The sequence below is a fragment of the Streptomyces sp. NPDC047971 genome, assembly GCF_040653355.1.
Classification (GTDB): Bacteria; Actinomycetota; Actinomycetes; order Streptomycetales; family Streptomycetaceae; genus Streptomyces.
The window spans coordinates 1-57,435 of record NZ_JBEZNW010000041.1 but is presented as its reverse complement, the minus strand read 5'-3'; the positions used below and the strand labels follow the sequence as shown (position 1 = coordinate 57,435).

Below are 57,435 nucleotides of genomic sequence, written 5' to 3'. Positions count from 1 at the left end.
TGGACAGGAGCGCGAGGTGGCGCGCGGAGTCGAGGGCCGCGAGCGCGGTGCGCCGGGCGCCGCCGCCGTGTGCGGCGTTCCAGATGCGGAGCCGGGAGCGGACGGGGCCGAGGAGGAGGGTGCGGGGCATGTCGTCGATCCGGCCGCGCAGGCGGTCGAACAGCACTTCCTGGTCGCGGGCGACGCCGAGCTCGCCGGCGAGCCACTTGAGCTCCTCGCCGACGGGGTCGGTGACGGTGCGGTCGAGGACCGTGCGGTACGTCTTGAAGGCGCTGCGGAGCCGGCGGGTGGCGACCCGCAGCTGGTGGACGGAGTCCGGGAGGTCGCGACGGACGGCCGGGTCGAGGGTGACGATCGCGTCGATCTGCTCCCGTACGTAGGCGAGGACGCGGCCTCCCGCGGTGTCCTCTCCCAGCCCGAGGGCCGCGTCCCGGGGGCCGGCGGCGGGACCCGCGTCGGGGTCCGCCGTCTCCTCCAAGGCCCTGGCGAGCTTCGAGGCCGACGCCGACGGTCGTACGCCGGCCTTCTTCAGGCGCTTCTCGACGGCGTCGAGGACGGTGGGGTCCGCGCCGTCCGCGAGTTCGACCTCGATCTCCGTCCAGGAGGTCTCCGCGCCGGTGCCGGTCAGGCGTTCGGCGCGGACGGTGTCGACGGACACCTCCGCGAGCATGGTTCCCCCGTCGTCGACGAGGTGGCGGACCTCCCGGGAGGACCGCAGACGGACGACAGGGACGACGTCCTCGTCGCGGACGCGGGAGCGCAGGAGCCGGGCGAGGGGCGTCGGCAGGGTGTCGGCGAGCGGGGCCCGGATCTCGTCGCGGATCCCGGAGGCGACGGGGAACTTGAGGTGCCAGCCGGCGTCCTCGCCTCCGGTACGGCGGCGCAGGGTGATCGAGTCCGCGGCCAGTCGCAGATCGGCCGTGTCGTAGTAGACGGCGTCGAGTTCGGCGACGCCCCGCTCCAGGACGGCGGAGACTCCCCGTGCTCTGCCGAGGTCCGGGAGCCCCGCCTTCTCGCCGGCTTCGTACTTCCGCTCGATCTCGCGCTTCGTCTCCGCCATGAATCGAATCTAGACGTGAAGTGAACGGAAGGGCAGACCCTCTTGGGCTAAGCGGTTATCGGCCGCTGCACCCGGATCGACTGGAGCAGTCCGATCGCCACCCATACGGCGAACATCGAGGAGCCTCCGTAGGAGACGAACGGCAGCGGGAGGCCCGCCACGGGCATGATGCCGAGCGCCATGCCGATGTTCTCGAAGGACTGGAAGGCGAACCAGGCGATGATGCCGGCGGCGACGATCGTGCCGTACAGCTCGGTCGTCTCGCGTGCGATGCGGCAGGCGCGCCAGAGGATGACACCGAGCAGCGCGATGATCAGTCCGCCGCCGAGGAAGCCGAGCTCCTCGCCGGCGACGCTGAAGATGAAGTCGGTCTGCTGCTCGGGCACGAACTGGCCGCTGGTCTGGTGGCCGTTGAAGAGCCCCGCGCCGTAGAGGCCGCCGGAACCGATCGCGATGCGCGCCTGGTTGGTGTTGTAGCCGACGCCCGCCGGGTCGAGCTCTGGGTTGGCGAAGGCGGCGAAGCGGTTGAGCTGGTACTCGTCGAGCAGGCCGAGGGCCGTGACCGCGACCGCGCCCGCCACGCCGGCGCCGATGAGGCCGAGCACCCAGCGGTTGGAGGCGCCGGAGGCGAGCAGCACCCCGAGGACGATCACCGCCATGACCATCACGGAGCCGAGGTCCGGCATCAGCATGACGATCGCCATGGGCAGCGCGGCGAGGCCCAGGGCCTTGGCGACGGTCCGGTGGTCGGGGTGGACCTGGTCGCCGGCGTCGACCTTCGCGGCCAGCAGCATCGCCATGATCAGGATGATCGTGATCTTCACGAACTCGCTGGGCTGGAGCGAGAAGCCGCCGCCGATCACGATCCACGCGTGGGCGCCGTTGATCGTGGCGCCGAGCGGGGTGAGGACGGCGAGGATCAGCAGGATCGAGATGCCGTAGAGGATCGGCACCGCGCCGCGCAGGGTGCGGTGGCCGAGCCAGATGGTGCCGATCATCAGGGCGAGCCCGATGCCGGTGTTCAGGGCGTGCCGGAAGAGGAAGTAGTACGGGTCGCCCTGGTTCAGCTCGGTCCGGCCGCGCGTGGCGGACCAGACGAGCAGCGAGCCGAGGAACGACAGCGCGAGGCTGGACAGGAGGATGGGCCAGTCCAGCCGCCGGACCACCGAGTCACGTGCGGTGAGCTTGGCGATCGGGCCGCGTTCGGGGGCGTAGCGGGAGACGGAGAACCCGTGGGGTGCGGTCATCGGTCAGTCTCCCGTCCTGCCGGGCAGCGGCCCGTGGAGTGGCTCTTGTCCGCCGCCGTCGCCCGTCCCGGCCGCGTCGACCACCAGCTGTGACTTGGGGTCGTACGGCTTGACCGCGGGCGCGTCGATGGTGCCGTCGGGCTGGATCTTCGGCAGCGTCTTCTGGGGCTGGGGCAGCAGGGCGCGCTTGAGGTCCTGGTTGCCCGCGTCGTCGAGGCCGTAGAGGGCGTCGTAGATGTTGCGGACGGCGGGTCCGGAGGCGCCGGAGCCCGTACCACCCTGGGAGATCGTCATCACGATCGTGTAGTCGTCGGTGTACGTGGCGAACCAGGAGGTGGTCTGCTTGCCGTAGACCTGGGCGGTACCGGTCTTGGCCCGCATCGGGATCTTGTCCTGGGGCCAGCCGCCGAACCGCCAGGCGGCGGTGCCGCCGGGCTCGACGACGGAGCGCAGGCCCTTGTCGAGGTCGGCGATGGTCTGGGCGTCGACCGGCAGCTTGCCGTGGGCCTCCGGCTTGATCTCCGTGACCTGCTTGCCGTCGGGGCTGATCACGGCCTTGCCGATGGTGGGGTTGTAGAGGGTGCCGCCGTTGCTGATCGCCGCGTAGGCGGTGGCCAGCTGGACGGGCGTGATGAGGACGTCGCCCTGGCCGATGGAGAAGTTGATGCTGTCGTACGCCTTCAGCTGGTTGCCTTCGAGGCAGCTCTCGTAGGCGATCTGCTCGACGTAGGTGCCGCCCTTCTTGCCCTGCTTGCACCAGGCGTCCTTGTTGGCCTCCCAGAACCGCTGCTTCCACTGGCGGTCCGGGATGCGGCCCTTGACCTCGTTGGGCACGTCGATGCCGGTCTCGGAGCCGAAGCCGAAGTCACGGGCGGTCCGGTAGAACCAGTCGTGGGCGTCCTTCTTGGGCTTGAGGCCGCCGTCGCGGTTCCACTCCTGGTGGCCGAGGCGGTAGAAGACCGTGTTGCAGGAGTACTTGAGGGCGTCGCCGAGGGTGATGGGGCCGTGCCCCTGGGACTCGAAGTTCGCGAAGCTCCGGTTGCCCATGCTGTACGAGCTGCTGCACAGGTACTTGTCGTTGAAGTCGTACCCGGCCCGCACGGCCGCGCTCGCCGACACCACCTTGAAGACGGAGCCGGCGGGCGCCTGCCCCTGGATGGCCCGGTTGAGCAGCGGGTAGTTGGAGTCCTTGCTGGTGAGGCGGGCGTAGTCCTTGCCGGAGATGCCGCCGACCCAGGCGTTCGGGTCGTAGTCGGGCTGGGAGGCCATGGCGACGACGCGGCCGGTCCTGGACTCCATGACGACGACGGCGCCGGCGTCGGCCTCGTACTTCCGGCCGGTGATCTTGTCGGTCTCGCCCCGGACCAGCTTCATCGCCTGGTGGAGCTCGTACTCGGCGACCGACTGGACGCGGGCGTCGATGCTGGTGACGAGGGTGGAGCCGGGTACGCCCGGCTCGGACTGGGTCTGGCCCATGACCCGGCCGATCTTGTCGACCTCGTACGAGGTGACGCCGGCCTTGCCGCGCAGCTCCTTGTCGTAGGTGCGTTCGATGCCGGAGCGGCCGACCTGGTCGGAGCGGAGATAGGGCGATTCGGAGTCCTTGGCCTTCTGGATCTCCTCGTCGGTGACCGGCGAGAGGTAGCCGAGCACCTGCGCGGTGCGGGCGTTCCCGGGCGCCGTGTAGCGGCGTACGGCGGCGAGTTCGGCGGTGATGCCGGGGAAGTCCTCGGTGCTCTCCCGGATCCGCAGCGCCTGCTGCGTGGTGGCCTCGTCGGTGATCGGGATCGGCTGGTAGGGGGAGCCGTTCCAGCAGGGCTGCGGCGTCTGGGAGTCGCAGAGCCGCACCTTGTCCATGACGTCCTTGGGCTTCATGCCGAGGACGCCGGCGAGGCGGGTGAGGACGGCCTTGCCGTCGTCCTTCATCTTCATCAGCTCGGTGCGGGACGCGGAGACCACGAGCCGGGTCTCGTTGTCGGCGAGCGGGACGCCACGGGAGTCGAGGATCGAACCGCGGACGGCGGGCTGGACGACCCGCTGGACGTGGTTGCTCTTCGCCTCGTCGGTGTACTCCTTGCCGTTGCGGATCTGGAGGTACCAGAGGCGTCCGCCGAGAGTGAGCAGGAGGGAGAAGACGAGGATCTGGATGATGACGAGCCGGGTCTGGACCCTGGGAGTCCGCCCGGTCTCCGGGATGTTGCTCATGCTGCCGGTGCCCCCTCGGTCACAGTCGCTTGACTCCCTTGATGCGGCCCGCGCGTGCCGCTCTCGTGCGGGCGGCCTTGGCGCGCAGGCCACCGCGCTGGGCGCCGATCTGGAGGCCCGTGCCCGAGCTGAGCCAGCCGGAGGCGACGTCGGTCGCGCCCCCGGAGGTGTCGGCCAGCGGGTCGTTCTCGGCGCGCCGGGCCAGCGCCATGATCAGCGGCACGGTGAAGGGCGCGAGGAGGAGGTCGTAGATCGCCGCGGTGAACAGCAGGGAGCCGAGGCCGACATGGCGGGCGGCGGTGTCGCCGACGAGGGCGCCGACCCCCGCGTACAGGAGGGTGGAGCCGAGCGCGGCGGCGACGACCACGGCCATCGGGCCGGTGGCGGACTTCAGCTTGCCGTTGTCGGGGCGGGCGAGTCCGGCGACGTAGCCGATGACGCACAGGACGAGGGCGTAGCGGCCCGCGGCGTGGTCGGCGGGCGGGGCGAGGTCCGAGAGGAGCCCGGCGCCGAAGCCGATGAGGGAGCCGCTGACCGGCCCGTACACGAGGGCGAGGCCGACGACGGTCAGCAGGACGAGGTCGGGCACCGCGCCGGGGAGCTGGAGTCTGGCGAGGACGGATACCTGGATGACCAGGGCGACCACCACGAGGGTGGTGGAGAGGAGAATGCGGTTGAACTTCACGGCCTCAGTCCCCCTGCTCCTGCTGCTGGTTCTGTTGCTGGTCCTCGGGCTTGCGGGCCTGGTCCTGGGTGGCTCCCCGCTGCTCCCCGGCCGGCTGCTCCCCCTCGGGAGGCGGCGGTGTGACCGTGACGGTGACGGTCGGGGCCGGCTTGGGCTTGGGCGGCAGGACCGTGTCACGCGGGTTGGTGCGCGGGGCCTGGACGACGACGCCGACGATGTCGAGCTTGGAGAAGCCGACGTACGGGCGGACGTAGACGTTGCGGGTCAGGCCGCCGCCCAGCGGATCGACGCGGACGACCTCGCCGACCGGCACGCCGGGCACGAAGGGCTTGTCGGCCTGGGAGCCGAAGGTGACGAGCCGGTCGCCGGTCTTCACCTTCGCCTTGCCGTTGAGGAGCTGGACGAGGAGCGGGCCGTTGCCCTGGCCGGTGGCGAAGCCGAGCTCGGCCGAGTTCTCCATGCGGGTGCCGACGGTGAAGTCGGGGTCGTTGGCGAGGAGCACGGTCGCGGTGGAGGGCCCGACGGTGGTGACGCGGCCGACCAGACCCGAGCCGTTCAGTACGGTCATGTCCCGCTCGATGCCGTCGTTGGCGCCGGCGTCGATGGTGACGGTCCAGGAGAAGCCCTGCGCCGCTCCTATGGCGATGACCTCGGCGCCCTTGATGCCGTACTGGCCGGCGCCCGCCGTCTTGAGGAGGGTGTCGAGCTCGCGGACCCGGCTGCGGTTGCGGTCGTCGCTGCCGAGCTTGGCCTTGAGGGCCGCGTTCTCCCGTTCCAGCGCGGCGATCCGGTCGTGCCGCTCGCCGGAGTCGCGTACCGCTCCGATGGCGTTGCCGATGGGGTCGACGGCTGACGCGACCCCGTTCTCGACCGGCCCGAAGACCGCGGCGGCTGCCTGCCGGGCGCCGTCGACCGGTGACTCCTCGCCGCCGCGGATGTCCACCGTGATCAGTGCGAACGCGATGGCGATCAGCAGCACCAGGAGCAGCCGGCTCTCTCGTGTGTCCCTCACGTGCGGCGGCCGTGCCTTTCCTCTTGGTTCGATTGTTCCGTGCGATTCGTGCCGGTCTTGCCGTGACGCGGTCTCACCGCCGTGTCGACGATCGCCCCCCAGGGCCGAGGGGGACGATCGTCGCCGATCCGCTAGCGGCGGGGCTGGGCGTCCAGGACCTGCTGGAGGGCCTCGAACTCCTCCACGCACTTGCCGGATCCGAGCGCCACCGAGTCCAGCGGATCCTCGGCGATGTGGATCGGCATCCCGGTCTCGCGGCGCAGCCGCTCGTCCAGGCCGCGCAGCAGGGCGCCACCACCCGTGAGAACGATGCCGCGGTCCATCACGTCACCGGAGAGCTCGGGCGGGCACTTGTCGAGCGTCGTCTTCACGGCGTCGACGATGGCGTTGACCGGCTCCTCGATGGCCTTGCGGACCTCGGCGGCCGAGATGACCACGGTCTTGGGCAGACCGGAGACGAGGTCGCGGCCGCGGATCTCGGTGTGCTCGTCGTTGTCGAGGTCGTACGCGGAGCCGATGGTGATCTTGATCTGCTCGGCGGTGCGCTCACCGAGAAGGAGCGAGTACTCCTTCTTGATGTGCTGGATGATCGCGTTGTCGAGCTCGTCGCCGGCCACCCGGATCGACTGTGCTGTGACGATTCCGCCCAGGGAGATCACGGCGACCTCGGTGGTGCCACCGCCGATGTCGACGACCATGTTGCCGGTGGCCTCGTGGACCGGGAGGCCCGAGCCGATGGCCGCCGCCATGGGTTCCTCGATGATGTGCACCTGTCGGGCGCCGGCCTGCGTGGACGCCTCGATGACGGCGCGGCGCTCCACCCCGGTGATACCGGAGGGCACGCAGACGACGACCCGGGGGCGAGCCAGGTAGCGACGCTTGTGGATCTTGAGGATGAAGTAGCGGAGCATGCGCTCGGTGATCTCGAAGTCGGCGATCACACCGTCCTTCAGAGGTCGGACGGCGACGATGTTGCCGGGCGTCCGGCCGATCATCTTCTTCGCCTCGGCGCCGACCGCCAGGATTCCGCCGGTGTTGGTGTTGATCGCGACGACGGACGGCTCGTTCAGAACGATGCCTCGACCCCTGACGTACACCAGCGTGTTGGCGGTCCCGAGGTCGACAGCCATGTCACGGCCGATGAACGACATTGAGTTCCCCTTGTTTCCCATGAGGATGCGTCGGGCCTTCCCAATTGGAGCGTTGACGGCTTCTCAGGTCGGCGAGGTGGTGGGTTTTCGGGTGCTGCGGCGTGGAGTTTTCCATCGTAGTGCCGCCCACCCGGATACCGCGCGGTGGTCCACCTCTGTATAGGTGACGGTAGGACCCTGCGATGCGTTCCCGGTCCCGCCGTTCATATGCCCGGGGGCGACCGAAATTCCTTCGGTCGCCCCAGGTTGTTGGGATGGATGGCTGACACCCGGTCAGCCCCGGGTCACGCCAGACCGGGGAAGAAAATCTTCAATTCCCGAATGGCGGACTCCTCGGAGTCCGAGGCGTGGATCAGGTTCTCCCGGACAATGGTGCCGAAGTCCCCACGGATGGATCCGGGGGCGGCGGCGATCGGGTCGGTCGGGCCGGCGAGCGTCCGCAGCCCCTCGATGACCCGCTCGCCCTCGACGACCAGGGCGACGACCGGGCCGGACTGCATGAAGCCCATGAGCGGCTCGTAGAAGGGCTTGCCCTTGTGCTCGCCGTAGTGCTGCTCCAGCGTGTCCTGGCTCAGCTCGCGCAGTTCGAGCGCGGAGATGGTCCAGCCCGCCTTGCGCTCGATACGGCCGATGATCTCGCCGATCAGGCCACGGCGGACGGCGTCGGGCTTGAGCAGGACGAGCGTGCGCTGGCTCACGGTAGAGACTCCTTCAATGCGGTGTGCGGGACTCAGAGGCTACAGGGCCACCACGCCCGCCGATTACGCAGCGTCAGCCTTAGGAGGGGACTCCTCCGCTTCCAGGGCGCCGGCCCCCGGACAGGGCCGCCCCGGAAGCGCTACGCCGCCTCCGCCTCGGCCTGCGCGGCCCAGCGCGCCTTCGCCTCGTCGATCTTGCGGCCGTAGTGGATGGAGGCCCACCACAGCACCGCGAAGGTCGCGCCCAGGAAGAACATCACCGGCACCACGAAGCCGCTCGCCACCAGAGCGATCTGCAGCGCCCAGCCGAGCTGGAGCCCGCCCGGACGGGTGATCATCCCGCACAGCAGCACCGACACCAGCATCGCGATGCCGCAGACCCACCAGACGGCGGACATCGACAGGCTGGCGTCCTTCATGGCGACGAGCCCGGCGAACCCGATCACGAAGAACTCGCCGATCAGCGTCGAGGCACAGAGCGTACGCATCGGATTCAGCGCCTTCCGAGGAGCAGCCGGGCATCCCCGACCGTGAAGATCGAACCGGTCACCAGGACGCCCGCTCCCGCGTACTCGTCCTCTTCCTCCGCGAGGGTGATCGCCGCCTCGATGGCGTCGTCCAGCCGCGGCTCCACGACCACCCGGTCCTCGCCGAAGACCTCGACGGCGATCGCCGCGAGCGCGTCCACGTCCGTCGCGCGCGGGCTCGAGTTCGCCGTGACGACGATCTCCGCGAAGATCGGCTCGAAGGCTTCGAGCAGCCCCTTGGCGTCCTTGTCGGAGCTGGTGGAGACCACACCGATGAGCCGCGAGAAGCCGAACGACTCGCTGATGCCGTCGGCCGTGGCCCGCGCGCCGTGCGGGTTGTGCGCGGCGTCGAGGATCACCGTCGGGGAACTGCGGACGACTTCGAGGCGGCCCGGGGAGGCCACCGAGGCGAAGGCGCGGCGGACGGTGTCGAGGTCCAGGGTGCGGGCGTGCTCGGCACCGATGCCGAAGAACGCCTCGACCGCCGCCAGGGCGACCGCCGCGTTGTGCGCCTGGTGCGCGCCGTACAGCGGCAGGAAGACCTCTTCGTACTCTCCGCCCAGCCCGCGCAGGGTGAGCAGCTGGCCGCCGACCGCGATCTCGCGGGAGACGACGCCGAACTCCATGCCCTCGCGGGCCACCGTCGCGTCGACCTCGACGGCCTTCTTCAGCATGACCTGGGCGGCGTCCACCGGCTGCTGGGCCAGGATCACCGTCGAACCCTGCTTGACGATCCCGGACTTCTCCCCGGCGATCTCGCCGGGCGTGTCGCCGAGCCGGTCGGTGTGGTCCAGGTCGATCGGCGTGACGACGGCGACCGAGGCGTCGATGACGTTGGTCGCGTCCCAGGTGCCGCCCATGCCGACCTCGACGACCGCCACGTCCACCGGGGCGTCGGCGAAGGCCGCGTACGCCATTCCGGTGAGGACCTCGAAGAAGGAGAGCCGGAACTCCTCGCGGGCGTCCACCAGCTCCACGTACGGCTTGATGTCCTGGTAGGTCTCGATGAAGCCCTCGGCGGAGATCGGGGCGCCGTCCAGGCTGATCCGCTCGGTGATCGTCTGCACGTGCGGCGAGGTGTACCGCCCGGTGCGCAGGTCGAAGGCGGTCAGCAGGGCCTCGATGATGCGGGCCGTGGACGTCTTGCCGTTCGTGCCCGTGATGTGGATCGAGGGGTACGCGCGCTGGGGCTCGCCGAGCACGTCCATCAGCGCCGCGATCCGCTTCACCGAGGGCTCGAGCTTGGTCTCGCCCCACCGGGTCGCCAGCTCGGTCTCGACCTCGCGCAGCGCCCTGTCCACCTCGGGGTCGGCGGGCCGGGCGGGCACGGGGTCGCCCTGGGGCGGGCCGGCCTGCGCGCGCAGCGTGCGGCTGCCGGCCTCGATCACCGCCAGGTCGGGGTCCCGGTCGGTCTCATTGTCGACGATCTCGTCGAACGGGTCGGACGGGTCGGACGCGTCGAACTGGTCGCGGGGCTCACTCACGGGGCCAGTCTACGGAGGGGGACCGACAGGACGATGGACGCACCCCTTTCGGGACTTTCCCGACCCCCTCGGGCCCGCGCCGGCGGCACCCGAGGCGGTTCGGCCCACCCGGTCACGTCCCCTCGCGCCGGAGCGGTCAGTACGTCCCGAAGCCCGTCGGCAGCAGCGCGGTCACCGCGTACGTGTCGCCGTCCGGCCCGGCCGAGAGGCCGCCGCCCATGCTGGTGACGCGCTCCCCCATGGAGAACAGACCGGTGCCCGTCGAGACGGGGGCGCGGTCCGGCGGGGTCGCGGGGAGCGGGTTGCGGACCTCGACACGCAGGTCGGGGCCCGCCACCGAGATCGTCACGGCCACCGGCAGGCCCGGCGCGTGCTTGGCCGCGTTCGTCAGACACTCCTGGACGACCCGGTGGACCGCCGCCTGCCGCAGCGGGGAGAGCGCCTTCGCCTCCTCGGCCACGGTCAGCGCGACGGGGCTGCCCATCCGCTCGCTCTCCTCGGCGAGCACGGGGAGCCCGTCGAGGCCGGGTGTGGCAGTGGCCTGATCGGCCCGGCGCACGATCGTCTCGTTCAGCATGTGGTGGGCCCGCCGCGCCGTGTCGGCGAGCTCCTGGAAGTCCTTCACGTGCGCCTCGCCCCTGGCCCGTACGGCGAGCACCTCGGCCCGCACGGCGAGCACGGTCAGCTCCCGGCCCACCAGGTCGTGGACGTCCCGGCCGACCGAGATCCGCTCCTCCTGCACGGCCTGCCGCGCCGCGGCCTCGGCGCGCTGGCGCTCCAGGGCGCGGACCAGGTCCTGTCGGTACGCGGCGATGCCGACGCCCGCCGCGAGCACGCCGATGGGGACGACGAGGCTGAGGAACTCGCTGAGCGTCTCGCCGTGCCGGGCGGGCCAGCCGGGTGTCTGGAAGAGCGCGTACGCCACTCCCACGTAGAGCAGTGTGGCGAGAACGGCGACCCTGCGGCCGCGGAACCGGCCCAGCGAGTACAGCGCGAACTGGATCATCGTGAGCTCGTGCAGCCAGCCCATGAGGGCGAGCGCGACGAGGTACGGGATCCAGGGCAGTCGGCGCCGCAGCGTCAGGGTGGCGGCGCCGGCCGCCAGGACGAGGGTCGCGGTGACGCCGGTCAGCGAGTTGTCGGCGCGCGCGAGACCGGGCACGTCGAGGACCATCAGGGCGAAGGCGCTGAGGGCGGCGATGACGTCGAGGGCATGCGGCGAACCGGCCCACCGGTCCACGCGGCGGCGCAGCGCGGGCAGGGTGGGGAGACGGGACATGCCCCCCATCATCCAAGGTCCCTGGACCCGCGGCGCATGACCTGGGTCACAAGTAGTGCGAAATCACGCACGACGGACAAAAGAGAGGGCCCGGAACCGATCCGGTTCCGGGCCTCCCACCCGCGCTTACGCCTGCGGCAGCCGCTCCAGCTGGGCCTGGATACGGGCGATGTCCTCGTCCGCCTTGGCGAGCCGCGTACGGATCTTCTCGACCACGTTGTCCGGCGCCTTCGCCAGGAACGCCTCGTTGCCGAGCTTCCCGTTGGCCTGCGCCTTCTCCTTCTCGGCGGCCGCGAGGTCCTTGGCGAGACGCTTGCGCTCCGCCGCCACGTCGATCGTGCCGGACAGGTCGAGCGCGACCGTGGCCCCGGCGACCGGCAGGGAGGCGGTGGCGGAGAAGCCCTCGCCCTCCGGCTGGAGACGGAGCAGCTGACGGATGGCCGCCTCGTGCGGGGCGAGCGCGGTGCCGGCCAGGTCGAGCCGGGCCGGGACCTTCTGGCCGGGCTGCAGACCCTGGTCGGAACGGAACCGGCGGACCTCGGTGACGACCTGCTGGACGAGCTCGATCTCCCGCTCGGCCGCGTCGTCACGGAAGCCGGAGTCCTTCGGCCAGTCGGCGATGACGACCGACTCCTTGCCGGTGAGCGTGGTCCACAGCGTCTCAGTGACGAACGGGACGATCGGGTGGAGCAGCCGCAGCATCACGTCCAGGACCTCGCCGAGGACCCGGCCGGAGACCTTGGCTCCCTCGCCGCCGGCGAAGAACGTCGTCTTCGACAGCTCGACGTACCAGTCGAAGACCTCGTCCCACGCGAAGTGGTAGAGCGCGTCGGCGAGCTTCGCGAACTGGTAGTCGTCGTAGAACGCGTCGACGTCGGCGACCGTCTTGTTGAGCCGCGAGAGGATCCAGCGGTCCGTCGCGGACATCTCCGACGGGTCGGGCAGCGGGCCCTCGACCGTCGCGCCGTTCATCAGCGCGAAGCGGGTGGCGTTCCAGATCTTGTTGGCGAAGTTCCGGGACGCCTTGACCCAGTCCTCGCCGATGGGGACGTCGATGCCCGGGTTGGCGCCGTTGGCCAGGGTGAAGCGGACGGCGTCGGAGCCGTACTCGTTCATCCAGTCCAGCGGGTTGACCGCGTTGCCGAAGGACTTCGACATCTTCTTGCCGAACTGGTCGCGGACCATGCCGTGCAGGACGATGGTGTGGAACGGCGGGGTGCCGTCCATCGCGTACAGGCCGAACATCATCATCCGGGCGACCCAGAAGAAGAGGATGTCGTAGCCGGTGACCAGGACGGAGTTCGGGTAGAACTTCGCGAGGCTGTCGGTCTGCTCCGGCCAGCCGAGCGTGGAGAACGGCCACAGGCCGGAGGAGAACCAGGTGTCCAGGACGTCCGTGTCCTGGTGCCAGCCCTCGCCCGTGGGCGGCTGCTCGTCGGGTCCGACGCAGACGATCTCGCCGTTCGGGCCGTACCAGACGGGGATGCGGTGACCCCACCACAGCTGGCGCGAGATGCACCAGTCGTGGAGGTTGTCGACCCACTCGAAGTACCGCTTCTCCATCTCCTGCGGGTGGATCTTGACCTTGCCGTCGCGGACCGCGTCACCGGCGGCCTTCGCGAGCGGGCCGACCTTGACCCACCACTGCATCGACAGGCGCGGCTCGATGGTGGTCTTGCAGCGCGAGCAGTGGCCGACGGAGTGGACGTACGGACGCTTCTCGGCGACGATCCGGCCCTCGGCGCGCAGCGCGGCGACGATGGCGGAGCGGGCCTCCAGGCGGTCCAGGCCCTGGAAGGGGCCGTGGGCGGTGATGACCGCGCGCTCGTCCATGACGGCGAGGTTCGGCAGGCCGTGGCGCTGGCCGATCTCGAAGTCGTTCGGGTCGTGCGCCGGCGTCACCTTGACGGCGCCGGTGCCGAACTCGGGGTCGACGTGCTCGTCGGCGACGACCGGGATCCGGCGGCCGGTCAGCGGCAGCTCGATCTCGGTGCCGACCAGGTGCCTGTACCGCTCGTCGTCCGGGTGGACGGCGACGGCGGTGTCGCCGAGCATCGTCTCGGCGCGGGTGGTGGCGACGACGATGGACGCGTCGCCCTCGCCGTACCGGATGGAGACGAGCTCGCCGTCGTCGTCCTGGTACTCGACCTCGATGTCGGAGATGGCCGTCAGACAGCGCGGGCACCAGTTGATGATGCGCTCGGCGCGGTAGATCAGCTCGTCGTCGTAGAGCTTCTTGAAGATGGTCTGGACGGCCTGCGAGAGGCCCTCGTCCATGGTGAACCGCTCGCGGGACCAGGCGACGCCGTCGCCGAGGCGCTTCATCTGGCCGGAGATCTGACCACCGGACTCGGCCTTCCACTGCCAGACGCGCTCGACGAACGCCTCACGGCCGAGGTCATGGCGGGACTTGCCCTCCTTGGCGAGTTCGCGCTCGACGACGTTCTGGGTCGCGATGCCGGCGTGGTCCATGCCCGGCTGCCACAGCGTCTCGTAACCCTGCATCCGCTTGCGGCGGGTGAGGGCGTCGATGAGCGTGTGCTCGAAGGCGTGGCCCAGGTGGAGGGAACCGGTGACGTTCGGCGGCGGGATGACGATGGTGTACGGCGACTTCTCGCTGTTCGCGTCGGCCTCGAAGTAGCCCCGCTCTACCCAGCGCTCGTACAGCTTCCCCTCTACTTCGGCCGGCGCGTACTGGGTCGGCAGTTCGGGGTTGGCTGCTGGCTGCTGCTGAGTGTTCTCGGTCACGGGGTCAGTTTAGGGGTGTCGCAGGGCTGTACCGAAACGCGTTTGTTCCGTAACGGTGTGCCCCCCGGCGCCCCTCCGGACCCGGGCTTCCGCGAGGATGCTGTCTGCTACGCATAAACATCCTGTGAGGGGAACCTGTCCATGAGCTACAACCAGCCGGGCCCGTACGGCGGTCAGCCTCAGCAGCCCGGGCCTTACGGTCAGCCGGGCCAGCCCGGGCCGTACGGTCAGCCGCCGCAAGCGCCGCAGCCCGGCTACGGGTACCCGCAGCAGGCACCCCAGGGCGTGCCGCCGCAGCAGCCCTACGGTTACCCGCAGCAGCAGCCGGGCCCTTACGGCCAGCCCCAGCAGCCCGGTCCCTACGGCCAGCCTCCTCAGCAGCCCCCGTACGGCCAGGCCCCCGGCGGCTACATGCCGCCCCCGCCGCCGGTCCGGGGCGGCGGCAAGAAGACGGGCCTGATCATCGGCGCGGTGGCCGTCGTCGCCGCGATCGGTGTCGGCGCGTACTTCGTGCTCGGCGGTGGCGGCGGCAACGGTGCGGTGGCCGACGACACCAAGGGCTACAAGGTGACCCCGGCCTCGACGGTCGGCGAGTACAAGATCAAGGGCGCCCCCAAGCCGATCCCCATGACGGACAAGCAGAAGGAGAACGCCAAGGGGCTCGGGGTCACGAACCCTCAGATGGTCGCGGCCGAGTACACCGCCGGGGACTCCAGTGACCCGTTGAAGGCCAAGACCATGAACCTGAACGGAACATGGGGTGAGATCGCCGACCCGGAGAAGGCCATCGACGGCGGCTTCGCCAACTACTCCAAGAAGGAGAACAAGGAGCTCGACGGGGAGGGCCTCAAGCTGGAGCCCGTCGGGACCCCCGAGGAGAAGACGCCCGACGGCTTCGAGGGGGCACTGATGAAGTGCCAGTACCTCAAGTTCTCGAACCCGGCCGGAGACGGCACCCCCCAGAAGGGCCCGAAGGAGTTCCAGATCCCCACCTGTATCTGGGCCGACTACAGCACCTACGGCGTGGTCAGCGTTCTGGACAACGCCGGTGCGCTGCTCGGCAAGTCGCCGACGCTCGACGAGGTCGCCGGAGTGGCCGCCGCGCAGTACAAGGCGTCGCGCTCCAAGGTCTGATCCGCGGGACCGCACACACTAGGGGCGCCCGGCCGGTTGTCGTCAACCGGCCGGGCGCCCCTGTCTGTTCTCGTGCTACGCCGACTTCTCGTGGCGCCCGTCGTTCTTGACGATCCGCGGCACCAGCGTCGGGTTCACGTTGTTGTGGACGACGTCCGCCGTGATGACCACGCGGGCCACGTCCTTGCGGGACGGGACCTCGTACATCACCGACATCAGGACCTCTTCCATGATGGCCCGCAGGCCACGCGCGCCCGTGCCGCGCAGGATCGCCTGGTCGGCGATGGCCTCCAGGGCCGGGCGGTCGAAGTCCAGCTCCACGCCGTCGAGTTCGAAGAGGCGCTGGTACTGCTTCACCAGCGCGTTGCGCGGCTCGACGAGGATCTTCAGCAGGGCCTCGCGGTCGAGGTTGTGCACGGAGGTGATCACGGGCAGACGGCCGATGAACTCCGGGATCATCCCGAACTTCACCAGGTCCTCCGGCATGACCTCCTGGAACTGGTCGCTGGCCTCGATCTCGCGCTTGGAGCGGATCGTCGCCCCGAAGCCGATGCCCTTGGCGCCCGCACGCGACTCGATGATCTTCTCCAGGCCGGCGAAGGCGCCGCCCACGATGAAGAGCACGTTCGTCGTGTCGATCTGGATGAACTCCTGGTGCGGGTGCTTCCGGCCGCCCTGCGGCGGCACGGAGGCGGTGGTGCCCTCCAGGATCTTGAGGAGCGCCTGCTGCACGCCCTCACCGCTCACGTCGCGCGTGATCGACGGGTTTTCGCTCTTACGGGCGACCTTGTCGATCTCGTCGATGTAGATGATCCCGGTCTCGGCCTTCTTGACGTCGTAGTCGGCCGCCTGGATCAGCTTGAGCAGGATGTTCTCGACGTCCTCGCCGACGTAGCCCGCCTCCGTCAGCGCCGTCGCGTCGGCGATGGCGAACGGGACGTTGAGCATGCGGGCGAGCGTCTGGGCCAGGAGCGTCTTGCCGGAGCCCGTGGGGCCCAGCAGCAGAATGTTGGACTTCGCCAGCTCGATGGCGTCGTCACGCCCCGCGCCGCCGCCGTTCTCGCCGGCCTGGACGCGCTTGTAGTGGTTGTACACCGCGACCGAGAGGGCCTTCTTCGCGGGCTCCTGCCCGACGACGTAGCCCTCGAGGAACTCGTAGATCTCGCGGGGCTTGGGGAGCTCCTCCCACCGCACCTCGCTCGTCTCCGCGAGTTCTTCCTCGATGATCTCGTTGCAGAGGTCGATGCACTCATCGCAGATGTACACACCGGGTCCCGCGATGAGCTTCTTCACCTGCTTCTGGCTCTTTCCGCAGAACGAGCACTTGAGCAGATCGCCGCCATCACCGATGCGTGCCACGAGGTGCTTCCCCTTCGCCTGGGAGCGCTTGGTTCAGCGACTCCTGGTGCCTCATATTCGACGGTACCTTGCCGGGCCCCCCGTTCGGGCCCCCCTTGGCACGGTTCACATGGTCGTGATTCGGCCACATGGACCGTGCCAGGGGAAGGTCGAGCGTCAGGCTGCCGCGGCGGCCGTGCTCTTGCGGGTCGAGACGATCTGGTCGACCAGGCCGTACGCGAGGGCGTCCTCGGCGGTCAGGATCTTGTCGCGCTCGATGTCGTCGCGGATCTTCTCGATCGGCGTCGAGGAGTGCTTGGCCAGCATCTCCTCCAGCTGCGTCCGCATCCGGAGGATCTCGTTGGCCGCGATCTCCAGGTCGGAGAGCTGCTCACGGCCGGTGCCGCCGGACGGCTGATGGATCAGCACACGGGCGTTCGGCAGGGCCATCCGCTTGCCGGGGGTGCCGGCGGCGAGCAGCACGGCCGCGGCGGAGGCCGCCTGGCCCATGCAGACCGTCTGGATGTCCGGCTTGACGAACTGCATCGTGTCGTAGATGGCCGTCAGCGCGGTGAAGGAGCCACCGGGGCTGTTGATGTAGATCGAGATGTCGCGGTCCGGGTCCATCGACTCCAGGCACAGCAGCTGCGCCATGACGTCGTTGGCGGAGGCGTCGTCGATCTGCACGCCGAGGAAGATCACGCGCTCCTCGAAGAGCTTCGCGTACGGGTCGTACTCGCGGACGCCCTGCGAGGTGCGCTCCACGAAGCGCGGGACGACGTACCGGTTGTCCATCGGCGCGCCGGTGTAGAGGCCGCTCGGGGAGAGGTTGTTCTGCATCTGGATGTTCACCGTCCTGGTGGCGTTCGGTGGGCTGGGGTCTTCAGCGGACTGCCGGGCTCAGGCGCCCGTGCCGCCGCCGCCGGGAACGCCCGCGGCGTGGGTGATGATGTCGTCGATGAGGCCGTAGGTCTTGGCCTCGTCCGCCGTGAACCAGCGGTCGCGGTCGCCGTCGCGGATGATCGTCTCGACGGTCTGGCCGGAGTGGTGCGCGGTGATCTCGGCCATGCGCTTCTTCGTGCGCAGGAGGTACTCGGCCTGGATCTTGATGTCCGATGCGGTGCCGCCGATGCCGGCGGAGCCCTGGTGCATCAGGATGTCGGTGTTCGGCAGCGCGAAGCGCTTGCCCGGGGTACCGGCGGTGAGCAGGAACTGGCCCATGGAGGCCGCCATGCCCATGCCGATGGTGACGACGTCGTTCGGGATGAACTGCATCGTGTCGTAGACGGCCATACCGGCCGTCACGGAGCCACCGGGGCTGTTGATGTAGAGGTAGATGTCCTTCTCCGGCTCGGCGGCCAGGAGGAGCATCTGCGCGGTGATCTTGTTGGCGATCTCGTCGTCGACCTGCTGGCCGAGGAAGATGATGCGCTCGCCGAGCAGTCGGTTGTAGACATGGTCGCCGAGGCCACCACCGATGGACGGCTCACCCGCGGCGTAAGGCTTCAGATTCGTCACGTATCCACCTGCTCGTCTCCGACGGCGACGGCCGTCTCAGCGTCTCGTTCTGAGGGCAGTGCCCTCGTATTCATGGACCCTAACGCGCAGGTAGGACAACGCCATCCCGGTTCCCTAACTGTTCGCTGGGAGCGCAAGGTTGCCGACGCTCCCGCGAGGCCCGGAATACGGGCACGGGCCCGGCGCACAGCAGTGCGTCCGGGCCCGTGGACCTGCGGTTCGAGCGAGGCTCAGGCCTCGTTCTTCTCCTCGGCGACCTCGGTCTCGCCGGTGACGGCCTCGACGGCCTCGGCGGCGGTCTCGGTCTCGTCCTCGTCGTCCTCGAGGTCGACGACCTCGCCGTTGGTGTCGACGACCTTGGCGGCCTCGACGACGACCGCGAGGGCCTTGCCGCGGGCGACCTCGCCGACGAGCATCGGCACCTGGCCACCCTCGACGACGGCCTGGGCGAACTGGTCGGGGGACATGCCGGAGGAGGCGGCGCGGCGCATGAGGTGCTCGGTGAGCTCCTCCTGGCTGACGTTCAGCTTCTCCTTGTTGACGAGCTCATCGAGGATGAACTGCGTCTTGATGCCCTTCTCGGCCTGCTCCTTGGTCTCCGCCAGGAACTCCTCCTCGGTCTTGCCCTGGATCTCCAGGTACTTCTCGAGGGTCAGGCCCATCTGGCCGAGCTGGTGGTGCTCCAGGTTGTGCTTGCGGGTGTTGATCTCGTCCTCGAGCAGCTTCTCGGGCATCGGGACGTCCGCCAGCTTCAGCAGCTCGTCGAGGACGCGCTCCTGGGCCTGGGTGGCCTGGTCGAACTGCTTCATGTTCTCGAGGCGCTTGCGGCTGTCGGCCTTCAGCTCGTCGAGGGTGTCGAACTCCGACGCGAGCTGCGCGAAGTCGTCGTCCAGCTCGGGGAGCTCACGGGCGGCGACGGCGGTGACCTTGACGGTGACCTCGGCGTCCTTGCCCTCGGCGGAGCCGCCCTTCAGCTGCGAGGTGAAGGTGGCCTCGCCGCCGGCCTCCAGGCCGGTGACGGCCTCGTCGATGCCGTCGAGGAGCTCGCCGGAACCGATGGTGTACGAGACGCCCTGGGCGACACCGTCGGGCAGGACCTCGCCGTCGACCTTGGCCTCGAGGTCGATGGTGACGACGTCACCCTCGGCCGCGGCGCGCTCGACCGGGTTCGTGGAGGCGAAGCGCTCGCGGAGCTGCTCCACGGACTTCTCGACGTCCTCGTCGGTGACCTCGACCGCGTCGACGGTGACCTCGATGCCGGAGTAGTCCGGGATCTCGATCGTCGGGCGGATGTCGACCTCGGCGGTGAAGGCCAGCAGCTCGCCGTCCTTCAGCTCGGTGATGTCGACCTCGGGCTGGCCCAGCGGGTTGACCTCGGCCTCGTTGACGGCCTCGGTGTAGAACTTCGGGAGCGCGTCGTTGACGGCCTCTTCCAGCACCGCGCCGCGACCGAACCGCTGGTCGATCACACGAGCCGGGATCTTGCCCTTGCGGAAGCCCTTGACCGTGACCTGCTGGTTGATCTTCTTGTACGCCGCGTCGAGGCTGTCCTTGAGCTCCTCGAAGGGCACCTCGACAGTGAGCCGAACCCGGGTCGGGTTCAGGGTCTCCACGGCGCTCTTCACGGTTCGGTCTCCTTGGTGGCTGATTCTTGGATTCTGCCGGTGCCGCTTGGTGGCGGTTCCGGCTGATCGGCCCGGTCAGAGAGACACACGGGCACGCAGCTTGCATAGTAACCGCAAGCGGGATGAGGCCCACAACGCGATCATGTGTTCCGTGATCTTGGTGGTCGGGGTGGCGGGATTTGAACCCACGGCCTTCCGCTCCCAAAGCGGACGCGCTACCAAGCTGCGCCACACCCCGTCGGTGCGACACGTAGGGTACATGGACGGAGACAGTGCGACGCCCCCTCGTGAAGGGGTGTGCGGGGACCACCCGGAACCCGCTACGATGCTGTCCGTGCCGCGGTCCTCGTGACCTGCGGCGCGTCCTTTGCGGGCGTAGCTCAATGGTAGAGCCCTAGTCTTCCAAACTAGCTACGCGGGTTCGATTCCCGTCGCCCGCTCCATCCGGCTCAGGCCCGACCCCTCCGAGGGGTCGGGCCTGAGCCGTTTCCGCGCCCGGAAATCCCGATGCCCGATGACATAGGGCCCGGATAGGTTCGCCCGGCAGTGATCGACTGCGTGATCGGGAGGGGAACCGATGAAGAGAACGACGCGAGCGAACACCTGGCTGGGGGCGGCCTCGCTGGCCCTGGCGTGCACGGCGGGGCTGCTGGGGGGCGGGACGGCGCAGGCGGCGGAGGAGTATCCGTACACGCCGGCCGATCCGAAGGTGCTGCCCGGTGAGAGCTGCGTGACCTCCGGGGCGCTGCCCTGGATCGGCAACACGGACGTCAGTCTCGCCCTGCGCGTCCAGGGGGAGAGCGCCACCGAGGGTCACCCGGAAGCGCGCTTCGTGCTCCGGCAGGGCACCGATCCGGAGGCCGCCCCCCTCCTCGACCTCACCGTCCCCGCGACCGTGGGCGGCCACGCCACCCTGCGGGTGCCCCAGGAGCGCCTGCCCGAGGGCGAGGGCTACCGGTGGCAGGCCCGGCTGGAGAGCAGGAGCGGCACGTCGGCCTGGACCGTGCCGTGCGGCTTCAACATCGACCGGACGAGGCCGGCGACGCCGACGGTCGCCTTCACGGACACGGAGCAGCATCCGAACGGAGCGCCGCCCGGAACGGTGCGTACGGTGCGCCTGAGCCTCCCGGAGGGGACCGAGGCGGATCACTTCTGCGTCAGCACGGACCAGACCGCGGTGGGGTGCGCGCCGGACCAGCGGGTGCCGGTGGGGGCCGGCGGGACCGCCACGGCCACCTTCGTCACCCCCGAATACACGGGCCCGGCGACGATCTGGGCGCGGGCCGTGGACCGCGGCGGCAACGTCTCCGACCGCGCGTCGGCGGACTACCGGATCACGTACCCGTTCATCGAGCGGTTCGGTGACTACGACAGCGACGGCCGCGCCGACCTCCTCGGGGTCGCCGCGGACGGGAAGCTGACGCTGCGCTCCGGACTGGAGGGCGGAGGCTTCCGGGCGCCGGTGGTCGCGGATGGCCGGAACTGGTCGAACGCTCGCCTGGCGAGGGCGGGTTGGCTGATCAACCGGTACGGCCCCCGGGAGCCGAACGATGTCCGCAACGACATCGTCGCGCTGCGGGACGGGAAGCTCTTCGTCTACCCGGGCAACGGCGCGGGCGGTTTCGGCGAGCCGGTGGAGATCACCGGCTACGACTGGTCCGGCGTCACGGACATCGCCGTCAGCCGGAGCGAGAGCACCCAGCCGATGCTCCTGGCCAAGGAGGGCGACCGGCTGCTGATCTTCGACCTGTACACCGGGGGGACGTACGTCGGCGAACCGTCCGTCCTCGCGGCGAGCGGCTGGGCCTCGAAGACCGTCCACTTCTCGGACGGCCCCGCGGATTCGGGCATGCCGTTCTTCTGGGCACGGGACACCCGCGAGGGGACGCTGCAGTACGTCCCCGTGGAGTACGGGACGACCGAGATGTGGGCGCTCGGGACGCCGACCACCGTCTCCCCGTCCGGCTGGACGGCGCGGCAGCGTCCTTCCGTGGTCACCGTGGGCGACCTGAACGGCGACGGGCGGAGCGACCTCGTCTCCCGCGAGCGCTCGGGCGCCCTGCTGCTCCACCCGACCGCCGAGGACGGCTCGACGGGCACTCCGGTGACCTTGCACGCCAAGGGCTGGAAGGGCGTCGCGTTCTTCTGACGGGTCAGGAACCGCCACGGGCCCCCGCCGGGATCGGCGGGGGCCCGTGGCCCGTTCAGAACTTGATGGCGCCCACGGTCTGCGTTATCGAGTCGAGGAAGCGCTGGATGTCGTCGGCCATGCCCGTGGAGGCAAGGAAGAAGCCGAAGAGCACCGCGACCACGGCCGGGCCGGCCTTGAGGTTTCCGCCGCGGATCAGCACCACCAGGATGATCGCCAACAGCAGCACCACAGACAGTGAAATGGCCACAACTGATCACACCCTCGGTCGGTCCCACCTTGCCCGCCAGGGAGCGCGCGTCACAGAACACCCCCCGCTGTATCCATGGTGCCACCAATCCCCCTGCCCTCGCTGCGGTGTGACGAACCGTCGGGAACAAGATCGGGAGATTCGGCCCGGACGTCGACCGTCGCGCGGACGTTCCATGGAAATCCGAAGAGAGAGATACACCACACCCGCACAACCAAGGATGGTTTGCCCCGTATTTGACGTGAATGACGGCGAACCCCGGAAGTGATTCCGCCACTCATCTCACTGAATGCCCCTTATGCACCACATGGTTTGATCACAGGTGTCACACAGCTAGGGTCCTCGAATGTCCTCCGCCATACAGACAAGCGCAAGGACTCCGCTGCCCGAGGGCGAGGAGGCGGGGTCGGTCCCGACGACGCGGGGTGAGGGCGAGGCCACCCGCAAACCCACCGCGCGCGACCCGTACTTCGACAACGCGAAGTACCTCGCGATCCTGCTCGTCGTCATGGGGCACGTGTGGCCCGCGGTGATCGAGGGAAGCCGGGCCACCCGCGGCCTGTACATGCTCGTCTACACCTTCCACATGCCGGTGTTCATACTGGTATCGGGCTATCTGTCCCGCAGTTTCACGGGCCGCCCCGACCAGCTGAAGCGCCTGCTCACCGGCGTCGTCGTGCCGTACGTGGTCTTCGAGGTCGCCTACACGCTCTTCACCCGGTGGGGGACGGACACCTTCCGGCCCATCAGCCTGCTCCACCCCACGTATCTGATGTGGTTCCTGATCGCCCTGTTCATCTGGCGGCTGACCACCCCGTTCTGGCACGTCGTGCGCTGGCCGCTGGCGACGTCCCTGGTGATCGCCACGCTCGCGTCGGTGACTCCCGCGATCGGCGGCACTCTGGAGATGTCCCGGGTGCTGCAGTTCCTGCCGTTCTTCGTGCTCGGACTGCGCATGAAGCCCGAGCACTTCGTGTTCCTGCGGCGCCGGGCGGTGCGCATCGCGTCCGTCCTGGTCTTCGCCGCCGCCGTTCCCCTCCTCTACTGGCTGACCCCCACCCTCTACCTGAGCTGGTTCTACCGCTCCCAGAGCGTGCAGGAGATGGGGGTCGACGTGTGGCGGGGCCTGTTCATCGCCGGGATCCTCTTCGTCTGCACGCTCGTGCTGACGGCGGCGTTCCTCTCCCTCGTCCCCGGCAGCCGACGCTGGTTCACCACGCTCGGCGCGGGCACCATCTGCGGCTATGTGCTGCACGGGTTCGTCATCAGGGGCCTGAGCTACCTCGGTCTCTTCGAGGACAACCCGTGGCTGGCGACCGCACCGGGACGGGTGGTCGTGACCCTCGGCGCGCTCGTGGCGATGACCCTGCTGTGCACCCCTCTGGTCCGCAAGGCGTTGAAGTGGGTCACGGAGCCCGAGATGGCGTGGGCGTTCCGCAAGGACGCGCCCGCGAAGCGGGCCTGACACGAAGCCGTCGGTCGGCGACGAGCCGTACGGCCCCGGACGTTCCCCGGCGCGGGAGGGTCCGGGGCCGTACCGCTTCCCCGGGCCGTACCGCTTCCCGGGAGCGCCGCTCGCCGGGCGGGTCGCCGGAGGGCGGGGATCAGGTCCGGCGGCTGATGAGGAGCAGGGCGCGGTCGTCGTTGACGTCCTTCGCGCAGGCTTCGATCAGGTGCCAGGCCGCGCCCTCGAAGCCCGAGGCGACGTAGCGGTCGGCCTCGCCGGTGAGACGGTCGATGCCCTCGGCGATGTCCCGGTCGGCGGCCTCGACGAGGCCGTCGGTGAAGAGCATCAGGACGTCGCCCGGCCGCAGGGAGCCCTTGACCGGGTGGAACTCGGCGCCGTCGTAGACACCGAGCAGCGGCCCCTCGCCCGACTTCTCCTCCCAGCGTCCCGTTCCCGCGTGGAGCTGGAGCGCGGGCAGATGGCCGGCGGAGAGGAGTTCGTAGTCGCCCGACTCCAGGTCGAGCACCAGATGGATCGAGGTGGCGAAGCCCTCGTCCCAGTCCTGGCGCAGCAGATAGCCGTTGGCGGCCGGCAGGAAGCCGTGCGGCGGCAGCGAGCCGAGCAGTCCGCCGAAGGCACCGGACAGGAGCAGGGCGCGCGAGCCGGCGTCCATGCCCTTGCCGGAGACGTCGGTGAGCAGGACCTCCAGGGTCCGCCCGCCGTTGGTCCGGGCCGCGACGACGAAGTCACCGGAGAAGGACTGGCCCCCGGCCGGGCGGAGCGCCATCTCGCGGTGCCAGCCCTGCGGGAGCCGCGGAAGCGCGCTCTGGGCCCGGATGCGTTCGCGCAGGTCGAAGAGCATCGTGCCGCCGCGCCGCCAGGGCACGCCGACACGGGCCCGGAACTGGGCGATGAGCAGACCGAAGAGCCCGCAGGCAGCGACCACCAGGACCGTTCCCGGCGTGACCCGGGCCGGCCCCTGTGTGTAGGGGCCGAGCACGACCGACTCCACGATCAGGGCTCCGGCGGCCGCCGCGTACAGCGCGAGCAGGCTCGCGGGGCGCAGCAGCAGTCCCCCGGCGACGATCGGCAGGACGAGCGCGGCGGGCGCGCACCACACCGGATCGGCGAGCGTGCCGAGGGTGATGGCCGGGATGGTCAGCAGCAGCCCGGCGAAGGCGACCCAGTCGGAGCCCTCGCCCCGGAAGTAGTCGACACCGGACTTGCGCAGGGCGATGCGGACCCGGTGTGCGCTCCTGCGCATCCGGGCCGAGTACGAGGCGACACCCGCGCGACTTCCCATTGGCCTGGACCCTATCCACCCGTACGGACCTCGTGCAGGGGGACCCCTGAGACATTGCACGCGAAATCGGGTCGCGTCGGTCCCGTGGGCGCTGATATCGATGGCATATGACGACTGAACTGCGCGTGCTGGACCCGGCGGAGTGGGACGACTGGTACGAGAACCTGCTGCTCGCGTTCGGCGGCGTCGCGGAGGCTCCGGAGGAGCGGCGGCTCTGGCGGGACGTGACCGAATACGACCGCTCGCTCGGCGTCTGGGACGGCGAGAACTGTGTCGGCACGGCGGGCGCCTTCTCGTTCCGGATGTCCGTGCCGGGTGGCGCGATCGTGCCGACGGCGGGCGTCACGATGGTGAGCGTCGCCGCCACGCACCGGCGGCGCGGGATCCTCAGCGCGATGATGCGGCGTCAGCTCGACGACGTACGGGCGGGGGGCGAGCCGCTGGCCGTGCTGACGGCCTCGGAGCCGGAGATCTACGGACGCTTCGGCTACGGCATCGCCACGTATCAGACGCGGGCGACGATCGACACGACCCGGGTGCGACTCACCGTGCCGGACGGCACGGACGAGGTGGTGCTGCGGCAGGCCGATCCGGCGAAGGCGTCCGCGGCGTGCGAGGCGGTCTACGCGCGGCTGGTGCCGCGCCGGCCGGGAATGCTGGTCCGCAGGCCGCAGTGGGAGCGGCTGCCGCTGCTCGACCCGGAGAGCGAGCGGGGCGGGGCGTCGCCGAAGCAGTGCGTGCTGGCGGAGCGGGACGGGGAGGTCGTCGGGTACGCGCTGTACGCGATCAAGCCGGAGTGGACCCAGAGCGGGCCCGAGGGCACGGTGCAGCTGAAGGATCTGGGGGCGCTGGATCCGGCGGCGGAGGCGGCGCTGTGGCGGTTCCTCTGCTCGATCGACCTGACGTCCTCGGTGTCGGTCCACAGCCGGCCGGTGGACGACGCGTGGCGGCACCTGGTGAGCGACATCCGGCGCTGTTCGCCGCGGACGCGGGACTCGCTGCATCTGCGTCTGGTGGACGTGGGCGCGGCGCTGGCCGCGCGGACGTATCAGGCGGGGGTGGATGTGGTGTTCGAGGTCGCCGACGCGTTCTGTCCCTGGAACGAGGGGCGGTGGCGGTTGACCGGGAACACCGAGGGGGCGGTGTGCGTGCGGACGGAGGATCCGGCGGATCTGGCCCTGTCCGTGCGGGAGTTGGGTGCGGCGTACCTGGGCGGGATCGCGTTGACCTCGCTCGCCGCGGCCGGGCGGGTGCGGGAGCTTCGCGAGGGCGCGCTCGTGGAGGCGTCCGTGGCGTTCGGCTCGCCCGTGGCGCCGTGGCTGCCGCACGGCTTCTAGCCTCCCCGCGGGTGCGGGCGGACGTCCCGGGGCGGGGGTGCGCGCCGGGGCGCCGGACAGGAGGTGCGCCGCGGCGCGCGCCGGGGAACGGTGCGCCGCGCGGTCAGCGCTGCTGGCAGTCCGGGCACCAGAAGAGGTTGCGGGCCGCCAGGTCCGCCGTGCGGATCTCGCCGCCGCAGACGTGGCAGGGCTGGAGCGCCCGGCGGTAGACGTAGACCTCGCCGCCGTGGTCGTCCACGCGCGGCGGGCGGCCCATGGCCTCGGGGGTGTGTTCGGGGCGGACGGTGTCGATGCGGTTCAGGCGGACGCCCTCGCGCATCAGCCCCACGAGGTCGGTCCAGATCGCCGCCCATTCGCGGCTCGTCAGGTCCTTGCCCGCCCGGTACGGGTCGATGCCGTGCCGGAAGAGGACCTCCGCGCGGTAGACGTTCCCGACGCCCGCGATGACCTTCTGGTCCATGAGCAGGGCGGCGATGGTCGTACGGGACCGGGAGACGCGGTTCCACGCCTTGGCGGGGTCGTCGTCCGCGCGGAGCGGGTCCGGGCCCAGGCGGTCGTGTATCGCCCGCTTCTCGGCGTCCGTGATCAGGGCGCACGTGGTGGGGCCGCGCAGGTCGACGTACGCCTCGGGGTTCGCGAGCCGCAGCCGCACGGTGTCGGTGGGCGGCGGGGGCGGGGCGGCGCCGATGTTCACCTTGCCGAAGAGGCCGAGGTGGATGTGGACCCACTCCTCCCCGGGGAAGCCGAGGAAGAGGTGCTTGCCGTGGGCCTCGGTGGTCTCGAGCACCGCCCCGTCGAGGAGCGCCGCCGAGTCCGTGAACTTGCCCTGCGGGCTGGTCACCCGCACGGACCGGCCGCCGAACCGTTCCCGGTAGTCGGCGGCCAGTCGGTGGATCGTGTGCCCTTCGGGCATCAGGCGGTCGGCTCCTGCGGGTGGTGGGCCGGGATCGCGGGGAGTTCGCCGGTGGTCTCGTAGGCGGAGAGCATGTCGATCCGGCGGGTGTGACGCTCGTCACCGGAGTACGGGGTGCTCAGGAAGATCTCGACGAACTTCGTCGCCTCTTCCTCGGTGTGCATCCGGCCGCCGATGGAGACGACGTTGGCGTTGTTGTGCTCGCGGCCGAGGGCGGCGGTCTGCTCGCTCCAGGCGAGGGCGGCGCGCACCCCCTTCACCTTGTTCGCCGCGATCTGCTCGCCGTTGCCGGAGCCGCCGATGACGATGCCCAGGCTGTCCGGGTCCGCGGCCGTCTTCTCGGCGGCGCGCAGGCAGAACGGCGGGTAGTCGTCCAGGGCGTCGTAGATGTGGGGACCGCAGTCGACGGGCTCGTGGCCATGGGCCTTCAGCCACTCGACGAGGTGGTTCTTGAGTTCGAAGCCGGCATGGTCGGAGCCGAGGTACACGCGCATGGTTCCGAGTGTGGCACGGCGGGCCCTGGGTAGCGGTCAGCGGGGTCGGGGCCTTGGTCCGCGTCGGTATGGACCAATGGCCCTTACACAACAAATCGGAATCAGGTCTTCCGATCACCCCACCCCCCAGTGTTGAATGCTCGGGCTCGCGACCCGAGCGACCCCCACACGAAGGAAAGCGTTGATGAACACGCAGCCGACCCTCACGAAGGAAGGCGGGACGACCGGCAACACCGGTGATTCCCAGCACTCCGACGGGCTCAAGGCCGGTCTCAAGAACCGGCATCTCTCGATGATCGCCATCGGTGGCGTCATCGGCGCCGGTCTCTTCGGCGGCTCCGCGGCGGGCATCCAGGCCGCGGGTCCCGGCATCCTGCTGTCCTACGCGCTCGTGGGCACCATGGTGGTCTTCGTCATGCGGATGCTCGGCGAGATGTCCGTGGCCAACCCCACGTCCGGCTCCTTCTCGGCGCACGCCGACCGCGCGCTGGGCCGCTGGGCGGGCTTCTCCATCGGCTGGCTGTACTGGTTCTTCTGGGTCGTCGTGCTCGCCGTCGAGGCGACCATGGGCGCGGACATCCTCAACGGCTGGATACCGGCCGTCCCGCAGTGGGCCTGGGCGCTCATCGTGATGGTCGTCCTGACCGTCACCAACCTCGGCTCGGTCGCCTCCTACGGTGAGTTCGAGTTCTGGTTCGCCGGCATCAAGGTCGTCGCCATCGCCGCCTTCATCGTGGTCGGCGGGCTCGCGATCTTCGGCGTCCTGCCGGGCGCGGACACCTCGGCCGCCGGCCTGAGCAACCTGACCGAGCACGGCGGCTTCCTGCCCAACGGCTACGGCGCGATCCTCACCGGCATCCTGATGGTCGTCTTCTCCTTCATGGGCAGCGAGATCGTCACCCTCGCCGCCGGCGAGTCGTCGGACCCGCGCCGCGCGGTCGCCAAGGCCACCAACAGCGTCATCTGGCGTGTCGGCATCTTCTACCTGGGCTCGATCCTCGTGGTCGTCTCGCTGCTGCCGTGGAACGACCCGTCGCTGCAGAAGGACGGCTCGTACGTCGCGGCGCTCAACTCGATCGGCATCCCGCACGCCGGCCAGATCATGAACGTGATCATCCTGACCGCGGTGCTCTCCTGCCTGAACTCGGGCCTCTACACCGCCTCCCGCATGGCCTACTCCCTCGGCCGCCGCGGTGACGCGCCGAAGGCCTTCGCCAAGGTCAACGCGAAGGGCGTGCCGCAGGCCGCCATCATCGGCTCGGTGATCTTCGGCTTCGTCGCCGTCTTCTTCAACTACAAGTGGCCCGACACCGTCTTCGCCTTCCTGCTGAACGCGTCCGGTGCCATCGCCCTCTTCGTCTGGCTGGTCATCTGCTTCTCGCAGCTGCGGATGCGGAAGATCATCCTGCGGGAGGCCCCGGAGAAGCTGCTCGTGAAGATGTGGCTCTTCCCGTACCTGACCTGGGCGACCATCGCGATGATCGTCTTCGTCCTCGGCTACATGCTCTACAACGGCGGATCCGCCCGCGAGCAGGTGCTGCTGTCGCTGCTGGTGGCCGGTCTCGTGATCGCGATCGCCGTGGTCCGCGACCGCTTCGGGAAGACCCCGGAGCCCGTCACCAAGGACTGAATCCGTACCTGACGGCTGCTGTCGGGCGGCTGCTGTCGGGCAGGAGCGAGAGGCTCTCCGCACCCCGGGAAACCCCGGGGTGCGGAGAGCCTCTCGTCGTCTCTCGACACCGCCGCCCGGCGCGCGGCGCTCCACGCGCGCGTGGAGACCCCTCCGGCGCCCGGGGTGCCGGGGTGCCCGGGGTGCCCGGGGTGCCCGGGGTGCCCGGGGGTGCCGGAGTGCCCGGGGGCGCTCGGCCGGGCGCCTGCCTTCCAGGGGGCGGAGACGCGAAAGAGGTTCGCCCGGTCGAAGCCGACCGGGCGAACCTCTTCGGGTGGAGCCGACGGCGTCGGCGCCGGTGGTGTCAGCCCTTACGGCCGATGAGCTTCCACGCGGTCGGCAGGACGCCCATGGCGAGCGCGGCCTTGAGCGCGTCGCCGATGAGGAACGGGGTCAGACCGGCGGCGACGGCCTGCGAGAACGACATGCCGGTGGCGAGGGCCAGGTAGGGCACGCCGACCGCGTAGATGATCGCGGAGCCGAGCGCCATCGTGCCCGCGGTGCGGAGCACGGAGCGGTCGGCGCCGCGGCGCGCGAGGGCGCCGACGACGGTGGCGGCGAGCAGCATGCCGAGGATGTAGCCGAAGGACGGCATCGCGTAGCCCGAAGACGCCTGCGCGAACCACGGCACACCGGCCATGCCGACCACCGCGTACAGGGCCAGGGAGAGGAAGCCGCGGCGGGCGCCGAGCGCGGTGCCGACGAGCAGGGCCGCGAAGGTCTGGCCGGAGACGGGGACGGGCGAGCCGGGCACGGGGACGGCGATCTGCGCGGCGATGCCGGTGAGGGCGGCGCCGCCGACGACGAGCGCGATGTCACGGGCGCGACTGGACGGCAGCAGGTCGGCGAGGACCGTCCCGGAGCGGAGGGAACGGACAGGGGCGACGGCGGTGCTCATCGGTACTCCGCGGGGGTGAGGGTGTACGGGGACGGATCGACCGTAGTCGAGGAGTGAACGCTCGATCACCATCAGCCGCCCACAAAGGGGAGGTTGGGCCGTTCGTCGAGATCAAACAAAGAACGGGATCCACGCCTCGCGCCACGTGACGCTTGTCACGGCGAGGAGCTGGCAAGAGGGCCATTTTGCGCCAGAGGGCGCTCAACGGGGAGACTGTGGGTTCTCCATAAACGCTTCCGAAGGCACGAGCCCCCCATGCACGACGCACCGCCTGCCGCCCCGGCTCCCCTCGCCCCCGAACCCGAGCCGCTCTCCCACGGTCTGAAGCAGCGTCATCTGACGATGCTCGGGCTGGGCGGGGTGATCGGGGCCGGGCTCTTCGTCGGCTCGGGCGCGGGCATCGCGGTCGCCGGCCCCGGCATCGTCCTCTCGTACCTGATCGCGGGCGCGCTCGCGATGCTGGTCATGCGGATGCTCGGCGAGATGTCGGCGGCCATGCCCGCGTCGGGCGCCTTCTCCGTCCACGCCGAGCGGGCGCTCGGCCGCTGGGCGGGCTTCTCCGTCGGCTGGCTCTACTGGTTCCTGCTGGTCGTGGTCCTCGCGGTGGAGGCGACGGGCGCGGCGCAGATCGCCCACGGGTGGGTGCCGGGGGTCCCGCAGTGGGGCTGGGTCCTCGTCTTCATGAGCGTCTTCACCGTCGCCAACCTCGCGGCGGTGAAGAACTTCGGCGAGTTCGAGTTCTGGTTCGCCGCCCTCAAGGTCGGTGCGATCGTCCTCTTCCTCGTCCTGGGAACGCTGGCGATCCTCGGCTGGCTCCCCGACACGGACCCCGTGGGGATGACCAACCTGACCGGACAGGGCGGGTTCCTGCCGAACGGCTGGGAGGGCGTGGTCTCCGGCGTGCTGGCCGTCGTCTTCGCCTTCGGCGGTCTGGAGGTCGTGACGATCGCCGCCGCCGAGTCGGACGACCCGGCGCGCAACGTGGCGCGCGCGGTGCGCAGCGCCGTGTGGCGGATCCTCCTCTTCTACGTCGGCTCGATGCTGGTCATCGTGACGCTGCTGCCGTGGACCTCGATCGTCCCGGGCCAGTCGCCCTACGTCGCCGTGCTCGACTCCCTCGGGGTCCCGTCGGCGGGCCAGATCATGAACGTCGTGGTCTTCGTGGCGCTGCTCTCGGCGCTCAACGCCAACCTCTACGGCTCCTCGCGGATGATCTTCTCGCTCGCCGAGCGCGGCGAGGCGCCGAAGGGGCTGCTGAAGATCTCGGGCGGGGCGGTGCCGCGGCGCGCCGTGCTCGCGTCGGTGGCCTTCGGGTTCGTCTCCGTCCTGCTGAATCTGAAGTGGCCGGACTCGGTCTTCCTCTACATGCTCAACGCGGTCGGCGCCGTGCTCCTCTTCGTCTGGGCCCTGATCGCGGTCTCCCAACTGAGGCTGCGCCGCCGGATCGAGCGCGAGGCGCCGGAGAGACTGGCGCTGAGGATGTGGGGCTTCCCCTGGCTGACCTGGACGGCGCTGGCCGCGATGGCGGCGGTGCTGGGGCTGATGCTCACGGATGACGGAGCGAGGCCGCAGGTGCTGTGGTCCGGCGCCGCCACCGGGGCCGTGCTCCTGGTGGCGTGGGTGCGCGAGTCGCGCACGAAGCGGAGGTAATTCTTCACCATGTGTGAAGCTGGTGCCCGTATAGCGGACATCTGTTCCCTGTAAGCGGTACGCCCACCCAGACTGTGGCCCGTTCACCCTCCTCAGCCAATGGACAGGGCTGCCCATGTCACGGACCACCGCGCCCGAGCCCGTCGACCGCAAGGTCGACCAGGCACCCCCCTCACAGGGACTCACGCACGGCCTCAAGCAGCGCCATCTCTCGATGATCGCCCTCGGCGGCGTCATCGGCGCCGGCCTCTTCGTCGGATCCGGTGCCGGTATCGCCGCCGCCGGTCCTTCGATCGTGGTCGCCTACGCCATATCCGGCCTGCTCGTCATGCTCGTGATGCGGATGCTGGGCGAGATGTCGGCGGCGAACCCGGCCTCCGGCTCGTTCTCGGTCCACGCGGAGCGCGCGATCGGCCCGTGGGCCGGCTTCACCGCGGGCTGGGCCTTCTGGTTCCTGCTCTGCGTGGCCGTGGGCCTGGAGGGCATCGGCGCGGCGAAGATCATGACCGGTTGGTTCCCGGGCACCCCGGAGTGGGCCTGGGTCGCCCTCTTCATGCTGGTGTTCTGCGGCACCAACCTGGCGGCGGTGAAGAACTTCGGCGAGTTCGAGTTCTGGTTCGCCGCCCTCAAGGTCGGCGCGATCGTCCTCTTCCTCGGCATCGGCGTCCTCGCCATCGTCGGCGTACTGCCCGGCACGGACGCCCCCGGCACGGCGAACCTCACCGGCGACGGCGGCTTCTTCCCGAACGGCTCCGAGGGGCTGATCGTCGGCCTGCTCGCCTCGGTGTTCGCCTACGGCGGTCTGGAGACCGTCACCATCGCCGCCGCCGAGTCGGAGCACCCCGTGCAGGGTGTCGCCAAGGCGGTCCGTACGGCGATGTGGCGCATCGCGCTCTTCTACATCGGCTCGATGGCCGTCATCGTGACCCTGGTCCCGTGGGGCGACAAGGCGGTCGTCGACAAGGGCCCGTACGTGGCCACGCTCGACCACCTGGGCATCCCCGCCGCCGGCCAGATCATGAACGTGGTCGTGCTGGTCGCCCTGCTGTCGGCGATGAACGCCAACATCTACGGCGCCTCCCGCATGGCCACCTCGCTGGTCGCCCGCGGCCAGGGCCCGAAGGCGCTGGGCCGTACGTTCGGCGGCGTGCCGCGCCCCGCGGTCCTCGTCTCCTCGCTCTTCGGCTTCCTCTGCGTGCTGCTGAGCTACTGGCGTCCGGACGACATCTTCATCTGGCTCCTGAACACCATCGGCGCGATCATCCTCGTCGTCTGGTTCTTCATCGCCGTCTCGCAGCTGCTGCTGCGCCGCAGGACCGAGCGCGAGGCGCCCGAGAAGCTCGTCGTGAAGATGTGGGCGTTCCCGGTGCTGACCTGGGTGGCGCTGGCGGGCATGGCGGCGATCTTCTTCCTGATGGCGCGCGAGGAGGGCACCCGGGTCCAGCTGTACTGGACGGGCGGCCTCACGGCGCTGCTCGCGGTGATCGGCTTCGCCCTGCAGAAGGTGCGCGGCTCGTCGCGTCAGGACGCCTGACCCCACGACATCGACCCTCGCGGAACCCCCGGGCCCCTCGGCCCGGGGGTTCCGTGTTCTCCGGGCACGCCACGCCCCGAGTCCTAGGCCCAAGGGCTGATCATTTCGAGACACTGCTGCTGCTAGCCTGCACATGCATAGAGGTTGCAATAAGGACCAGCAGCGAGAGGCTCGGCACATGGCGATCTACACCCTTCCGGAACTGCCGTACGACTACGCGGCGCTGGAGCCGGTGATCAATCCGCAGATCATCGAGCTGCACCACGACAAGCACCACGCGGCGTACGTCAAGGGTGCGAACGACACCCTGGAACAGCTGGAAGAGGCGCGCGACAAGGAGCAGTGGGGCTCGATCAACGGCCTGGAGAAGAACCTCGCGTTCCACCTCTCCGGCCACATCCTCCACAGCATCTACTGGAACAACATGAACAGCCCCAAGGACGGTGGCGGCGGCGAGCCGCTGGCCGCCGACGGGGTGGGCGAGCTGGCCGACGCGATCACCGAGTCCTTCGGCTCCTTCGCCAAGTTCAAGGCCCAGCTGACCAAGGCCTCCGCGACCACCCAGGGCTCCGGCTGGGGTGTCCTCGCGTACGAGCCGATCAGCGGCCGGCTGATCGTCGAGCAGGTCTACGACCACCAGGGCAACGTCGGCCAGGGCTCCATCCCGGTCCTGGTGTTCGACGCCTGGGAGCACGCCTTCTACCTGCAGTACAAGAACCAGAAGGTGGACTTCATCGAGGCCATGTGGCAGGTCGTCAACTGGCAGGACGTGAACAAGCGCTACCAGGCCGCCAAGACGTCCGTCCCGCTGATCTCCTTCTGATCTCCTTCTGATCTCCCGCCGATCCCGGAGACCGGACCCCTGATCCCGGAGATCGGACCCCGCTCGTCCTGCTCGTGATCGTCTTCTCAACCTTCACGTGCGGGCGGATGAAAGAAGAACCCCCGTGATGACGTGAATCACGGGGGTTCTTCCATGGCCGGGGCCGGGGGCTACTCGAAGCTCGGCGCCGCCGTCCGCGTGCGCTTGATCTCGTAGAAGCCGGGCGTCGACGCCACCAGCAGGGTGCCGTCCCACAGCCGGGCCGCCGCCTCGCCGCGCGGGGTCGGCGTCACGACCGGGCCGAAGAAGGCGACCTCGTCGCCCTCCGCGCCGGGGACGGAGATGACCGGCGTGCCCACGTCCTGGCCGACCTTGTCGATCCCCTCCTTGTGGGAGGCGCGCAGCTCGGTGTCGTACGTGTCCTTGTCCGCGTAGTCCACCAGCTCGGCCGGCAGACCGACGTCCGACAGGGCCGCCGAGATCGCCTCGCGGGTGGGGCCCTCGCCGTTGTTGTGGAACCGGGTGCCGAGCGCCGTGTAGAGCTTGCCGACCACCTCGTCGCCGTGCAGCTGCTGGGCCGCTATGACCACGCGGACCGGGCCCCACGCCTTGGTCTCCAGCATCTCCCGGTACTCGGCGGGGACCTCGTCGAGCCTGTTCTCGTTGAGGACGGCCAGGCTCATCACCTTCCAGCGCACGTCGACCGGGCGCACCTTCTCGACCTCCAGCATCCAGCGGGACGTCATCCAGGCCCACGGGCACAGCGGATCGAACCAGAAGTCGGCGGTGGTCCTGCTCTCGGACATGTCACTCCTCGGGGGACGGATGTCTATGCGCCAGACGGGGCAACACCGTCGGTCGGTCCGGGCATTCCCCGCGTGCCGCGCGTCAGCGGCACATGGGAGGATCGGTCCTGTTTCGAAGGCGCCACGAAGGAGTGACCGTGCCCGGTGAGAATCTGTCCCGCGACGAGGCCCGCGAGCGGGCCGCGCTGCTGTCCGTAGACGGGTACGAGGTCGCCCTCGACCTGCGCTCGGCGGTCGGCGAATCCGCGGACGGGGATGCCCCCGCCGACGGCACGGCGCGGCCGCGCACCTTCCGCTCGGTGACGACGATCCGCTTCCGCCGTACCGGCACGGGCTCCGCCACCTTCGTCGACCTGATCGCCCCGTCCGTGACCTCCGTCGAGCTCAACGGGCGCGCGCTCGACCCGGCGGTCGTCTTCGACGGCGCGCGGATCGCGCTGGACGGCCTGGCCGACGAGAACGTCCTGGTGGTGGACGCGCAGTGCGCCTACAGCCGGACCGGCGAGGGCATGCACCGCTTCGTCGACCCGGAGGACGGCGAGGTCTACCTGTACACGCAGTACGAGCCGGCCGACGCCCGCCGCGTCTTCGCCAATTTCGAGCAGCCCGACCTGAAGGCCCCGTACCGCTTCGAGGTGACCGCGCCCGAGGGCTGGACGGTCTGGTCGAACGGCGTGGGCGAGCAGGACGCCGACGGGGTGTGGCGGTTCGCCGAGACGGCCGCGATCTCCACCTACATCACGTGCGTCGTGGCCGGTCCGTACCACTACGTCACCGACACGTACAGGCGCGGGGACCTGGAGATCCCGCTCGGCGCGATGTGCCGCAAGGGGCTCGCCAAGCACTTCGACGCGGAGGACGTCTTCCTCGTCACCAAGCAGGGCTTCGACTTCTTCCACGACAACTTCGACTACCCGTACCCCTTCGGGAAGTACGACCAGGCCTTCGTCCCCGAGTACAACCTCGGCGCGATGGAGAACCCGGGCATGGTGACCTTCCGCGAGGAGTACATCTACCGCGGCAAGGTGACGCAGGCGGCCTACGAGCGCCGGGCGAACGTCATCCTGCACGAGATGGCCCACATGTGGTTCGGCGACCTGGTCACCATGGTGTGGTGGGACGACCTGTGGCTGAAGGAGTCCTTCGCCGACTTCATGGGCTCCTTCTCGCTGGCGGAGGCGACCCGCTTCACCAACAGCTGGGTGACCTTCGCCAACAGCCGCAAGTCGTGGGCGTACCGCGCCGACCAGCTGCCGTCCACGCACCCGATCACGGCCGACATCCGTGACCTGGAGGACGCCAAGCTGAACTTCGACGGCATCACGTACGCCAAGGGCGCCTCGGTCCTGAAGCAGCTGGTGGCGTACGCGGGCAGGGACGCGTTCATGGAGGGCGCGCGCCGCTACTTCAAGCGCCACGCCTACGGGAACACGCGCCTCGACGATCTGCTGTCGGTCCTGGAGGAGACCTCCGGGCGCGACATGAAGGCGTGGTCGCGGGCCTGGCTGCAGACCTCGGGCGTCAACACGCTGACGCCGGTCGTCACCTACGACGCGGACGGCCGCGTCACGGAGCTGGCCGTCCTCCAGGAGGGCGACGAGCTCCGGCCGCACCGGGCCGCCGTGGGCCTGTACCGGCTGTCGCCCGAGGGCGAGCTGGTCCGGTTCGCGCGGGCGGAGGCGGACATCACCGGGGCGCGGACGGTCGTCGCCGGACTGGCCGGTGAGGAGCGGCCCGACCTGGTGCTCGTCAACGACGACGACCTGACCTACTGCAAGATCCGTTTCGACGAGGGTTCGCTGGCCACGCTGCGGGCGCACCTCGGCGACATCACCGACCCGCTGGCCCGCGCGCTGTGCTGGTCGGCGCTGTGGAACCTGACGCGGGACGGTCTGATGCCGGCCCGGGACTTCGTCGCGGTGGTGCTGGAGTTCGCCGGCCGTGAGACGGACATCGGCGTTCTCCAGATGGTGCACGCCTGGGCCCGCTCGGCGGTCACCCACTACGCGGCGCCCGAGTGGCGCCCGGAGGGCGGCCGGCTGCTCGCCGAGGGCGGGCTGCGCGAGCTGCGCGTGGCCGATCCGGGCAGCGAGCACCAGCTGACCTGGGCGCGCTTCTTCGCGGCGACGGCCGCGTCGGACGCGGACTTCCAGTTCCTGGAGGGTCTGCTCGACGGTACGGCGCGGATCGACGGCCTCGACGTCGACCAGGAGCTGCGCTGGTCGTTCCTGGAGCCGCTGGCGACGCACGGCCGGGCGGACGAGGCCCGGATCGGCGAGGAGCTGCACCTCGACGACACCGCGACCGGCAAGCGTCACCAGGTCCGCTGTCTGGCGGCCCGGCCCTCGGCGGCGGTCAAGGCGCAGGCGTGGGCTCAGGTCGTCGAGTCGGACGCGCTGTCGAACGCGCTGGTGGAGGCGACGATCGCGGGCTTCACACAGCCTTCGCAGCGGGAGCTGCTCGCGCCGTACGCGGAGAAGTACTTCGCCGCGATCGAGCGGGTGTGGGCCGAGCGGTCGATCCAGATCGGCATGGACGTGGTCCGGGGGCTGTTCCCGGGCCTCCAGGACGACGAGTCGACCCTCGCGGCGACGGACGCGTGGCTGTCCGCGCACGAGGACGCGGCGCCCGCGCTGCGCCGGCTGGTTCTGGAGTCGCGGGACGACCTGGCGCGGGCGCTGCGCGCGCAGGCGTGCGACGGCAGGGCGTAACCGGCCGCGGGCAGACGTTCCGCACGTGCGTCCCCCAGGACACGGTCCTGGGGGACGCACGTGTGTCCGGAACCGGTGAGGGCCGGTCGCGCCTATTCGGCACTCGAACGCGCGTACTTTAGGGCGGGCTTGTCCCGATTTCGCGACGCGCTTGTAACAGCGGTTAGCGGAGGGCCGGGAAGCGGAAGACCCCCGTCATGAACCACAACACCCCCATCAGCCCCCGCCCGCTCCCCCTCCCCGCGGACACCGAGGACCGCCACCACGTGCTTTCCGCCTCCCAGTTGCGCGCCCGGGGGATGGCCGGCGCCGAGATCGCCGCCCGCTGCAAGCCGGGCGGCGGTTGGCAGCAGCTCCTGCCCGGCGTCTACCTGTCGCACCCGGGACAGCCCACCGCCGAGGAACGGCTGCAGGCCGCGCTCCTGTACGCCCGCCGCTCCGGCGCCGTGCCCTCCCAGAGCCCCGACGCGATGATCACCGGGCCGGCGGCGCTCGCCCTGCACGGTTTCTCGTCGGCTCCCCCGCTGACCTCCCTCGACCGCGTCGACGTCCTGGTGCCGCGCACCCGCCGGCTCCGGTCCACCGGCTGGGTCCGGCTGGAGCGCGCCCAGGAGATGCCCGAGCCGCTGGTGCTCGCCGGGGTGCCGGTCGCCCCGGTGGCCCGGGCGCTCGCCGACACCGTGTCCGGCCTGACCGACGCGGTCACGGTGCGCGGGCTGCTCACCGAGGCGGTACGCGGCGGGCACTGCGAACCCAGCGCGGTGGTGCGGGAGTTGAACCGGGCGCGACTGCTCTCCCGGCCGCACGTGGTGGACGCCGTGGACTCGCTGCTCGCGGAGGGCCGGAGTATCGCCGAGGCGCGACTGTACGAGATGGTGCGGGAGTTCGCGCTCCCCGACCCGCTGTGGAACGTGGACCTGCGGCTGCCCGGCGGACCGCACCTCGGCGGCCTCGACGCGTACTGGCCGGACCAGGCGGTGGCGGTGGAGCTGGACACCCGGGCGCCGCGGCAGGACGACGACGCGATGTGGTCGGAGTACACCCGCAAGCGCGAGCACCTGGAGCGGCTCGGCATCACGGTCGTCCACATCACCCCGCGCAAGCTGCGCGAGGCGATGGACCAGCAGGCCACGGTGGTCCGTACGGCCCTGATGGCCGCGTCGGACCGGCAGCCCGCGGCCTATGTCGTCGTCCTGCCCCGGTGACGCGTCAGCGGCAGAACTCGGCCTCGACGACGGCCCCGCTGTCGCCCGTCCAGTCCGCGTTGAAGTTCATGGCGAGCGAGTGCTCGCCGTTCCTGGTGGCGACGGCCTCGGACGAGGAGCCGTGGATGCCGCCGCCGTGTCCCCACACCTCCTTGCCGCAGCTCAGCTTCTGCCGCATCAGCCCGAGGCCGTAGGAGAACTCCGGGGCCTCGGCGCTGACGGGCACCGCCGTCGTCATCTCGCGCATCTCGGCCCTGGGCAGCAGCTTGCCCTTCAGCAGGGCCCGGTAGAAGGTCTGCAGGTCGTTGGAGTCGGAGATCATCTCCCCGGCCGCGCCGGCGATGGTCGGGTTGAGCTCCGTGACGTCGTGGACCGTCGTCGCGTTCTCGTCGAACGACAGCTTCGAGAACGCCCGTGAGCTCGGCTTCGGCATCGTGACGGTCGTCCCGGGCACGCTGGTGGCGCGCAGCTTCAGCGGCTTGACGATCCGGCGTTCGACCTCCTTGCCGTACGGACGCCCCGTGACCTTCTCGATCACCATGCCCGCCAGGACGTAGTTGGTGTTGGAGTAGTTCCAGGCGGTGCCGGGGGCGAAGTCCGGCGCGTGGGTCATCGCGATCGCGACGAGCTGTTCCGGGGTCCAGGTGTCGTAGCGGTGCTTCAGGAAGTCGGGGCCGAAGACCTTCTGCTGGAACCCGGGGTCGGAGGTGACGCTGTAGATCCCGCTGGTGTGGTTGAGGAGCTGACGGACGGTGGTCTTCCGGCCGTCGTGACCGTTGCCGCGGACCACTCCGGGCAGCCACTTCTCGACGGGGTCGTCGAGGTCGAGGCGGCCCTCGGCCTGGAGCTGGAGAAGGACGGTGGCGACGAAGGTCTTGGTGATCGAGCCGACCCGGTAGCGGTCCTTGCCGCCGCGCTCCCCGGCGGTCCCGGTCCAGGAGCGGTGACCGGTGCGGGCCTGGGCGACGGCGCCCGGGACACCCGCCTCGACCGCCGCGTCGAGGGCCCGCTGGGTGGCGGTGTGGTCCGGCTTCTTCGGCGCGGTGGCCGCGACGGCCGGCGCGGCCAGCGCTCCGGCGGTGAGCGCGGCCACGGCGGTGGCGGCGAGGACGGTACGGGCGGCGCGTGCGGATGTCATGCGGGTTCCCCTGTGGTCGTGTGCGTCCTGCGGTCACGGAAGGGGACTGCCGCGGTGGGCGCGGCGGTTGAGCGGGCCGCCGTGGTTGAGCGGGATTCAGCCGTTCGCGGGATCGGCGAGGCGGGAGCGGCCGACGGGCGGGCGTTCGCGCCACAACTGCAGCCCGATGTCGACGAGTTCGACGCGGGTGAGGTCCTGGACGGAGGCGAGCGGGTGCCAGGCGGCGAGGTCGGTGGAGCCGCCGGTCTCGTTGCGCAGGGCGCCGCCGGTGATCCGGGACTCGTAGATGATCCGCAGGCCCTGGAAGTCTCCGGCGTCGCCGAGCCTGCGGATCCAGCCGCGCCGGATGGAGTCGATGCCGAGCAGTGCGACCGGCTCGGTCAGATAGCCGGTCTCCTCCTCGACCTCGCGCACGACGGTCTCGACCGGCTCCTCGCCGTGGTCCATCCCGCCGCCCGGCAGGGTCCACCGCTTGTTGCCGGCGCGGTCCACCCAGCGGGCGAGGAGCATCTCGTCGTCACGGACACACACGGCGTAGGCCGCCACCCTCAACTCCTTTTTCATGAACCGAGGTTAGAACCAGTACACGGGATATGTCCGCCCGGTCGCGCGGGCGCCGGCGAGACCGACGGCGACGAGCAGGAGGCTCGCGAGGGCGAGCAGGGCGAGGAAGGTCCAGAACGGCGGGTTCTGGAGGGCGACGATCACCGCCGTCGCCGCGGCGGGCGAGTGCGGGGTACGGGCGGCCATCATCACGCCGAGCGCGAGCCCGCCGGCGAGGGCCGCTCCCCAGAGTCCGGGGCCGGCGACGAGCAGCACGGCGAAGCCGGTGAGCGCGGAGAGCAGCTGTCCGCCGACGACCGAGCGGGGCTGCGCGAGGGGCAGGTCGGGCGCTCCGGCGACGAGCGCCATGCTGGCGGCCAGGGGCGGGATCAGCAGCGGCTGGCGCAGCAGGGCGCCGACGGCGACGAGCGCGAGCAGGGCCGCGAGGCTGACGGAGGTGGCCGTGGCCATGACGCGCGGGCGGGGGCGGGCGGGGGCGGCTGCCATTCAGGGGTCCAGGGGTGGGTTGGCGGGTGAGTACTCGGGGTGCGACCAGCGCAGGGGGCTGGCGTACGGGGTCTCGACGGTCCGCTCGACCAGGAAGCGGGTGGTGCGGACCCCGTCGGGGCCGTACGTGGTGCGGGCGCGGCCGGTCAGCCGGACCGTGGTGCCGGTCCGCCAGTCGAGGAAGAGCAGACCGGCCCGGTCGTCCGTCTCCAGGTTGCCGAGGGTCAGGAACATCGCGTTGCCCGGATAGTCCCGCCAGCGGAGTTCGGTGGGCGATTCGACCCGGACGAAGCCCGGATGGCCGCCGCGGTGGCCGGCGTCCGCGCCGTCGGGGGCGACGGTCGCGATGAAGAAGGTGTCGGCGGCGCGGACGAGTGCGGTCTGGCCGGGGGTGAGCGCGGTGGCGTGGCGCGGGGTGCCGGGCGGGGTGGTGGTGTCGGGCGCGTACAGCTCGCGCTTCTGGAGGTACTTCGGGCAGTTCGAGAAGACCTCGTCCGCCTCGACGGTAAAGCCCCGGGCGCTGGGACGCGCGAGGCCGTTGAGGCGCATGCGGCGGCGGGTGCGGGGGTCGAGGGCGAGCGTTCCGACGGGGGTGCCCGCGGGGACGGGCAGGGGCGCCGCCACCGAGATCGTGTGCGGGCCCGTCGCCCGGACGAAGCCGGGGGTGCCGGTCAGGAGGGTGCAGAGGACCCGTCCTTCGGCGTCCGCCGCGGCGAGCACCAGCATCGGCTGGAGCTCCAGGAAGGCGGCGGCGACGGGGCGGATGCCGGTGCCGATGGAGCGGCCGACGTGGGCGGCGAGATCGCGGACGCCGACGCGCTGCTGGACGGTGAGGGAGCCTTCGTTGTAGACGTCCATGGTCCTGCGGCCCTTCGTGTGCGGGTACGGGGTCGGGTGCGGGCCCTCGGCACGGTGAGCGCGTTCGTGCGGTGCGCCCACCCGTGGCCCCCAGGGCTTCGTCGTCCCGGGGGACCTCCCTGCCGAACGATGGCCCACGGGGCGGTCGGTTCTAGAAGAAGCCGCAGGTGGGAGCAGCTTCCACCGGGGCTTCCGCGTGCTCCGCGCCCGTCGGGGCGAAGATCTCCAGCCGGGTGCCATCCGGGTCGTGGAAGAAGATGCCGCCGGAGGAGGCGCCCTCGGCGTGGGGGACGACGCCCTCGTAGGCGAAGGAGGCGCCGCGTTCCGTGAGGGCCGCCTCCGCGGCCCTCACCCGCTCGATCGACTCGGCCTCGAAGGCGAGGTGGTGCAGGCCCGCGCGGGCGGCGTCGTACCCGCCCTCCGCCTGCTGCCAGAGCGTGAGGACCAGCCGGCCGCCCTGGCCCAGGAACGCGAACCGGCGGCCGTCCTCCTTGCCCTCGCGCAGCGGCTCGAAGCCCAGGACGTCCACGTAGAAGCCGAGCGAGCGTTCCAGGTCCGTGACGTTGAGCCCGATGTGGCCGGTGTTCAGCGTTCCGATCGCCGACATGGCGGTTCCCTCCGGTCGATGGCTAACCTCTTAATTCGACTTTAGGGGTTAGTAAGCGATCGCGCAACCGGTCACGTAACCTTGAGGGGTTAGTTCACCGAGGAGGGCGCCCGTCATGACCGTTTCCGACCCGCGGCCCCTGCTCGGCGAGCCCGTCTCGCTCGACCTGCTCAACACCCGCTGGATGTCGGACGGCGTACGCCAGGACCTCCTCACGGACACCGACGGCCTCGGCGTCTGGCTCGCCTCGAACGGACTCGACGAGCGCTTCGCCGCCGACGCGACGACGCTCCGCCACACGCTCGCCGCCCGTGACGCGCTGCTCGCCCTCACCGACACCCCGGGCGACCCCGCCGCCGTCGCGCGCGTCGACACCGTCCTCGGACACGGCCGCATCCGCGCCACCCTCACGCCCGAGGGGCCGGGCGAGGAGCCGGAGTTCGAGGACGCCGCCTGGGGCCCCGCCTGGACGGCCGCCCGCGACTACCTCGACCTGCTGCGCGCCGCGCCCGACCGGATCCGGTCCTGCGCCCACGAGGCGTGCATCCTGCACTTCTTCGACACCTCGCGGAACGGCACCCGGCGCTGGTGCTCGATGGCGATCTGCGGGAACCGGGCCAAGGCCTCACGGCACTACGCCCGTACAAAGGACAACTAACCGGCGGTTCGCGGGAGTCGACTCGTCCCGCTTGACGGCGATACCTCCCGCCGTGGCGTAACGCGTCCCGTGGCGGATGTACGCCACGGCCCTAAACCGCCGTCGACAACTCTCCACAAACCCCTGTCACTTGCGATTGGCTGAGCGGTCATCCGGTACCGAAATCCGGACCCTCTTCTTTCACAAACAGGGATGTAAATGACCACCCCCGAATCGCAGAGCTCCATACCCGGGCGCTCGACCCCTGGGCACAGACGCGCGGCCCGTATCGCCGCCGCCGCCGGACTTGTGACCGCGCTCATCGCGGCCGGCGCCGCTCCGGTCCTGGCCGCCGACGACCCGGCGACCACTCCCCCGGTCAAGTCCGCCGACTCCGCCGACAAGCTCGGGCCGACCGACGCCCAGCGCCTCACCGAGGCCGAGGCCACCGGCGAGAAGAACGTCACCATCCTCGTCGCCACCGCCCCCGGCGCCACCGAGCAGGTCGCCGGCCAGCTCGACGCCGTCCAGGGCGCCTCGGTCGGCCGGCAGGACGACAAGCTCGGCTACGTCCGCGCCACCATCCCGACGGCCAAGGCGGAGGCGGCCATCACGGCCGCCACCAAGCTCTCCTCCGTCCAGTCGATCGACCTCCAGGCCGAGATCAAGCTGGACGACCCGACCCCCGACGCGGGCACCACCGGCGCCGTCGAGGGCACGACCGTCTCCACGACGTACCCGGCGCCGAACAGCAAGACGCCGGCCAAGAACCCGTACAACCCGTCCCACGAGACGGGCGCGGTCGAATTCGTCGAGGACAACCCGCGCGCCGACGGCCGCGGCGTGACCATCGGCATCCTCGACTCGGGTGTCGACCTGGGCCACCCGGCCCTCCAGAAGACCACCACCGGCGAGCGCAAGATCGTCGACTGGGTCACCGCCACCGACCCGCTGACCGAGGGCGACGGCACCTGGCGCGCCCAGGTCACCCCGGTCGCCGGCCCGGTCTTCACCGCCTCCTCGCAGTCCTGGAAGGCGCCCGAGGGCTCCTACCAGTTCAGCCGCTTCAACGAGGCGATCACCGCGGGCGGCGACCCGGCCGGTGACATCAACCGCGACGGCGACACGGCCGACCTCTTCGGCATGCTGTACGACCCGGCCGCCGGCACCGTCCGCGTCGACACCGACCAGAACAACGACTTCACGGACAACGCGCCGATGAAGCCGTACAAGGACGGGTACCAGATCGGCTACTTCGGTACCGACAACCCGGCCACCGAGGTCGTCGAGAAGACGCCCTTCGTCGTCGAGATCCGCAAGGACGTCGCGATGGACCCGCTCGGCGGGACCTGGGTCGGCCAGAAGCGCGACTTCGTCAACATCGGCATCGTCGAGTCCTCCCACGGCACGCACGTCGCCGGCATCACCGCCGCGAAGGGCCTCTTCGGCGGCCGGATGAACGGCGCCGCGCCCGGCGCGAAGATCGTCTCCTCGCGCGCGTGCACCTGGACCGGCGGCTGCACGAACACCGCCCTCACCGAGGGCATGACGGACCTCGTTGTCAACCGCGGCGTCGACATCGTCAACATGTCGATCGGCGGCCTGCCCGCGCAGAACGACGGCGACAACGTCCGCGCCCGTCTCTACACCCGTCTGATCGACCAGTACGGCGTGCAGCTGATCATCTCGGCCGGCAACTCCGGCCCGGGCATCAACACCATCGGCGACCCCGGCCTGGCCGACAAGGTCGTCTCGGTCGGCGCGGCGATCTCCAAGTCGACCTGGGCGGCCAACTACGGCTCGGCCGTCACCAAGTCGTACGCCATGTTCCCCTTCTCCTCGCGCGGTCCGCGTGAGGACGGCGGCTTCACCCCGACCATCACCGGTCCGGGCTCGGCCGTGAACACCATCCCGACCTGGCAGGCCGGCTCCGGCGTGCCCGAGTCCGGCTACGCGCTGCCCGCCGGTTACGGGATGCTCAACGGCACCTCGATGTCCTCCCCGCAGGTCGCGGGCGCGAGCGCGCTGCTGCTCTCGGCCGCGAAGCAGAAGCGCATCGAGCTCTCCCCGCTCACCCTGCGCACCGCGCTCACCTCCACCGCCCACCGGATCTCCGGCGTCGCGGCGCACGAGCAGGGCTCGGGTCTGATCGACATCAACGACGCGTGGGAGTCGATCAAGGACGGCGCCACGGCGCACGAGTACAAGGTCGAGGCCCCGGTCGACACCGCCATCTTCCCGGCCCCGCACACCGGCACCGGTGTGTACGACCGTGAGGGCGGCCTCAAGGTCGGCCAGAAGAAGGTCTACGACGTCACCATCACGCGCACGACGGGCCCGAACCGGCCCATCGAGCACGAGCTGGAGCTGAAGTACAACGACGGCACCTTCCGGATCCTCGGCGACGACGAGATCGACCTGCCGCTGAACAAGCCGGTCACCGTCAAGATCCAGGCCAAGCCGGCCTCGGCCGGTGTGCACAGCGTGATCCTGGAGGCCGACGACGACCGCACCGAGGGCGTGGACAAGCAGATCCTCGCCACCTCGGTCGTCGCGAGCGACCTGACCGCGCCCGGCTTCGCCTTCTCGGCGTCCGGCTCGGTCCAGCGCAACAGCCACAAGTCGTACTTCGTGACGGTGCCGGAGGGCGCGAAGACCCTCGAGGTCGCCCTCGGCGGGCTGAAGGAGAAGAGCCAGACCCGGTTCATCTCCATCCACCCGTACGGTGTGGCCTTCGAGTCCACCGCGTCCAACGTCTGCTACCCGCACTACAACCCGGGCAACGGCTGCCGTGCGGACCTGCGTTCGTACGCCAACCCGACGCCGGGCGTGTGGGAGATCGAGGTCGAGTCCCGTCGTACGTCGCCGGACCTGGACAACCCGTACAAGCTGGACGTCTCGGTCCTCGGTGCCGACTTCGACCCGGCGGTGCAGACCGTCGCCGAGGCGAAGGTCGGCACCCCGGCCTCCGTCGAGTGGACGGTCACGAACACGTTCGCGGCCCTCGACGGCAAGCTGAAGGGCGGCTCGCTGGGCTCCCTGAAGGCCGAGACGCCGACGATCAAGCACCACGAGCAGCAGACGAAGACCGTCACCATCGGTGAGGGCGTCGACCGCCTCGACATCTCGATCGGCAACACCTCCGACAAGGCCGCCGACCTCGACCTGACGGTCCTGCGCGACGGCGTGCAGGTGGGCCAGGCCGCGGACGGCGACTCGGAGGAGGCCGTCTCGCTCGTCAAGCCGGCCGCCGGTACGTACACCGTGGTGATCGACGGCTACTCGGTGCAGGCCGAGGGCGGCACGACCTTCGACTACAAGGACGTGTACTACTCGGCGGCCCTCGGCAGCGTCCAGGTCGACGCGTCGAAGGGCTACCCGCTGGCCAACGGCGCGAGCGCCAAGGTCGGCGCCGAGGTCCTGGTCGCCGGTGCCGCGCCCGAGGGCCGGCAGTTCTTCGGCGAGGTCCAGCTGCTGAACGCGCGCGGCACGGTCGCGGGCGCCGGCAGCGTGGTGATCGGCAAGGTCACCCCGTAACACCGCCGTACCAGTGAGGGGCGGGCGCCGGAACCGGTGCCCGCCCCTTCCCCGTCTCCCCCACCGCCGCCCCGCCCTGCCGCCCGCTCGCCGTTTCCGTCCCGATCCTCGGACAATGGATTGGACAAGGCGGGCCGGGACATACGCATCATGGACGGCAGCAGCCTGCACAAACGTACGGAGGAGTCCCCGTGAAGGTCGGAATCGTCGGAGCCACCGGTCAGGTCGGCACAGTCATGCGCACCATCCTGGCCGAGCGGCAGTTCCCCGTCGACGAGCTGCGGCTCTTCGCCTCCGCCCGCTCCGCCGGCACCGTCGTCGACGGCGTCACGGTCGAGGACGCCTCCACCGCCGACTACACCGGCCTGGACATCGTCCTGTTCTCCGCCGGCGGCGCCACCTCCAAGGCCCTCGCCGAGAAGGTGGCCTCCCAGGGCGCCGTCGTGATCGACAACTCCTCCGCATGGCGCCGCGACCCCGAGGTCCCGCTGGTCGTCTCCGAGGTCAACCCGCACGCGATCAAGGACCGCCCCAAGGGCATCATCGCCAACCCGAACTGCACCACGATGGCCGCCATGCCGGTCCTCCGGCCGCTCCACCAGGAGGCCGGCCTGACCGCGCTGGTCGCCACCACCTACCAGGCCGTCTCCGGCTCGGGCGTGGCCGGTGTCGCCGAGCTGCGCACCCAGGCGTGCGCCGTGGCCGAGAAGGCCGACCAGCTCGCCTTCGACGGCGAGGCCGTGGAGTTCCCCGAGCCCGCCGTCTACAAGCGCCCGATCGCCTTCAACGTCGTCCCGCTGGCGGGCTCGATCGTCGACGACGGCACGTTCGAGACGGACGAGGAGCAGAAGCTCCGCAACGAGTCCCGCAAGATCCTGGAGATCCCCGACCTCAAGGTCTCCGGCACCTGCGTCCGCGTCCCGGTCTTCTCCAGCCACTCGCTCCAGGTCAACGCCCGCTTCGAGCGTCCGATCAGCGTCGAGCGGGCCTACGAGCTCCTCAAGGACGCCGAGGGCGTCGAGCTCTCCGAGATCCCGACCCCCCTCCAGGCCGCCGGCAAGGACGCCTCGTACGTCGGTCGCATCCGCGTGGACGAGACCGTCGACAACGGTCTGGCGCTGTTCCTCTCCAACGACAACCTGCGCAAGGGCGCCGCGCTGAACGCGGTGCAGATCGCGGAGCTGGTCGCCGCGGAGCTCCGCCAGGGCTGACGACGTTCCGTGTCGAAGGGGCGACCGTCCGGAAGGGCGGTCGCCCCTTCGGCGTCCCCTGGTCACGGTCCGGCCGAATTCGGACAACGCGTTCGAGGCCGGGCCCGGGGGTGACAGGATCCGCAGCATGACCCAGTTACCCAGCGGTGCCGACGTCCCGGTGCCCGCCCAGGCCCTCCGGGTCGCCGTCGCATGGCGGGCCGCGCCGGGAACACCCGAGGTGGACGTCTCGGCGCTGCTGCTCGACGGGGGTGGACGGGTGCGGGGGGACGCGGATCTCGTCTTCCAGGGCCAGGTCCAGCACCCCTCGGGCCGGGTGCGGCACCTGGGCCGGTCGGCGCCCGGCGCTCCCGGCGACACGGCCGCGGACTGGCTGTGGCTGGACCTCGCGCATCTGGAGCGGGGCGTCGAGCGGGTGGTCGTCGCCGCCTCCACGGACGAGGGGACCTTCGGGCAGGTGCCCTCCCTCGACCTGCGGGTGACGGACCCGGAGGGCACACCGGTGGCGTACGCCGCGATCGGGGAGGCGACCACGGAGCGGGCGTTCGTCCTCGGCGAGTTCCACCGGTGGGAGGGCGGCTGGCGGTTCCGTGCGGTGGGGCGGGGGTACGCCTCCGGTCTCGCGGGCCTCGCGACGGACTTCGGCATCGTGGTGGAGGCCCCGCCGGCGCCGATCCCGGGCCCGGGCTACGTCGCCCCCACGCCGGTCCCGGGCCCGGGCTACGCCACCCCCACGCCGGTCGCGGGCCCGGGCTACGCCACCCCCACGCCGGTCGCGGGCCCGGGGAACGGGGTCATGGGGCCGGCCGTGGCCACCGCCCCCTCGCCGGTCCCCGTCGCCGTCGACCCGTTCTCCACCGACTTCCGCCCCTCCGTCCACCAGGGCCGCGGCAAGGAGACCGTGCACTGCGACCCGTCCCTCCCGCCGGGCTGGGTGCTCCTGGAGATCGAGTCGCGCCACTCGATCTCCACCACCATCGAGTCCTGCGACGCCCACGGCCGCCCCGAGGGCTTCCTGCTCATGGCGTACGAGGACGACGTACGGGCCCGTACCGTCGCGCTCGTCCCACGCGGCCGGCCGCTGTCGCTGCGGGTCGAGGCGGACACCCCCTGGACCCTGCGCGTGCTCCCCCTCACCCACGCCCGCCGCTTCGAGAGCCTCGTCGAGGGCCACGCGCACGACCTCGTCGTCTACGACGGACCGCCCGGTGTCCTCGACGTCCTCCACCTCGGCGCGTCCCCCTTCACCGTCCACCGGCACGCGCCGCCGAGCGAGCCGGAGTACGACGCGGAGGACCGGGAACTGCTCGTCGACGAGATCGGCGAGGTCCGTGTCAGCGTGCCCGTGGCGGGTCCCGGACTGCTGCGGATCAGCGGCGACGGACCGTGGAAATGTGCGGTGCGGCGCTGAGGCGCGGCGTGGAAGGATGAGCCAAACGTCACGAAACCGAGGAGTTGACCGGGTGCCTGGCACAAACCTGACCCGTGAAGAGGCGCAGCAGCGGGCGAAGCTGCTGACCGTGGACGCGTACGAGGTCGACCTCGACCTCTCCGGTGCGCAGGAGGGCGGCACCTACCGGTCCGTCACCACCGTCCGCTTCGATTCCGCCGAGGCCGGTGCGGAGACCTTCATCGACCTCGTCGCCCCCGCCGTGCACGAGGTCGTCCTCAACGGCCACGCGCTCGACGTCGCCGCCGTCTTCCGGGACTCGCGGATCGCGCTGGCCCATCTGCGGCAGGGCCCGAACGAGCTGAAGGTCGTCGCGGACTGCGCGTACACCAACACGGGTGAGGGACTGCACCGGTTCGTCGACCCGGTCGACGACCAGGCGTACCTCTACACCCAGTTCGAGGTGCCGGACGCCCGCCGCGTCTTCGCCTCCTTCGAGCAGCCGGACCTGAAGGCGACCTTCCAGTTCACCGTGAAGGCGCCGAGCGGCTGGACGGTGATCTCCAACTCGCCGACGCCGGAGCCCAAGGACGACGTGTGGGTGTTCGAGCCCACCCCGCGGATCTCGACGTACATCACCGCGCTGATCGTGGGCCCGTACCACTCGGTGCACTCCTCCTACGAGAAGGACGGCCAGAGCGTCCCGCTCGGCATCTACTGCCGTCCGTCGCTGGCCGAGTTCCTCGACGCGGACCACATCTTCGACGTCACGCGCCAGGGCTTCGGCTGGTTCCAGGAGAAGTTCGCCTACGACTACCCGTTCGCGAAGTACGACCAGCTCTTCGTGCCGGAGTTCAACGCGGGCGCGATGGAGAACGCGGGCGCGGTGACCATCCGCGACCAGTACGTCTTCCGCTCGAAGGTGACGGACGCGGCGTACGAGCGCCGGGCCGAGACGATCCTGCACGAGCTCGCGCACATGTGGTTCGGCGACCTGGTCACCATGGAGTGGTGGAACGACCTGTGGCTGAACGAGTCGTTCGCGACCTTCACCTCGGTCGCCTGCCAGGCGTCCGTGGAGGGCACCCGCTGGCCCAACGCCTGGACGACCTTCGCCAACGCGGAGAAGACCTGGGCGTACCGCCAGGACCAGCTGCCGTCCACGCACCCGATCATGGCCGAGATCAACGATCTCGAGGACGTGCTGGTCAACTTCGACGGCATCACCTACGCCAAGGGCGCCTCGGTCCTGAAGCAGCTGGTGGCGTACGTCGGCCAGGACGAGTTCTTCAAGGGCGTGCAGGCGTACTTCAAGCGTCACGCCTTCGGGAACACCCGTCTGTCCGACCTGCTCGGCGCGCTGGAGGAGACCTCCGGGCGTGACCTCAAGGCATGGTCGAAGGCGTGGCTGGAGACGGCCGGCATCAACATCCTGCGCCCGGAGATCGAGACCGACGAGAACGGCGTCATCACCGCCTTCGCCGTCAAGCAGGAGGCTCCGGCCCTGCCCGCGGGCGCCAAGGGCGAGTCGATCCTGCGTCCGCACCGGATCGCGATCGGCTTCTACGACCTGGACGCGGCCGGCAAGCTGGTCCGGGTCGACCGGGTCGAGCTGGACGTCACCGCCACCGAGCTGACGAACGTGCCGCAGCTGGCGGGCAAGCCCCGTCCGGCGGTGGTGCTCCTGAACGACGACGACCTGTCGTACGCCAAGGTCCGTCTCGACGAGGTGTCGCTGAAGAACGTCACCGAGCACCTCGGCGACTTCACCGAGTCGCTGCCGCGCGCGCTGTGCTGGGCCTCCGCCTGGGACATGACCCGCGACGGCGAGCTGGCCACCCGCGACTACCTGGAGCTGGTGCTGTCGGGCATCGCCAAGGAGACCGACATCGGCGTGGTCCAGTCGCTCCAGGGCCAGGTCAAGGCCGCGCTCGACCTGTACGCGGCGCCGGAGTGGCGCGAGGCGGGGCTGACCCGCTGGACCGACGCGACCCTGGCGCACCTGCGTGCCGCCGAGGCCGGCAGCGACCACCAGCTCGCCTGGGCGCGGGCCTTCGCGGCCACCGCCCGGACCCCGCAGCAGCTGGACCTGCTGGCGGCCCTCCTGGAGGGCGGCGAGTCCATCGAGGGCCTGGCCGTCGACACCGAGCTGCGCTGGGCGTTCGTGCACCGCCTCGCGGCGACCGGCGTCTACGACGAGCCGGAGATCGCGGGCGAGCTGCAGCGCGACCCGACCGCCGCGGGTGAGCGCCACGCGGCGACCGCGCGGGCGGCCCGCCCCACGGAGGCGGCGAAGGCCGAGGCATGGGCGTCGGTGGTGGAGTCGGACAAGCTGGCGAACGCCGTGCAGGAGGCGGTGATCGGCGGCTTCGTGCAGACCGACCAGCGCGAGCTGCTCGCCCCGTACACGGTGAAGTACTTCGCGTCGATCAAGGGCGTCTCGGAGACCCGTAGCCACGAGATGATCCAGCAGATCGTGGTCGGGCTCTACCCGACGGTCCAGGTCTCGCAGGAGACGCTGGACGCCACGGACGCCTGGATCGCGGCGAACGACCCGGCGCCGGCGCTGCGGCGTCTGGTGACGGAGTGCCGTGCGGGCGTGGAGCGCGCGCTGAAGGCGCAGGCCGCGGACGCGGCCGCCGCGTGACGGTCACGGTGTGAGCGACGAAGGGGCACCCTCCCCCACGGAGGTGCCCCTTCGTCCGTTTGGGTCCGCTCGGCGGGCGGGCGTCGGCGCGCGGCCGCCCGCCGGGCGGAAGCGTGTCAGCCGCCGAGCGTCGCGTAGCGCGTGCGGAGGTCGGCCGCGCCCTGCTCGGTGAGCGAGCCGTGCAGCCGCATCCGGGCGACGCCGCCGTCGGGGAAGGCGTCGAGGCGGACGTGGGTGACGACGGCCTGCGCGGGGAGCTTGAAGCGGTGCAGGGTGTCGGGCTGCAGCTTGGTCCGGGGGATGATCTCGAACCACTCGCCGGTCTCGCCGTTGCGGCCCTGGAGCGCGATCCAGCCCGCCGAGTTGCCCTTGAGGTACGCGGTGTCGATCTCGACGGCGCGTACGACGCCCTGGGCGGCGAGCCGGAAGCGGACCCAGTCGTTGGTTCCGCGGACCCGGCGGCGGCGGTTCTCCCAGCCGTCGTCCATCTTGCGGGAGGTGCCGGGCAGGATGATCTGGGTCGGCGAGGAGTAGAACTTGTCCGAAGCGTCCTCGTACACGCCTCCGTTGAGTACGGAGATCAGGTCGAGGGTGCCGAGGAGCTCCAGCCACTCGGGGTCGGGCACGACCTCGCCGTGGACCCGCAGCCGGGCGATGCCGCCGTCGGGGTGCTGGCAGAGGCGCAGGTGGGTGAAGCGGCGCTCGACGTCGATGGCGAAGCCGTTGGCGGCGTGGCCGCGTACGGGGGTGGGCGGGACGATCTCCTCCCACTTCACGTCGTCGGCGAGGAGCTGCTCGGGGCTGGGCGAACCCTCGACGGCGGTGGCCTGGATCGACACCCGCTGCGGGTAGTTGCCGCGGAAGTGGGCGGTGTCGACGATGATGCCGCGGATGACGCCGGGGGCGCCGAGGCGGACGATCGCCCAGTCGTGGTCCTCGGGCGCGGGGAAGACGTTCTCGGCGTCGGCGCCGCGGCGGCGGCGGGTCTCCCAGCCGTCCATGATCTTGCCCTTGTGACCGAAGTGCTCCGGGTCGAAGACGGCGCGCTCGCGGACGAGGAGGTTCTCGCGCTCGGCGAAGAACTCGTCGTTGGCGGCGACGACGCCGGCGCCGAGACGGCGGTCGGCCAGGTCGACCAGCTCGGTGAAGGGGAAGTCACCGGTCCGGTAGTCGGCGTACGGGTCGCCTCCGCCGTAGGGCGCGGCGTCGTTGGCGTGCGGGTCCTGGTCCTGGCTCGTCTCGAAGGTCATGCGTCGACTGTGCGCCCCGAGGACCTGGTGGGTCCATCGAATGTTTTCGACAGGTATTTTCAGCTCTGCTGAACAATTCGAGGCGAGCTCTGCTGAACAATCCGAGGTCAGCTCTGCTGAACGGTCTCGCGCTGGGCCGCCGCCTGGCGGAGCGCGCCGAGCACCCGGGCCACCGCGACCCCCTCCTCGGCCCCGCGCCGCACCGCCGCGACGACATGGCGGCGCGGCTGGTCGGCGGAGAGGACCCTCATGACGACGCCCGCGCGGCGCTCCGCGGAGGCCATCCGCGGCACCAGGGCGACGCCCATGCCCGCTTCGACCATGGCGAGGATCGCGGTCCAGCCCGCGGCGCTGTGGGCCTGTTCGGGCACGAATCCGGCGGCTTCGCAGGCTGCGGTGGTGATCTCGGACCAGGGGCCGGAGCCGCCGAAGATCCAGGGTTCGGCGGAGAGGTCGGCGAGTCTGAGCCCCGGCGCCTCCGCGAGCGGGTGCCCGGCCGGCAGGGCGACGTCGAGCGGGTCGGCCAGGAGGGGGACGCGGCTGAACTTGGGGTCGCGGACGGAGGGGGCGTGCGCGGCGAGCGAGAGCGCCAGGTCGACCTCGCCGGCGCCGAGCAGTTCGTACGCCTCGGACGCCTCGGCCTCGCGGATCCGGACGTCGAGTCCGGGGTGCGCGGTGCGCAGCTGCTGCACGGCGGGGACGACGAGCGCGGGTACGGCCGTCGAGAAGGCCGCCACTCGCACCTGTCCGACCTCCCCGCGCAGATAGCCGTCCAGCTCGGCGTCGGCCCGCTCCAGTTGGGCGAAGACGGCCTCGGCGTGACGGAGCACGAGATGCGCGGCGTCGGTGAGCCGGACCCGCCTCCCCTGGGCCTCCAGGAGCGGCACACCGAGCTGCTTGGCGAGGTTGGTGAGCTGCTGGGAGACGGCCGAGGGGGTCATGAGCAGCGCCTCCGCGGTCGCGGTGACGGTGCCGCGATCGCGGAGCGTACGGAGGATCTGAAGCTTCTTGATGTCCCACTCGGTCATGGGGCGCAACCTACCGGGGGCCGGGGGCGGATCGACATTGAACGCGTTCAAGAAAGGCCTTGAACGCGTTCAATTCACCGGACAGGATGGGAGCATGACGACGGACGCCCCCTACCTGAACTTCGGCGCGGTCCTCCTACGCCTTCTTGATGTCGCGGTCCGCTACCTGGCGACCTACGCGGCCGTGTGGTTGGCGATCGGCCTGACCTGGAGTCCGCCGGCGCATGACTGGCCCGGTCTCGGCCCCTTCGACGGCCGCCCCCGGACCGAGATCGTCCGCAGCCAGCTAGAGACGGGCCTCGAACTCTCCTACATGATCGCGGCGCCGTCGATCCTGATCATCTGGCTCTTCGCGCTGGCCAGCGAGCGGACCGGGATGGCCTTCCGATGGCGCCTGGCCGCGCTCCTGCTCCTGCCTCTGTGGTTCCTCATGTTCGGCGTGGCGGGCGACATGTACGGGCTGCTGCTCCTGGGGCAGGTCGGCTTCGCGCTCGTCCTGATGCGCGTCCCACTCATCCGCGTGCACGCGCGGCGCTCGCCAGTGCCACCCCGCACAGGATGAGTGCCATGGACGCGCCGCCCGCGAGGCCCAGTTCCTCGCCGAGCAGTGGGTACGAGAGCAGTGCCACGCAGACGGGCTGGAGGTAGTAGACGACTCCCGCGCGGGCCGCGCCGATGAGGGTGACGGCCTTGTTCCAGGCGAAGAAGGCGACGGCGGAGGAGAAGACTCCGACGTAGAGCAGCGGTCCGACGGTGGCGACGGCGGGGTCGAAGCCGCCCTGGACGGCGAGGCTGACGCCGTAGGCCGGGAGCAGCATCAGGGCGCCGAGCGCGAAGGTCGTGAAGAGGAACGCCGGCGCGCCGATCTCGACGGGCTTGCGCTTGAGCAGGGCGCTGTACGAGGCGAAGGACAGGGCGGCCGCGAACATCCACAGGTCGCCCGCGGTGAAGTCGACGGCGAGGGAGCCCTTGCCGACGAGGAGCAGGACGCCGAGCGCCGCCAGGAGCATCCCGAAGGTGCGGCGGGCGCCGAGGCGTTCGCCGCCCAGGCGGGAGTAGAGCGCCATGATCACCGGCGAGGCGGCCATGATCATGCCCATGTTGGAGGCGGAGGTGGTCAGTCCGGCCTGGTGCACGAGGGTGTTGTAGAGGGCGACGCCGAACAGCGAGGCGAGGGTGACGTAGCCGAGATGGCGGCGGATCAGACTCCGCTGCCGCCATGCCCGCCCGGCCGCCAGGGGGGCGACGGCGACGAGGGCGATGACCCAGCGCCAGAAGACGGCCTGGACCGGGGAGACGGAGTCGGCCATGTCCCGGGTGGCGACGAAGCTGCCGGACCAGACGACCGTGGCGACGAGCGCGAGGAGAACGCCGAGGCCGGCTCCGCGCGCGAGGTTCCCCGCGGGTGCCGGCTCGTCGGTCGCTCTCGGTGCGGTGCGGTCATGGTCCAGAAGCGTCACGGTGATCCTCTCGTTCGGTGAGGCTCTACCGTCGCACCGAGGAAACATCCAGGTCCATCGAAAGTTCCTGACGATTCCTTTCAGGAGAGCTGAAAGGTTGGACCTTCGCCGCAGCGGGGGTACGCGGGGTCAGCTGACCGGCCAGGGTGGCGCCGAAGGCGACCGCCATTCCGACGAGCTGCACCGGACCCAGCGCCTGCCCGAGCGCCACCCAGCCGATGACGGCCGCGGTGATCGGCGAGAGCGGACCGAGCAGGGTCACGGAGGAGGCGCTCAGCCGCCCGATCCCGCGGAACCAGAGGAAGTACGAGATCGCGGTGTTGCCGAAGGCCAGGTAGGCGTAGCCGAGCAGGTTGACGGAGTCCATGGCCGGCGGTGCGCCCTCGATCAGGAGGGCGATCGGCAGGATGACCAGGCCGCCGGCGGTGAGCTGCCAGCCCGTCAGGGCGAGCGCACCGACCCCCTCGGGCCTCCCCCAGCGCTTGGTGAGGACCGTGCCGGCGGACATCGACAGGGCGGAGAGCAGCCCGGCGACGACACCCACGAGGTCGAGGGCCGCACCCGCCTTCAGGACGACGAGACTGACGCCGAAGGCGGCCGCGACGGCCGTGAGCAGGGACCGCACGGTGGGCCGGTCACCCAGGAAGAGGCTCGCGAGGCCGACGACGAAGAGCGGCCCGACCGAGCCGACGACGGCCGCGACGCCGCCGGGCAGCCGGTACGCGGCGAGGAAGAGCAGCGGGAAGAAGGCGCCGATGTTGAGGCCGCCGAGGACCGCGGACTTCCACCACCAGGCGCCCCGCGGCAGCTTGCGGGTGAGGGCGAGCAGCAGCAGCCCCGCGGGGAGGGCGCGCATCAGACCGGTGAAGAGCGGCCGGTCGGGCGGCAGGAACTCCGTGGTGACGAAGTAGGTGGAGCCCCAGGAGATCGGGGCGAGCGCGGTGAGGGCGGTGACGGCGGCCTTGCGGGACATGACGGGTCCCCCCTGGTTCGGAGTGCGTCCGAGTGACTTGGCAATAAGTAGCTTAGTTCTAAGTTACTTATTTGCAAGCCACTTTCGCCTAAGCTTCTTCCTCGCGAGTGGCTTACCGCTCAGTGACTTACTTGCCGTCGAGTCGATCGATCAGGAGACTGCCGCCATGGAGAGCACCGAGACCCCCGCCCACGACGCCGTCGACGCCATCACCGACCAGTGGGCGGCCGTCCGCCCCGACCTGGACACGGTGCCCATGGCCGTCTTCGGACGGATCTACCGGCTGGCCGCCGCGATGCGCGGCCGCGTCGACAAGGCGTACGCGCCCTACGGGATGGCGCTCGGGGAGTTCGACGTGCTGGCGACCCTGCGCCGCTCGGGCGAGCCGTACACGCTCTCGCCCCGCGAGCTCACCGCGACCCTGATGATCACCACCGGGGGGATGACGGGCCGGCTCGACAAGCTGGAGAAGGCCGGGCTGCTCAGCCGCAGCCCCGACCCCCACGACCGGCGCGGGCTGCGGGTGACGCTCAGCGAGCGGGGCCGGGAGCTGGTGGACCAGGCGGTCGGCGCGGGTCTCGCCCGGCAGCGCGACGCCCTGGAGTCCGCGCTCACGCCCGAGGAGGCGGAGCAGCTGGCGGGCCTGCTGCGCAAGCTCCTGGCGACCACGGCCGGGTGAACGCGCACGAGGGCGCCGGGTCGGCTCGACGGCCTCGTCGGCGGTGTGCTCGTGGACGGTGACCCCGAGC

The 57,435-nt window shown here is 70.6% G+C and carries 47 protein-coding genes and 2 tRNA genes (1 of these 49 only partly in view); 18 read left to right on the top strand and 31 right to left on the bottom strand.

Annotated elements, in window-relative coordinates:
- The 11 genes from AB0D99_RS29490 to AB0D99_RS29440 form a co-directional block, all read right to left on the bottom strand.
- Positions 1-1,060 carry the 5' portion of a CYTH and CHAD domain-containing protein gene (locus AB0D99_RS29490; RefSeq protein WP_362368874.1) on the bottom strand. Its footprint begins 479 nt before the window's first position, so the window shows 1,060 of its 1,539 coding nt (coding positions 1-1,060); the start codon lies at positions 1,058-1,060; its stop codon lies off the left edge, out of view.
- A 47-nt stretch (positions 1,061-1,107) separates the two neighbouring features.
- Positions 1,108-2,307, bottom strand: coding sequence for a rod shape-determining protein RodA (gene rodA, locus AB0D99_RS29485; protein ID WP_362368871.1), 1,200 nt, complete (start codon positions 2,305-2,307; stop codon positions 1,108-1,110).
- A 3-nt stretch (positions 2,308-2,310) separates the two neighbouring features.
- Positions 2,311-4,512 (bottom strand): penicillin-binding protein 2, encoded by a 2,202-nt coding sequence (mrdA, locus tag AB0D99_RS29480; protein WP_362368868.1) that lies wholly within the window; start codon positions 4,510-4,512, stop codon positions 2,311-2,313.
- Positions 4,513-4,531: 19 nt separating this feature from the next.
- A complete protein-coding gene (gene mreD, locus AB0D99_RS29475) occupies positions 4,532-5,197 on the bottom strand; it encodes a rod shape-determining protein MreD (protein WP_362368866.1) in 666 nt (221 codons plus the stop codon).
- Between the two features lie 4 nt (positions 5,198-5,201).
- Positions 5,202-6,209 (bottom strand): rod shape-determining protein MreC, encoded by a 1,008-nt coding sequence (gene mreC / locus AB0D99_RS29470; RefSeq protein ID WP_362368863.1) that lies wholly within the window; start codon positions 6,207-6,209, stop codon positions 5,202-5,204.
- Positions 6,210-6,340: 131 nt separating this feature from the next.
- Positions 6,341-7,360: a rod shape-determining protein gene (locus AB0D99_RS29465; protein WP_056640532.1), complete on the bottom strand. Its 1,020-nt coding sequence runs from the start codon at positions 7,358-7,360 to the stop codon at positions 6,341-6,343.
- 284 nt (positions 7,361-7,644) lie between these two features.
- Positions 7,645-8,058 (bottom strand): nucleoside-diphosphate kinase, encoded by a 414-nt coding sequence (ndk, locus tag AB0D99_RS29460; protein WP_137989320.1) that lies wholly within the window; start codon positions 8,056-8,058, stop codon positions 7,645-7,647.
- 140 nt (positions 8,059-8,198) lie between these two features.
- Complete coding sequence (locus AB0D99_RS29455) at positions 8,199-8,546, bottom strand: DUF4233 domain-containing protein (RefSeq protein ID WP_362368858.1); 348 nt, start codon at positions 8,544-8,546, stop codon at positions 8,199-8,201.
- Between the two features lie 5 nt (positions 8,547-8,551).
- Positions 8,552-10,069, bottom strand: coding sequence for a folylpolyglutamate synthase/dihydrofolate synthase family protein (locus AB0D99_RS29450; protein WP_362368856.1), 1,518 nt, complete (start codon positions 10,067-10,069; stop codon positions 8,552-8,554).
- A 136-nt stretch (positions 10,070-10,205) separates the two neighbouring features.
- Positions 10,206-11,348 carry an ATP-binding protein gene (locus tag AB0D99_RS29445; RefSeq protein ID WP_362368853.1) on the bottom strand — a complete coding sequence of 381 codons (1,143 nt, stop codon included), beginning with the start codon at positions 11,346-11,348 and terminating at the stop codon, positions 10,206-10,208.
- 126 nt (positions 11,349-11,474) lie between these two features.
- The gene (locus AB0D99_RS29440) at positions 11,475-14,096 is read right to left on the bottom strand and encodes a valine--tRNA ligase (protein WP_362368849.1); all 2,622 of its coding nucleotides are present in this window, start codon (positions 14,094-14,096) and stop codon (positions 11,475-11,477) included.
- A gap of 141 nt (positions 14,097-14,237) precedes the next feature.
- Between AB0D99_RS29440 and AB0D99_RS29435 the strand changes: the two genes are divergently transcribed.
- Positions 14,238-15,230, top strand: coding sequence for a hypothetical protein (locus AB0D99_RS29435; RefSeq protein ID WP_362368846.1), 993 nt, complete (start codon positions 14,238-14,240; stop codon positions 15,228-15,230).
- A gap of 75 nt (positions 15,231-15,305) precedes the next feature.
- Here the strand turns inward: AB0D99_RS29435 and clpX are convergent, their stop codons facing one another.
- The 5 genes from clpX to AB0D99_RS29410 form a co-directional block, all read right to left on the bottom strand.
- Positions 15,306-16,589, bottom strand: a complete 1,284-nt coding sequence (gene clpX, locus AB0D99_RS29430) for an ATP-dependent Clp protease ATP-binding subunit ClpX (RefSeq protein ID WP_137989313.1) — start codon at positions 16,587-16,589, stop codon at positions 15,306-15,308.
- Between the two features lie 156 nt (positions 16,590-16,745).
- The gene (locus AB0D99_RS29425; RefSeq protein WP_362368842.1) at positions 16,746-17,408 is read right to left on the bottom strand and encodes an ATP-dependent Clp protease proteolytic subunit; all 663 of its coding nucleotides are present in this window, start codon (positions 17,406-17,408) and stop codon (positions 16,746-16,748) included.
- Between the two features lie 60 nt (positions 17,409-17,468).
- Entirely contained in the window at positions 17,469-18,086 is a 618-nt protein-coding gene (locus AB0D99_RS29420; RefSeq protein ID WP_362368839.1) for an ATP-dependent Clp protease proteolytic subunit, read from the bottom strand.
- A 230-nt stretch (positions 18,087-18,316) separates the two neighbouring features.
- Positions 18,317-19,711 carry a trigger factor gene (gene tig, locus AB0D99_RS29415; RefSeq protein WP_362368835.1) on the bottom strand — a complete coding sequence of 465 codons (1,395 nt, stop codon included), beginning with the start codon at positions 19,709-19,711 and terminating at the stop codon, positions 18,317-18,319.
- 161 nt (positions 19,712-19,872) lie between these two features.
- Positions 19,873-19,949 (bottom strand) — tRNA-Pro (locus tag AB0D99_RS29410).
- A gap of 131 nt (positions 19,950-20,080) precedes the next feature.
- On the opposite strand from AB0D99_RS29410, the gene AB0D99_RS29405 reads away from it, so the two are divergent.
- Both AB0D99_RS29405 and AB0D99_RS29400 read left to right on the top strand, forming a co-directional pair.
- Positions 20,081-20,154, top strand: a tRNA-Gly gene (locus AB0D99_RS29405).
- 134 nt (positions 20,155-20,288) lie between these two features.
- Entirely contained in the window at positions 20,289-21,860 is a 1,572-nt protein-coding gene (locus AB0D99_RS29400; RefSeq protein ID WP_362368832.1) for a hypothetical protein, read from the top strand.
- A 55-nt stretch (positions 21,861-21,915) separates the two neighbouring features.
- On the opposite strand, the gene AB0D99_RS29395 is transcribed toward AB0D99_RS29400, so the two are convergent.
- Complete coding sequence (locus tag AB0D99_RS29395) at positions 21,916-22,110, bottom strand: hypothetical protein (protein ID WP_362368829.1); 195 nt, start codon at positions 22,108-22,110, stop codon at positions 21,916-21,918.
- A 346-nt stretch (positions 22,111-22,456) separates the two neighbouring features.
- On the opposite strand from AB0D99_RS29395, the gene AB0D99_RS29390 reads away from it, so the two are divergent.
- Positions 22,457-23,575, top strand: a complete 1,119-nt coding sequence (locus AB0D99_RS29390; protein ID WP_362368826.1) for an acyltransferase family protein — start codon at positions 22,457-22,459, stop codon at positions 23,573-23,575.
- Between the two features lie 139 nt (positions 23,576-23,714).
- On the opposite strand, the gene AB0D99_RS29385 is transcribed toward AB0D99_RS29390, so the two are convergent.
- Entirely contained in the window at positions 23,715-24,860 is a 1,146-nt protein-coding gene (locus AB0D99_RS29385) for a PP2C family protein-serine/threonine phosphatase (protein ID WP_362368824.1), read from the bottom strand.
- A gap of 107 nt (positions 24,861-24,967) precedes the next feature.
- Here AB0D99_RS29385 and AB0D99_RS29380 point away from each other — a divergent pair, with 107 nt between their 5' ends.
- Positions 24,968-26,197, top strand: a complete 1,230-nt coding sequence (locus tag AB0D99_RS29380; protein ID WP_362368821.1) for a GNAT family N-acetyltransferase — start codon at positions 24,968-24,970, stop codon at positions 26,195-26,197.
- A 103-nt stretch (positions 26,198-26,300) separates the two neighbouring features.
- Here AB0D99_RS29380 and AB0D99_RS29375 read toward each other — a convergent pair whose 3' ends face one another.
- Entirely contained in the window at positions 26,301-27,110 is an 810-nt protein-coding gene (locus AB0D99_RS29375; protein WP_362368818.1) for a DNA-formamidopyrimidine glycosylase family protein, read from the bottom strand.
- Positions 27,110-27,604, bottom strand: coding sequence for a ribose-5-phosphate isomerase (locus AB0D99_RS29370; RefSeq protein ID WP_362368815.1), 495 nt, complete (start codon positions 27,602-27,604; stop codon positions 27,110-27,112). The genes AB0D99_RS29375 and AB0D99_RS29370 overlap by 1 nt, the downstream gene beginning before the upstream one ends.
- A gap of 184 nt (positions 27,605-27,788) precedes the next feature.
- Here AB0D99_RS29370 and AB0D99_RS29365 point away from each other — a divergent pair, with 184 nt between their 5' ends.
- Positions 27,789-29,234: an amino acid permease gene (locus tag AB0D99_RS29365; RefSeq protein ID WP_362368812.1), complete on the top strand. Its 1,446-nt coding sequence runs from the start codon at positions 27,789-27,791 to the stop codon at positions 29,232-29,234.
- A gap of 343 nt (positions 29,235-29,577) precedes the next feature.
- Here AB0D99_RS29365 and AB0D99_RS29360 read toward each other — a convergent pair whose 3' ends face one another.
- Positions 29,578-30,171: a biotin transporter BioY gene (locus tag AB0D99_RS29360; protein WP_362368809.1), complete on the bottom strand. Its 594-nt coding sequence runs from the start codon at positions 30,169-30,171 to the stop codon at positions 29,578-29,580.
- 255 nt (positions 30,172-30,426) lie between these two features.
- Between AB0D99_RS29360 and AB0D99_RS29355 the strand changes: the two genes are divergently transcribed.
- The 3 genes from AB0D99_RS29355 to AB0D99_RS29345 all read left to right on the top strand — a co-directional run bounded on the left by AB0D99_RS29355 (position 30,427) and on the right by AB0D99_RS29345 (position 34,178).
- Positions 30,427-31,821 (top strand): amino acid permease, encoded by a 1,395-nt coding sequence (locus AB0D99_RS29355; RefSeq protein ID WP_362368806.1) that lies wholly within the window; start codon positions 30,427-30,429, stop codon positions 31,819-31,821.
- A 115-nt stretch (positions 31,822-31,936) separates the two neighbouring features.
- The gene (locus AB0D99_RS29350; RefSeq protein WP_362368803.1) at positions 31,937-33,355 is read left to right on the top strand and encodes an amino acid permease; all 1,419 of its coding nucleotides are present in this window, start codon (positions 31,937-31,939) and stop codon (positions 33,353-33,355) included.
- Positions 33,356-33,533: 178 nt separating this feature from the next.
- A complete protein-coding gene (locus tag AB0D99_RS29345; protein WP_362368800.1) occupies positions 33,534-34,178 on the top strand; it encodes a superoxide dismutase in 645 nt (214 codons plus the stop codon).
- A 170-nt stretch (positions 34,179-34,348) separates the two neighbouring features.
- On the opposite strand, the gene AB0D99_RS29340 is transcribed toward AB0D99_RS29345, so the two are convergent.
- Entirely contained in the window at positions 34,349-34,984 is a 636-nt protein-coding gene (locus AB0D99_RS29340) for a DsbA family protein (protein WP_362368797.1), read from the bottom strand.
- A gap of 137 nt (positions 34,985-35,121) precedes the next feature.
- On the opposite strand from AB0D99_RS29340, the gene pepN (AB0D99_RS29335) reads away from it, so the two are divergent.
- Together pepN (AB0D99_RS29335) and AB0D99_RS29330 are read left to right on the top strand one after the other, a co-directional pair.
- Entirely contained in the window at positions 35,122-37,695 is a 2,574-nt protein-coding gene (gene pepN / locus AB0D99_RS29335) for an aminopeptidase N (protein WP_362368794.1), read from the top strand.
- A gap of 197 nt (positions 37,696-37,892) precedes the next feature.
- Entirely contained in the window at positions 37,893-38,900 is a 1,008-nt protein-coding gene (locus AB0D99_RS29330) for a hypothetical protein (RefSeq protein ID WP_362368791.1), read from the top strand.
- 4 nt (positions 38,901-38,904) lie between these two features.
- Here AB0D99_RS29330 and AB0D99_RS29325 read toward each other — a convergent pair whose 3' ends face one another.
- The 5 genes from AB0D99_RS29325 to AB0D99_RS29305 all read right to left on the bottom strand — a co-directional run bounded on the left by AB0D99_RS29325 (position 38,905) and on the right by AB0D99_RS29305 (position 42,553).
- On the bottom strand, positions 38,905-40,038 hold the full coding sequence (locus AB0D99_RS29325; RefSeq protein WP_362368788.1) for a serine hydrolase domain-containing protein: 1,134 nt from the start codon (positions 40,036-40,038) through the stop codon (positions 38,905-38,907).
- A 96-nt stretch (positions 40,039-40,134) separates the two neighbouring features.
- Entirely contained in the window at positions 40,135-40,602 is a 468-nt protein-coding gene (locus tag AB0D99_RS29320; RefSeq protein ID WP_362368785.1) for an NUDIX domain-containing protein, read from the bottom strand.
- Positions 40,603-40,611: 9 nt separating this feature from the next.
- Positions 40,612-41,088, bottom strand: a complete 477-nt coding sequence (locus AB0D99_RS29315) for an HPP family protein (RefSeq protein WP_362368782.1) — start codon at positions 41,086-41,088, stop codon at positions 40,612-40,614.
- Entirely contained in the window at positions 41,089-41,946 is an 858-nt protein-coding gene (locus AB0D99_RS29310) for a pyridoxamine 5'-phosphate oxidase family protein (RefSeq protein ID WP_362368779.1), read from the bottom strand.
- 151 nt (positions 41,947-42,097) lie between these two features.
- The gene (locus AB0D99_RS29305) at positions 42,098-42,553 is read right to left on the bottom strand and encodes a VOC family protein (RefSeq protein ID WP_362368776.1); all 456 of its coding nucleotides are present in this window, start codon (positions 42,551-42,553) and stop codon (positions 42,098-42,100) included.
- Between the two features lie 115 nt (positions 42,554-42,668).
- Here AB0D99_RS29305 and AB0D99_RS29300 point away from each other — a divergent pair, with 115 nt between their 5' ends.
- From AB0D99_RS29300 to pepN (AB0D99_RS29280), 5 genes are all read left to right on the top strand, one after another.
- Positions 42,669-43,211: a CGNR zinc finger domain-containing protein gene (locus AB0D99_RS29300; RefSeq protein WP_362368773.1), complete on the top strand. Its 543-nt coding sequence runs from the start codon at positions 42,669-42,671 to the stop codon at positions 43,209-43,211.
- Between the two features lie 198 nt (positions 43,212-43,409).
- Positions 43,410-46,727 (top strand): S8 family serine peptidase, encoded by a 3,318-nt coding sequence (locus AB0D99_RS29295; protein ID WP_362368770.1) that lies wholly within the window; start codon positions 43,410-43,412, stop codon positions 46,725-46,727.
- A 191-nt stretch (positions 46,728-46,918) separates the two neighbouring features.
- Positions 46,919-47,938 (top strand): aspartate-semialdehyde dehydrogenase, encoded by a 1,020-nt coding sequence (locus AB0D99_RS29290; RefSeq protein ID WP_362368767.1) that lies wholly within the window; start codon positions 46,919-46,921, stop codon positions 47,936-47,938.
- Between the two features lie 127 nt (positions 47,939-48,065).
- Positions 48,066-49,349, top strand: a complete 1,284-nt coding sequence (locus AB0D99_RS29285; protein ID WP_362368764.1) for a TerD family protein — start codon at positions 48,066-48,068, stop codon at positions 49,347-49,349.
- Between the two features lie 52 nt (positions 49,350-49,401).
- Complete coding sequence (gene pepN, locus AB0D99_RS29280; RefSeq protein WP_362368760.1) at positions 49,402-51,975, top strand: aminopeptidase N; 2,574 nt, start codon at positions 49,402-49,404, stop codon at positions 51,973-51,975.
- Between the two features lie 116 nt (positions 51,976-52,091).
- Here pepN (AB0D99_RS29280) and alc read toward each other — a convergent pair whose 3' ends face one another.
- Positions 52,092-53,225, bottom strand: coding sequence for an allantoicase (gene alc / locus AB0D99_RS29275; RefSeq protein ID WP_362368757.1), 1,134 nt, complete (start codon positions 53,223-53,225; stop codon positions 52,092-52,094).
- Positions 53,226-53,332: 107 nt separating this feature from the next.
- On the bottom strand, positions 53,333-54,253 hold the full coding sequence (locus AB0D99_RS29270; protein ID WP_362368754.1) for a LysR family transcriptional regulator: 921 nt from the start codon (positions 54,251-54,253) through the stop codon (positions 53,333-53,335).
- A 94-nt stretch (positions 54,254-54,347) separates the two neighbouring features.
- On the opposite strand from AB0D99_RS29270, the gene AB0D99_RS29265 reads away from it, so the two are divergent.
- Positions 54,348-54,815, top strand: coding sequence for a hypothetical protein (locus AB0D99_RS29265; protein ID WP_362368751.1), 468 nt, complete (start codon positions 54,348-54,350; stop codon positions 54,813-54,815).
- On the opposite strand, the gene AB0D99_RS29260 is transcribed toward AB0D99_RS29265, so the two are convergent.
- Together AB0D99_RS29260 and AB0D99_RS29255 are read right to left on the bottom strand one after the other, a co-directional pair.
- Positions 54,766-55,704, bottom strand: coding sequence for a DMT family transporter (locus tag AB0D99_RS29260; protein WP_362368889.1), 939 nt, complete (start codon positions 55,702-55,704; stop codon positions 54,766-54,768). The two genes, AB0D99_RS29265 and AB0D99_RS29260, sit on opposite strands and share 50 nt — an antisense overlap.
- Positions 55,705-55,738: 34 nt before the next feature.
- Entirely contained in the window at positions 55,739-56,686 is a 948-nt protein-coding gene (locus tag AB0D99_RS29255; protein WP_362368748.1) for an EamA family transporter, read from the bottom strand.
- A gap of 166 nt (positions 56,687-56,852) precedes the next feature.
- Between AB0D99_RS29255 and AB0D99_RS29250 the strand changes: the two genes are divergently transcribed.
- Complete coding sequence (locus tag AB0D99_RS29250; protein ID WP_362368745.1) at positions 56,853-57,365, top strand: MarR family transcriptional regulator; 513 nt, start codon at positions 56,853-56,855, stop codon at positions 57,363-57,365.
- Positions 57,366-57,435: the final 70 nt, after the last annotated feature.

What these genes read in the sequence shown, in the direction of transcription:
- rodA (WP_362368871.1), bottom strand. Translation starts at nt 2,307, where the DNA reads ATGACCGCACCCCACGGGTTCTCCGTCTCCCGCTACGCCCCCGAACGC.
- mrdA (WP_362368868.1), bottom strand. Translation starts at nt 4,512, where the DNA reads ATGAGCAACATCCCGGAGACCGGGCGGACTCCCAGGGTCCAGACCCGG.
- AB0D99_RS29465 (WP_056640532.1), bottom strand. Translation starts at nt 7,360, where the DNA reads ATGTCGTTCATCGGCCGTGACATGGCTGTCGACCTCGGGACCGCCAAC.
- AB0D99_RS29455 (WP_362368858.1), bottom strand. Translation starts at nt 8,546, where the DNA reads ATGCGTACGCTCTGTGCCTCGACGCTGATCGGCGAGTTCTTCGTGATC.
- AB0D99_RS29445 (WP_362368853.1), bottom strand. Translation starts at nt 11,348, where the DNA reads ATGTCCCGTCTCCCCACCCTGCCCGCGCTGCGCCGCCGCGTGGACCGG.
- AB0D99_RS29435 (WP_362368846.1), top strand. Translation starts at nt 14,238, where the DNA reads ATGAGCTACAACCAGCCGGGCCCGTACGGCGGTCAGCCTCAGCAGCCC.
- AB0D99_RS29425 (WP_362368842.1), bottom strand. Translation starts at nt 17,408, where the DNA reads ATGCAGAACAACCTCTCCCCGAGCGGCCTCTACACCGGCGCGCCGATG.
- AB0D99_RS29400 (WP_362368832.1), top strand. Translation starts at nt 20,289, where the DNA reads ATGAAGAGAACGACGCGAGCGAACACCTGGCTGGGGGCGGCCTCGCTG.
- AB0D99_RS29390 (WP_362368826.1), top strand. Translation starts at nt 22,457, where the DNA reads ATGTCCTCCGCCATACAGACAAGCGCAAGGACTCCGCTGCCCGAGGGC.
- AB0D99_RS29385 (WP_362368824.1), bottom strand. Translation starts at nt 24,860, where the DNA reads ATGGGAAGTCGCGCGGGTGTCGCCTCGTACTCGGCCCGGATGCGCAGG.
- AB0D99_RS29380 (WP_362368821.1), top strand. Translation starts at nt 24,968, where the DNA reads ATGACGACTGAACTGCGCGTGCTGGACCCGGCGGAGTGGGACGACTGG.
- AB0D99_RS29375 (WP_362368818.1), bottom strand. Translation starts at nt 27,110, where the DNA reads ATGCCCGAAGGGCACACGATCCACCGACTGGCCGCCGACTACCGGGAA.
- AB0D99_RS29370 (WP_362368815.1), bottom strand. Translation starts at nt 27,604, where the DNA reads ATGCGCGTGTACCTCGGCTCCGACCATGCCGGCTTCGAACTCAAGAAC.
- AB0D99_RS29365 (WP_362368812.1), top strand. Translation starts at nt 27,789, where the DNA reads ATGAACACGCAGCCGACCCTCACGAAGGAAGGCGGGACGACCGGCAAC.
- AB0D99_RS29360 (WP_362368809.1), bottom strand. Translation starts at nt 30,171, where the DNA reads ATGAGCACCGCCGTCGCCCCTGTCCGTTCCCTCCGCTCCGGGACGGTC.
- AB0D99_RS29355 (WP_362368806.1), top strand. Translation starts at nt 30,427, where the DNA reads ATGCACGACGCACCGCCTGCCGCCCCGGCTCCCCTCGCCCCCGAACCC.
- AB0D99_RS29350 (WP_362368803.1), top strand. Translation starts at nt 31,937, where the DNA reads ATGTCACGGACCACCGCGCCCGAGCCCGTCGACCGCAAGGTCGACCAG.
- AB0D99_RS29345 (WP_362368800.1), top strand. Translation starts at nt 33,534, where the DNA reads ATGGCGATCTACACCCTTCCGGAACTGCCGTACGACTACGCGGCGCTG.
- AB0D99_RS29340 (WP_362368797.1), bottom strand. Translation starts at nt 34,984, where the DNA reads ATGTCCGAGAGCAGGACCACCGCCGACTTCTGGTTCGATCCGCTGTGC.
- AB0D99_RS29330 (WP_362368791.1), top strand. Translation starts at nt 37,893, where the DNA reads ATGAACCACAACACCCCCATCAGCCCCCGCCCGCTCCCCCTCCCCGCG.
- AB0D99_RS29325 (WP_362368788.1), bottom strand. Translation starts at nt 40,038, where the DNA reads ATGACATCCGCACGCGCCGCCCGTACCGTCCTCGCCGCCACCGCCGTG.
- AB0D99_RS29320 (WP_362368785.1), bottom strand. Translation starts at nt 40,602, where the DNA reads ATGAAAAAGGAGTTGAGGGTGGCGGCCTACGCCGTGTGTGTCCGTGAC.
- AB0D99_RS29315 (WP_362368782.1), bottom strand. Translation starts at nt 41,088, where the DNA reads ATGGCAGCCGCCCCCGCCCGCCCCCGCCCGCGCGTCATGGCCACGGCC.
- AB0D99_RS29310 (WP_362368779.1), bottom strand. Translation starts at nt 41,946, where the DNA reads ATGGACGTCTACAACGAAGGCTCCCTCACCGTCCAGCAGCGCGTCGGC.
- AB0D99_RS29305 (WP_362368776.1), bottom strand. Translation starts at nt 42,553, where the DNA reads ATGTCGGCGATCGGAACGCTGAACACCGGCCACATCGGGCTCAACGTC.
- AB0D99_RS29300 (WP_362368773.1), top strand. Translation starts at nt 42,669, where the DNA reads ATGACCGTTTCCGACCCGCGGCCCCTGCTCGGCGAGCCCGTCTCGCTC.
- AB0D99_RS29295 (WP_362368770.1), top strand. Translation starts at nt 43,410, where the DNA reads ATGACCACCCCCGAATCGCAGAGCTCCATACCCGGGCGCTCGACCCCT.
- AB0D99_RS29285 (WP_362368764.1), top strand. Translation starts at nt 48,066, where the DNA reads ATGACCCAGTTACCCAGCGGTGCCGACGTCCCGGTGCCCGCCCAGGCC.
- alc (WP_362368757.1), bottom strand. Translation starts at nt 53,225, where the DNA reads ATGACCTTCGAGACGAGCCAGGACCAGGACCCGCACGCCAACGACGCC.
- AB0D99_RS29270 (WP_362368754.1), bottom strand. Translation starts at nt 54,253, where the DNA reads ATGACCGAGTGGGACATCAAGAAGCTTCAGATCCTCCGTACGCTCCGC.
- AB0D99_RS29265 (WP_362368751.1), top strand. Translation starts at nt 54,348, where the DNA reads ATGACGACGGACGCCCCCTACCTGAACTTCGGCGCGGTCCTCCTACGC.
- AB0D99_RS29255 (WP_362368748.1), bottom strand. Translation starts at nt 56,686, where the DNA reads ATGTCCCGCAAGGCCGCCGTCACCGCCCTCACCGCGCTCGCCCCGATC.
- AB0D99_RS29250 (WP_362368745.1), top strand. Translation starts at nt 56,853, where the DNA reads ATGGAGAGCACCGAGACCCCCGCCCACGACGCCGTCGACGCCATCACC.